This is a genomic window from uncultured Bacteroides sp. (assembly GCF_947632445.1).
In the GTDB taxonomy this organism is placed as follows: Bacteria; Bacteroidota; Bacteroidia; order Bacteroidales; family Bacteroidaceae; genus Bacteroides.
Window position 1 is genome coordinate 1 of record NZ_CANRPM010000019.1, and the last position, 45067, is coordinate 45067.

The 45067-nt window shown below is 50.7% G+C and carries 41 protein-coding genes, 1 tRNA gene, 1 pseudogene and 1 riboswitch; of the genes and pseudogenes, 23 read left to right on the forward strand and 20 right to left on the reverse strand.

The genetic code is table 11. The features are described 5' to 3' along the window. Positions 1–133 precede the first annotated feature (133 nt). Both Q0Z70_RS05650 and Q0Z70_RS05655 read right to left on the reverse strand, forming a co-directional pair. Positions 134–1021 carry a PfkB family carbohydrate kinase gene (locus Q0Z70_RS05650; protein ID WP_298073141.1) on the reverse strand — a complete coding sequence of 296 codons (888 nt, stop codon included), beginning with the start codon at positions 1019–1021 and terminating at the stop codon, positions 134–136. A 76-nt stretch (positions 1022–1097) separates the two neighbouring features. Beyond that, the gene (locus Q0Z70_RS05655; RefSeq protein ID WP_298073142.1) at positions 1098–2507 is read right to left on the reverse strand and encodes a S41 family peptidase; all 1410 of its coding nucleotides are present in this window, start codon (positions 2505–2507) and stop codon (positions 1098–1100) included. Positions 2508–2950: 443 nt separating this feature from the next. On the opposite strand from Q0Z70_RS05655, the gene Q0Z70_RS05660 reads away from it, so the two are divergent. The 4 genes from Q0Z70_RS05660 to Q0Z70_RS05675 all read left to right on the forward strand — a co-directional run bounded on the left by Q0Z70_RS05660 (position 2951) and on the right by Q0Z70_RS05675 (position 5791). Next, on the forward strand, positions 2951–3157 hold the full coding sequence (locus tag Q0Z70_RS05660; RefSeq protein ID WP_298073143.1) for a hypothetical protein: 207 nt from the start codon (positions 2951–2953) through the stop codon (positions 3155–3157). Between the two features lie 223 nt (positions 3158–3380). After that, positions 3381–3923: a DUF5063 domain-containing protein gene (locus Q0Z70_RS05665; RefSeq protein ID WP_298073144.1), complete on the forward strand. Its 543-nt coding sequence runs from the start codon at positions 3381–3383 to the stop codon at positions 3921–3923. Between the two features lie 36 nt (positions 3924–3959). After that, a complete protein-coding gene (locus Q0Z70_RS05670; RefSeq protein ID WP_298073145.1) occupies positions 3960–4628 on the forward strand; it encodes a 3'-5' exonuclease in 669 nt (222 codons plus the stop codon). Continuing rightward, on the forward strand, positions 4610–5791 hold the full coding sequence (locus tag Q0Z70_RS05675) for a class I SAM-dependent rRNA methyltransferase (protein WP_298073146.1): 1182 nt from the start codon (positions 4610–4612) through the stop codon (positions 5789–5791). The genes Q0Z70_RS05670 and Q0Z70_RS05675 overlap by 19 nt, the downstream gene beginning before the upstream one ends. A gap of 268 nt (positions 5792–6059) precedes the next feature. Here Q0Z70_RS05675 and queF read toward each other — a convergent pair whose 3' ends face one another. The 4 genes and pseudogenes from queF to Q0Z70_RS05695 form a co-directional block, all read right to left on the reverse strand. Beyond that, entirely contained in the window at positions 6060–6515 is a 456-nt protein-coding gene (queF, locus tag Q0Z70_RS05680) for a preQ(1) synthase (protein ID WP_298073147.1), read from the reverse strand. Positions 6516–6527: 12 nt separating this feature from the next. Beyond that, positions 6528–7208 (reverse strand): 7-cyano-7-deazaguanine synthase QueC, encoded by a 681-nt coding sequence (gene queC, locus Q0Z70_RS05685; RefSeq protein WP_298073148.1) that lies wholly within the window; start codon positions 7206–7208, stop codon positions 6528–6530. A gap of 38 nt (positions 7209–7246) precedes the next feature. Beyond that, positions 7247–8550: pseudogene (locus Q0Z70_RS05690) on the reverse strand (hypothetical protein). Next, the gene (locus Q0Z70_RS05695) at positions 8547–8831 is read right to left on the reverse strand and encodes a hypothetical protein (RefSeq protein WP_298073149.1); all 285 of its coding nucleotides are present in this window, start codon (positions 8829–8831) and stop codon (positions 8547–8549) included. Before Q0Z70_RS05695 ends, Q0Z70_RS05690 begins: the two are co-directional and overlap by 4 nt. A gap of 54 nt (positions 8832–8885) precedes the next feature. On the opposite strand from Q0Z70_RS05695, the gene Q0Z70_RS05700 reads away from it, so the two are divergent. The 15 genes from Q0Z70_RS05700 (at position 8886) to Q0Z70_RS05770 (ending at position 24598) form a co-directional block, all read left to right on the forward strand. Further along, complete coding sequence (locus tag Q0Z70_RS05700) at positions 8886–10013, forward strand: DUF4468 domain-containing protein (protein ID WP_298073150.1); 1128 nt, start codon at positions 8886–8888, stop codon at positions 10011–10013. A gap of 168 nt (positions 10014–10181) precedes the next feature. After that, the gene (locus Q0Z70_RS05705; RefSeq protein WP_298073151.1) at positions 10182–10361 is read left to right on the forward strand and encodes a hypothetical protein; all 180 of its coding nucleotides are present in this window, start codon (positions 10182–10184) and stop codon (positions 10359–10361) included. 4 nt (positions 10362–10365) lie between these two features. After that, entirely contained in the window at positions 10366–11103 is a 738-nt protein-coding gene (locus Q0Z70_RS05710; RefSeq protein WP_298073152.1) for a class I SAM-dependent methyltransferase, read from the forward strand. A gap of 206 nt (positions 11104–11309) precedes the next feature. Continuing rightward, a complete protein-coding gene (locus Q0Z70_RS05715) occupies positions 11310–12572 on the forward strand; it encodes an MFS transporter (protein ID WP_298073153.1) in 1263 nt (420 codons plus the stop codon). A 27-nt stretch (positions 12573–12599) separates the two neighbouring features. Then, positions 12600–13178 carry a bifunctional nuclease domain-containing protein gene (locus Q0Z70_RS05720; protein WP_298073154.1) on the forward strand — a complete coding sequence of 193 codons (579 nt, stop codon included), beginning with the start codon at positions 12600–12602 and terminating at the stop codon, positions 13176–13178. After that, on the forward strand, positions 13178–13882 hold the full coding sequence (locus tag Q0Z70_RS05725; protein ID WP_298073155.1) for a 16S rRNA (uracil(1498)-N(3))-methyltransferase: 705 nt from the start codon (positions 13178–13180) through the stop codon (positions 13880–13882). Before Q0Z70_RS05720 ends, Q0Z70_RS05725 begins: the two co-directional genes overlap by 1 nt. Positions 13883–13987: 105 nt before the next feature. Beyond that, positions 13988–15031 carry an asparaginase gene (locus tag Q0Z70_RS05730; protein ID WP_298073156.1) on the forward strand — a complete coding sequence of 348 codons (1044 nt, stop codon included), beginning with the start codon at positions 13988–13990 and terminating at the stop codon, positions 15029–15031. Between the two features lie 79 nt (positions 15032–15110). Beyond that, positions 15111–15331: riboswitch (cobalamin riboswitch) on the forward strand. Positions 15332–15389: 58 nt separating this feature from the next. Beyond that, the gene (locus Q0Z70_RS05735; RefSeq protein WP_298073157.1) at positions 15390–17369 is read left to right on the forward strand and encodes a TonB-dependent receptor; all 1980 of its coding nucleotides are present in this window, start codon (positions 15390–15392) and stop codon (positions 17367–17369) included. A gap of 16 nt (positions 17370–17385) precedes the next feature. Next, the gene (locus tag Q0Z70_RS05740) at positions 17386–18453 is read left to right on the forward strand and encodes a DUF5074 domain-containing protein (protein ID WP_298073158.1); all 1068 of its coding nucleotides are present in this window, start codon (positions 17386–17388) and stop codon (positions 18451–18453) included. A gap of 14 nt (positions 18454–18467) precedes the next feature. Further along, complete coding sequence (locus Q0Z70_RS05745; protein ID WP_298073159.1) at positions 18468–19607, forward strand: ABC transporter substrate-binding protein; 1140 nt, start codon at positions 18468–18470, stop codon at positions 19605–19607. A 1-nt stretch (position 19608) separates the two neighbouring features. Further along, positions 19609–20640, forward strand: coding sequence for an iron ABC transporter permease (locus tag Q0Z70_RS05750; protein ID WP_298073160.1), 1032 nt, complete (start codon positions 19609–19611; stop codon positions 20638–20640). A gap of 684 nt (positions 20641–21324) precedes the next feature. Continuing rightward, positions 21325–21876: a hypothetical protein gene (locus Q0Z70_RS05755; protein ID WP_298073161.1), complete on the forward strand. Its 552-nt coding sequence runs from the start codon at positions 21325–21327 to the stop codon at positions 21874–21876. Positions 21877–22107: 231 nt separating this feature from the next. Beyond that, positions 22108–22785: a response regulator transcription factor gene (locus Q0Z70_RS05760; protein ID WP_298073162.1), complete on the forward strand. Its 678-nt coding sequence runs from the start codon at positions 22108–22110 to the stop codon at positions 22783–22785. Next, positions 22782–24053 (forward strand): HAMP domain-containing sensor histidine kinase, encoded by a 1272-nt coding sequence (locus Q0Z70_RS05765; protein ID WP_298073163.1) that lies wholly within the window; start codon positions 22782–22784, stop codon positions 24051–24053. The genes Q0Z70_RS05760 and Q0Z70_RS05765 overlap by 4 nt, the downstream gene beginning before the upstream one ends. Positions 24054–24163: 110 nt before the next feature. Continuing rightward, a complete protein-coding gene (locus Q0Z70_RS05770; protein ID WP_298073164.1) occupies positions 24164–24598 on the forward strand; it encodes a PepSY-like domain-containing protein in 435 nt (144 codons plus the stop codon). Between the two features lie 79 nt (positions 24599–24677). Here Q0Z70_RS05770 and Q0Z70_RS05775 read toward each other — a convergent pair whose 3' ends face one another. Together Q0Z70_RS05775 and Q0Z70_RS05780 are read right to left on the reverse strand one after the other, a co-directional pair. Continuing rightward, positions 24678–25889 (reverse strand): L-serine ammonia-lyase, encoded by a 1212-nt coding sequence (locus Q0Z70_RS05775; protein ID WP_298073165.1) that lies wholly within the window; start codon positions 25887–25889, stop codon positions 24678–24680. 28 nt (positions 25890–25917) lie between these two features. Continuing rightward, positions 25918–28461: a Smr/MutS family protein gene (locus tag Q0Z70_RS05780; protein WP_298073166.1), complete on the reverse strand. Its 2544-nt coding sequence runs from the start codon at positions 28459–28461 to the stop codon at positions 25918–25920. A 135-nt stretch (positions 28462–28596) separates the two neighbouring features. On the opposite strand from Q0Z70_RS05780, the gene Q0Z70_RS05785 reads away from it, so the two are divergent. After that, positions 28597–28681: transfer RNA gene (locus Q0Z70_RS05785), tRNA-Ser, on the forward strand. 164 nt (positions 28682–28845) lie between these two features. On the opposite strand, the gene Q0Z70_RS05790 is transcribed toward Q0Z70_RS05785, so the two are convergent. The 4 genes from Q0Z70_RS05790 to Q0Z70_RS05805 all read right to left on the reverse strand — a co-directional run bounded on the left by Q0Z70_RS05790 (position 28846) and on the right by Q0Z70_RS05805 (position 31351). Continuing rightward, the gene (locus Q0Z70_RS05790; RefSeq protein WP_298073167.1) at positions 28846–29394 is read right to left on the reverse strand and encodes a hypothetical protein; all 549 of its coding nucleotides are present in this window, start codon (positions 29392–29394) and stop codon (positions 28846–28848) included. Positions 29395–29586: 192 nt separating this feature from the next. Further along, positions 29587–30072 carry a lipocalin family protein gene (locus tag Q0Z70_RS05795; protein WP_298073168.1) on the reverse strand — a complete coding sequence of 162 codons (486 nt, stop codon included), beginning with the start codon at positions 30070–30072 and terminating at the stop codon, positions 29587–29589. 83 nt (positions 30073–30155) lie between these two features. Then, the gene (locus Q0Z70_RS05800) at positions 30156–30773 is read right to left on the reverse strand and encodes a porin family protein (RefSeq protein WP_298073169.1); all 618 of its coding nucleotides are present in this window, start codon (positions 30771–30773) and stop codon (positions 30156–30158) included. Between the two features lie 65 nt (positions 30774–30838). Continuing rightward, positions 30839–31351: a hypothetical protein gene (locus Q0Z70_RS05805; protein WP_298073170.1), complete on the reverse strand. Its 513-nt coding sequence runs from the start codon at positions 31349–31351 to the stop codon at positions 30839–30841. A 1203-nt stretch (positions 31352–32554) separates the two neighbouring features. Here Q0Z70_RS05805 and Q0Z70_RS05810 point away from each other — a divergent pair. Next, complete coding sequence (locus Q0Z70_RS05810; protein WP_298073171.1) at positions 32555–33154, forward strand: YigZ family protein; 600 nt, start codon at positions 32555–32557, stop codon at positions 33152–33154. Between the two features lie 352 nt (positions 33155–33506). Beyond that, positions 33507–35288 (forward strand): DNA mismatch repair protein MutS, encoded by a 1782-nt coding sequence (locus Q0Z70_RS05815; RefSeq protein ID WP_298073172.1) that lies wholly within the window; start codon positions 33507–33509, stop codon positions 35286–35288. Positions 35289–35416: 128 nt separating this feature from the next. Here the strand turns inward: Q0Z70_RS05815 and Q0Z70_RS05820 are convergent, their stop codons facing one another. The 7 genes from Q0Z70_RS05820 to Q0Z70_RS05850 all read right to left on the reverse strand — a co-directional run bounded on the left by Q0Z70_RS05820 (position 35417) and on the right by Q0Z70_RS05850 (position 43065). Continuing rightward, on the reverse strand, positions 35417–36991 hold the full coding sequence (locus Q0Z70_RS05820; RefSeq protein ID WP_298073173.1) for a peptide chain release factor 3: 1575 nt from the start codon (positions 36989–36991) through the stop codon (positions 35417–35419). 91 nt (positions 36992–37082) lie between these two features. Then, positions 37083–37943 carry a dTDP-4-dehydrorhamnose reductase gene (gene rfbD, locus Q0Z70_RS05825; RefSeq protein ID WP_298073174.1) on the reverse strand — a complete coding sequence of 287 codons (861 nt, stop codon included), beginning with the start codon at positions 37941–37943 and terminating at the stop codon, positions 37083–37085. Position 37944: 1 nt separating this feature from the next. Then, positions 37945–38487, reverse strand: a complete 543-nt coding sequence (locus Q0Z70_RS05830) for a DUF4924 family protein (protein WP_298073175.1) — start codon at positions 38485–38487, stop codon at positions 37945–37947. Positions 38488–38499: 12 nt separating this feature from the next. Beyond that, positions 38500–39153 (reverse strand): LysE family transporter, encoded by a 654-nt coding sequence (locus Q0Z70_RS05835; protein WP_298073176.1) that lies wholly within the window; start codon positions 39151–39153, stop codon positions 38500–38502. Positions 39154–39308: 155 nt separating this feature from the next. Further along, positions 39309–39638 (reverse strand): TIGR04076 family protein, encoded by a 330-nt coding sequence (locus Q0Z70_RS05840; RefSeq protein ID WP_298073177.1) that lies wholly within the window; start codon positions 39636–39638, stop codon positions 39309–39311. A gap of 87 nt (positions 39639–39725) precedes the next feature. Beyond that, positions 39726–41111, reverse strand: coding sequence for a M60 family metallopeptidase (locus Q0Z70_RS05845; RefSeq protein ID WP_298073178.1), 1386 nt, complete (start codon positions 41109–41111; stop codon positions 39726–39728). A 628-nt stretch (positions 41112–41739) separates the two neighbouring features. Next, entirely contained in the window at positions 41740–43065 is a 1326-nt protein-coding gene (locus Q0Z70_RS05850) for a PhoH family protein (RefSeq protein ID WP_298073179.1), read from the reverse strand. A 95-nt stretch (positions 43066–43160) separates the two neighbouring features. Between Q0Z70_RS05850 and Q0Z70_RS05855 the strand changes: the two genes are divergently transcribed. Continuing rightward, complete coding sequence (locus tag Q0Z70_RS05855; RefSeq protein WP_298073181.1) at positions 43161–44414, forward strand: folylpolyglutamate synthase/dihydrofolate synthase family protein; 1254 nt, start codon at positions 43161–43163, stop codon at positions 44412–44414. On the opposite strand, the gene Q0Z70_RS05860 is transcribed toward Q0Z70_RS05855, so the two are convergent. Further along, positions 44382–44756: a RidA family protein gene (locus Q0Z70_RS05860; RefSeq protein WP_298073180.1), complete on the reverse strand. Its 375-nt coding sequence runs from the start codon at positions 44754–44756 to the stop codon at positions 44382–44384. The two genes, Q0Z70_RS05855 and Q0Z70_RS05860, sit on opposite strands and share 33 nt — an antisense overlap. Positions 44757–45067 lie beyond the last annotated feature (311 nt).

Genomic DNA, 45067 nt, shown 5'->3' on the forward strand with positions numbered 1-45067 from the left:
TCTCCATCGGCACGGAACACATCGACGATATTCTCACCGACCTGCGACAGGCTTTCGATAAAATCTAAGGGGTTATCTTAAAAACAAAAATGTGCAGAGGCTGTCTCGACCCAAACCGTCGGGGCGGCCTTTCTTACGCCTCCCGTTTCCCGCCCGATACGATCGCATTCACCTCCTCCGCAGTCCGGCTGAAAGGGCCATGCGACTGGAGTTTGAGGGTGCACATGGCGGCGGCGAAGCATCCGGCCTCCCGATAGGAGGCACCCCGGCTGCGCTTGTACAGGTAGCCCGCCATGTAGGTATCGCCGCATCCGGTGGCGTCCACCACCTGTAAGGTGGGATAGGCGGGGATGTCGTAGAACTGTCCGCCGCTGTAGATGAGCGAACCTTTGTCGCCCAAGGTCAGGAGCACCGTCTTCACGCCCCAATCAGCGATGAGCAGGGCGGCCTCGTGCGGCTCGCGGCATCCGGTCAGCACTTCCATCTCGCTCTCGTTGGCCTTCAGCGTGTGGATGTACTTCAGGGCCTCGCGCTTCTCCACCCAGTCTACGGGGAACACTTTTTCGTCTTCCACCTTGCGCAGGAAGCCTTGTACGTCGGCGGACAGTATGCTCCGCGCGGCCAGATGGCGGATGACCTCCGGCGAAAAGTCACCGGCCAGCAGGGTGCCCAGATGGATGATGTCGGCCTTCACGTCTTTCAAGTCTTCGACGCGGAAGGGGTCGGCCTGTGCGGTGACCCGCTGGCGGCGCTCGTTGGGGTTGTCGCCATAGATGTTCTCGAAGGTGTGGGAATGCGTCGTGGGCACCCACTTCACTTCGATGCCTTCGCGCGCGATGTCTTCCGCCACCGCCTTGTCTTCTTCGGCCAAGGCGCTGACCAGCAGGAAGTTGTCGGCTCCGAGGCGGCTGACGGCTTTCGCGAAATAGAAGGCCGTCCCTCCGGGCATGTAGACGGTATTACTGGGGGTTACTATTTTATCGCGGGTGATATACCCGATGCAGCATAATGTATGGTTCATCTTTCTTTTTTCTGTTTTTCGGGCCGTAAAGGTACATATTTTTTGGTTCAAGTCCCGAAAAGTCCGATACTTTGTTTCATTTTCCTGTCAAATTGTCTGAAGGGACTTCACGGGCCGGCACGATGCGGGCGGCCTTCGCCTTGTCGGCAATGGAAGTTCTTACGACGAGCATAGGGGGCGTGGGCGGCGTGCGGGTGACGGTCTCGATGGCGGGGAAAGCGCCCGTCGCCATGTGCACCAGGACGGGCCGGAGCAGGGGGTCCGTCTCCGTGCCCAGCTCGCCCAGAGGGAGTCCGTAGGCCTCCGAGCAGGGGTAGTCGGGGGGCAGCCCTTCGGCATCGTAGTCCTTGTAGCCCTCGGCATTACTCAGGTAGTAGGTGGTCAGCCACAGTTCGAGTTCGGAATAGCGGTCGTCGGTGTAGAGCGACTGGGCCACGTTCTTGCCGAATGTCGCCTGCCCCACCTGATAGAGCCGGCCGGCCATGTAGGGAGCCAGGCAGTTGATGACGATTTCCGAGGCCGAGGCCGTCTGGCCGGAAGTGATGACGTAGAGGTTCCGATAGCCCGGCGCGCTCCCTCCGGGCAGCAGGGCGGCGTCGAAGGTGTAGGTTCGGGGCTCGCCCGACTTGTCGTTTCCGGTCATGGAGAGCATCGTCCGGCCCAGGGCGTCGGGCGGGGCCAGCAGGGTGGCGACGGCCTGTGCGGTGGACACGTACCCGCCGGGGTTGTAGCGCAAGTCCAGGATGATGTCGTCGGGCTGTGCGGCGGCCAGCCGGCTGTAGAGCGCCTGCCACTGCGCGATGTCGTCGTCCTGCCCGAACTCGTTGTAGAGGATGTAGGCGGCCCTGCGCGTCCCCGTGTCGAGCAGGCTTGTCTTGAGCAGGTTGTGCATCTCGACGAGGCGCGGAGCGGGCATCTCCACCCTTCCGAGGGTGTCTATCCGGCTCGTTTCGGCATGATAGGTTCCGAGGAGGAAGGTGTGTGCCCTCGTCGGGCGGGCGACGTACTCGGTGTAGTCGTCGGGGCGGATGGCCGCATCGTCGGCCCCGATAATCAGGTCGCCGCGCTTCAGCCCCGCTTCTTCGGCAGGTGACCCCGGCTGCGTGTAGAGCACCTGCATGACGTAGCCGTTCTGCGTCGTCTGCAGCAGGGCGACTTCAAATCCGAAGGTGGGCCGCTCGCTCAGCGCACGGGTGTCGGCGGTGCTCACCGAGTCGATGTGCGAATAGGTCGCCCCGTTCTTTCCGTCCTTTTCGGACACCACGCTCTTCAGAAACTCGGCGGGTTTCTGGAAGAAGTTCAATTCGCTTTCCTCCGGCAGGTCCCGGTAGTACAGGTAATCCTGCTGCATGGTGGTATAAATCCAGTTCTGGGCACCCACCAAGGCATAGTATTCCCCGCTACGATCCTGCCAGCACGATGTGAAAGCGGCCGCCCCTATCAGGCAGGAGGCTATCGTCAGGTAGAAAGGTTTTGCTCGTTTCATAAGTTCCCATTTGGTTCCGCCGCAAAGATAGTGCAAAGCGGGGGAAGTACAAAGCGAAAAACCAAGTTTTCCACCCCGGCGCAAGCCTTGCCGAGAGCCGCCGGCCGGCTCCCCGATGCTTCTCCCGCTGCCGGCGTAATGCCGTCCCTAAGTACGCCTCGCGGGTTTTTTGCCTCCCAATGTTCTTGTTTGTCGACTATGCAAAGTTAGGCATAAAATTTCAAACATGCAATACCCCGACGAAAAAAATCCGCACTTTTCCCTTTTTTTCCGCCGCCCGTGACAGTGTGACAACGTGACAATTACCCAAATGAGCTTTTCCACTTCCGACCCCCAAAAGTGTGTTAAAAATTTTAATACTATATATATTATATATATATTATATATATAATATATATAGTATTAATTGTAACATCCACTTCCAAAAAACCGATTTTAGGTAATTGTCACGTTGTCACGTTGTCACACTGTCACGCCTGAGCAGACATCAACAGGCTGATACCGAAGACTTTGCAGATATTCCTTCCTCCGCCGGAGCGGCAGACGGGAAAAAAACGACGCACCGCGCCCCCGACGCGCCCCGCCACCGAAACCGCCGCTTTCCGCCCGCGAACAGGTCGCGCAGCGCATTGAAAATCAACGGATTGTAATTTTTAACACGAAATCCCGATTTTATTAACAGATTTTCACCGAATACGAATACCCCGTTTTTGGCGGGTCGGAAGAAAGTCCCTATCTTTGCTTTGTCGACAAGGGAAAACCGACGGATGCCGGCCCGGCGCGCTTCCCGAAACGAGAGAATGAACACGGGTAACGAACACAAAATGAGAACGAAACAGAAGGATGAGAGGAATTGAAACAAGGGGAAAACGGATGAAGAAAGACCGCCAAACGATATTCGACAGCAACGTGATAGAGTTCGTCACGGTGGCGGCAGAGTTCTGCAAGTTCATCGAACAGGCGGAAGGCCGGAAACGTGCCGACTTCGTGGACACCGCGCTGAAGCTGCTTCCCCTGCTCTACCTGAAGGCCGAGCTGCTGCCGCCCTGCGAGGAGGCGGGCGACGAACCCCCTGAGACGTTCGTCACCGAAGAGACATACGAGGTCGTCCGCATGACCCTGGCAGCCGTCATGGGAAGCCGCGACGACTACCTCGACGTCTTCGTCGACGACATGAAGTACAGCGACCGGCCCATCGCCCGAACCGTCTCGGAAGACCTGGCCGACATCTACCAGGACATCAAGGACTTCGTCTTCGTCTTCCGCCTCGGACTGAACGAGACGATGAACGACGCACTGGCCATCTGCCGCGAGAACTTCCGCCTCTACTGGGGGCAGAAGTTAGTGAACACCCTGCGGGCCCTCCACGACGCGAAGTACGGCAGCCTGCCGCAGGAGGAGGAGGCCGAAAACTGACCCCGCAAGCCCGAAAAAACGAAAGAGAGAACGACTATGATGATAAGACGAACCATCGGAAAAGAGGAACTGAGCGGACTTCCAAAAGCCGTCTTTCCCGGAAAAATACACGTAGCGGACACGCCCGAAGAGGCGGAGAAGGCGGCGGAATACCTGAAAAGCCGGCCGATCGTGGGCATCGACACCGAGACGCGCCCCAACTTCAGCAAGGGCCGCATGCACAAGGTGGCGCTGCTACAGGCCTCGACCGAAGACCGGTGCTTCCTCTTCCGGCTGAACCTCACGGGGCTGACCCTGCCCGTCATCCGGCTGCTGGAAAGCCCGCACATCGTCAAGGTGGGCCTCTCGCTGCACGACGACTTCATGATGCTGCACCGGCGGGCACCCTTCGAACCCCGCGCCTGCGTGGAGCTGCAGGAATACGTCCGCCCCTTCGGCATCCGGGACATGAGCCTTCAGAAAATCTACGCCAACCTGTTCGGCGGGCGAATATCGAAATCGCAGCAGCTGAGCAACTGGGAGGCCGAAACACTGACCCAGCCCCAGCAGCTCTATGCCGCCACCGATGCCTGGGCATGCCTCAACATCTACCGGAAACTGGAAGAGCTGAAGCAGACGGGCGACTTCGAGATTGAAAGCCAAGACATTGAGAACGAACAAAAAACGATGAATTCACACGAAACGCCATGTACAGAATCTATTTGAAACCGGGCAAGGAAGAGTCGCTGAAACGTTTTCACCCCTGGATGTTTTCGGGAGCCATCGCCCGCATGGACGGCGAGCCGGAGGAAGGCGAAGTGGTGGAAATCTACACCGCCCAAAAGGAATTCATCGCCAAAGGACACTTCCAGATAGGAAGCATCGCCGTGCGCGTCCTCACCTTCCGCCAGGACGAAGCCATCGACCGGGACTTCTGGAAGCGGCGTCTGGCCGCAGCCCGCGACATGCGGCGCAGCATCGGCATCGCCCGGCGGGCCGACAACGACACCTACCGCCTGGTGCACGGCGAAGGCGACAGCCTGCCGGGACTCGTCGTCGACGTGTACGGCCGCACGGCCGTGATGCAGGCCCACTCGGCCGGCATGCACGTCGATCGCATGACCATCGCCGAAGCACTGGCCGAAGTGATGGAAGGCGAGATAGACAACATCTACTACAAGTCGGAGACCACCCTCCCCTTCAAGGCCGACCTCTACCCCGAAAACGGCTTCCTGAAGGGCGGAAGCGCCGACAACATCGCCACCGAATACGGCCTGAACTTCCACATCGACTGGCTGAAGGGGCAGAAGACGGGGTTCTTCATCGACCAGCGCGAGAACCGCGTCCTGCTGGAGCGCTATGCCGGGGGACGCAGCGTGCTGAACATGTTCTGCTACACGGGCGGCTTCTCGGTCTACGCCATGCGCGGAGGAGCCTCGCTGGTCCACTCGGTAGACAGTTCGGCCCGCGCCATCGAGCTTACGAACCGGAACATCGCGCTGAACTTCCCCGACGACCCGCGCCATGCCGCCTATGCCGAAGACGCCTTCAAGTACCTGGAGCGCATGGGCGACCGCTACGACCTGATCGTCTTAGACCCGCCCGCCTTCGCCAAGCACCGCGACGCCCTGCGGAATGCCCTCCAGGGCTACCGTAAGCTGAACGTGAAGGCCTTCGAGAAAATCAGGCCGGGAGGCATCCTGTTCACCTTCTCGTGCTCGCAGGCCGTCAGCAAGGAAAACTTCCGCACGGCCGTGTTTACGGCGGCAGCCCTGTCGGGACGACGTGTGCGCATCCTCCACCAGCTCACGCAGGCGGCCGACCACCCCGTGAACATCTACCACCCCGAAGGAGAGTATCTGAAAGGACTGGTGCTGTACGTGGAATAGAAAAGCCCTCTTCTCCCCCTGGAAAAAGAGGATGAAAGAGGGTAAAAGTGTTAATTAGTGCTAACAAACCGCAGATTTATGCTCGATTATTATGTTTTAGAACATATCTTTCATACATTTGCATCGTGTTTTTCATGGTATTAGATTTAAGGTTATAAAGATTGGGTGTCTGGGATAGATACCCTTCTTTTTTATATATACCCCTCCGGCATCCTTCCATTCCATTACAATCATTACGAATGAGAATTACCCGAAAGCCCTTCTCCGCTCACTCCCGGTTCATCAGCCTCTGCTCGGCCATGCGCTCGTATCGGGTTCCGGGACGGCCGTAGTTGGCATACGGATAGATGGAGATGCCTCCCCTCGGAGTGAAGAAGCCCGTCACCTCGATATACTTGGGGTTCATCAGGCGGATGAGATCCTTCATAATGATGTTCACACAGTCTTCGTGGAAGGCGCCGTGATTACGGAAGCTGAAGAGATAGAGCTTGAGGCTCTTGCTCTCCACCATCTTCACGTCGGGGATGTAGGAGATGCGGATTTCGGCAAAATCGGGCTGGCCCGTGATGGGGCACAGGCTGGTGAATTCGGGGCAGTTGAAGCGCACCCAGTAGTCGTTTCCGGGGTGCTTGTTGTCGAAGGCTTCGAGCACTTCGGGGGCATAATCCTGCCGATATTCGGTCTTTCGGCCCAGCAGGGTCAGTTGGTCTTTCAGTTCGGTCATGGTTCGGATGGTTTAAAGAGATTTCTTTTTCATATACAAGTCCTTGTTCGCCAGATAGTTCTCCAATCCCTCCCGGCGTAATTTACAGGCCGGACAATGCCCGCACCCGTCTCCGGGAATGCCGTTATAGCAGGTCATCGTCTCGTGGCGCACGAGGTCGAGCACTCCCAGCTCGTCGGCCAGCGCCCAAGTCTCGGCCTTGTCTATCCACATCAGCGGCGTGTGGATGACGAACTGCTCCTCCATCGCCAGGTTCAGCGTCACGTTGAGCGACTTGATGAAGGCATCCCGGCAATCGGGATAGCCGCTGAAATCGGTCTGCGATACCCCCGTCACCAAGTGGCTGATGCCCCGCTCGCGGGCATAGACGGCGGCAATGCTCAGGAAGAAGAGGTTACGGCCCGGCACGAAGGTATTGGGCACGCCGTTCAGGGGCTTCTCCTGGTCCATCACCATCGAAGTATCGGTCAGCGAATTACGGCCCAGCCGGCCGATGAACGACACATCCATCACGTCGAATGCCACACCGGCCTTCGCGGCAATCTGCCTCGCCAACTCCACTTCCTTTTGATGTTTCTGCCCGTAGAGGAAGCTCAGGGCAGCCACATTCTTAAATTCACGCTTGGCCCAGAAGAGGCAGGTGGTCGAGTCCTGCCCTCCGCTGAACACCACTAAAGCTGTATCACGGTTCATATATGAAGAATTTTTTTTGATATGTTACCTATCTAAAATCAAAACTTGTAGTCGATACCCAATCCGAATACCTTATTGGTGCGCCCATATACATTTTGACCCCCTCGGCGACCTTCTTCGTATAATCGGTATAGGTCGTCCAAAAATAAGCGACGTTCATCGTCAAATGCTTCGTCATGTGCACGGCCGCTCCAAACCCCAGCGAATAAGAATCACATGAAAAGCTGGTGTCCGACTGAAAAGGATCGGTTTGTCCATAGTTGGTCAGCTGATAACCTCCGCTGACCGTCAAGTACTTCATCACATCCCATTCCGCTCCAACCAGAAACTCATGCGTGCCATGCTCCAAATATTTTTCCTTTCCACCTGCCATGCCGGCAGCCTTGTCAAAGAAATGATGGTATTCGAGCGAAGCCCGCAGCGTAGGAAGAATTTCATACCCGACGGCAGCCGCCAGCAGCGCAGGAATGTCGTTGGGCGTGTTCACCCCGTCCTTATAGTCTTCCAGGGCATCCTCCTGCCCGTTTACAACGTTCTTACGGGTTTTATTCTCTATATTCAGGTTGGTCATAAATTCGTATTTCAAACCGATGTTCCATTTTCCCAATCTTACATCCGCCCCCAAGATGGGAGTCAGTCCCCACCCCGTTTGTTCACAGTCCAGCTCTATTGAAGCCAATTCCCGCCCGGCAAGTCCTTGTATGCCCTCCTTTACTTTCGCCGTCAGGAAGCCTTCATATCCACCGGTGAAATAATTCATACGCCCTCCGGCAAACAATCCCAACCGGTCGTTGACCCGATAAGAGACGCCCAGCTGCACCCCATAGATGAATTGGCGGCCATCCATAGCACTATGAATCGTGTACATTTCAGGAGTCACCGCCCCGCTTGTTGCCGTGGAAATGCTGCTCATAACCATCGAATCGAACATCGGAAGGCCGTTATCAAACGAAGCCTTACCGCCTCCGCCCACTACAGCAAAACTGCCGGACACCGTCCATGCGTCCTTTTTATATGCTCCATGAATACTGGGAATGAAAGGCGCCGACGCTTTGCCTTCGTAATACCTGCGATGGTCCTCCTCCGGGAAAAGCGGAAAGGTGGCATCAATGGTACGCGTTTGAAAAGCGCTCTGCCCGTTCAAAGACAAATAAAGCCCATCTTCCGGCAAGAAAGACAAGCCGGCCGGATTGGAATAAACTCCATCAATGTCGATGGAAGCTCCACGTGCCAGCATTCGAAGGAAAGAGACATGTTGGTTGGTATTCGTCAAATAGCCTCCCGCGAAAGTTGGGATTGAAACAATCAGCAGCGCCGTGCCGATTAATAAGTTTTTTCTCATCTATTCGTAGTTTTATTGATTTCGGTGGCAAAGGTATAATAAAAATGCACACAAACAATCTTTTTGTGCAATTTTCCATCTGCATGGCCTTCGGAGAAGAAGATGCCGAAAATACGTATAAGACCGGCAACCTCACTCCATCGACAAGAGACAGCTGTATAAAGCCGCCCGTCTATCAAAAAAATCAATAAAATAGCCGCTTGTAGGAGGAGTTTTCGGCCGGTTTTTCGTAATATTGCAGGGCGTAAGAAAAAACGGGATGCCGTCCAGACATCCGCCATAATCTTTTCGACGCGGTGAAAGTTTCGACATCTAACATCAAAAAATAGAACGTAATGAAAAAATTGACTCAACTCTTGTTCATCGTCCTCTGCGTGCCCGCCGTGCTCCAAGCTCAGAAGCGCGACGACAGCAAGTACTTGGCCGGAGCCGTTCCCGAAGAAGACGGCAAAGTCGTATTCAGCAAAGAATTCAGCATCCCCGGCATGTCACAAGACGAAATCTTCGAACGCATGCAGAAGTGGATGGATCTCTTCCTGAGGAAAAAGCAGAACGAAACCAGCCGCGTGGTCTACACCAACCGTGAGAAAGGCCAGGTGATAGGAATGGGGGAAGAATGGCTCGTATTCAGTTCCACCGCCCTCTCATTGGATCGCACCCTCATCAATTACCAGCTCAGTGCCTTATGCCAGCCGGAAAAGTGTGAGTTCCGCATCGAAAAGATACGTTATACCTACCGCGAAGGCCGCGACCAGCAAAAATACACGGCCGAAAAATGGATCACCGACGACTATGCCCTGAACAAAAGCCGGACAAAGTTGATACTGGGCCTGGCTAAGTGGCGCAGAAAAACCGTAGACTTTGCCGACGGACTTTGCAAAGAAGCCACCAAGGCACTGAGCGCAGCCAGCATCGACCAAATCGTTGTCCTAACCGACGAAGAAATGGAGGAGGCCAAAGAAAAAGAAGGAGGCAAAACTATTGTAAATTCAGGTACTACGGTCATCAATACCAAACAGCAGCCCGTAACCCGGCAAGCCGAGACTCCCGTCGTAGCACCCGCAGCCCAGCCTGCTGTTGAACAAACGCCCGATCCTGCCCCACAGCCAAGCACTTACAAGGAAGTGGCTCCCGACCAACTACCTGCCAATGCCATTCAGATAGGCGCAGGCAAGCTGGTTATCGTCATAGGCACCGATGCCTTCAATATGACCATGATGACGGCCAACGCCGGAGGCTCGCTGGGCAAGATGTCAGGAAAGGCTGTCATCTACACTTTCCTCTCACCCGACCAGCCGCACGAACAGCTTGACCGGACCGACACCTACACCGTCCGTTTCTACCCCAATGGACAACAGGAACCCAGTGTCGTGCTTGAGTGTAAGAAACTCCCCTCACAGCAACCATTGGAAGGCCAGCCGCGTATGTACATCGGCGAAATCGTGAAAGCACAAATAAAATAAAACCTGAAGTACGGATTATGCGGACAAGTACAAGAGAATAAAATACATCCTCCATACCAATCCGCGTAACCCGTATCTTATAAACAACTAACTCATAACAAATTCTATGAGAAAGCCCTGAGACCGAAAGAAGACCATCGTCGATAACTCGTGTAAACAATAAAATCTATGAGCATAGAAGAAGCCATGATGGGCGGCATCGTCTTTAAAGAGAAAAAAGAAAAGCCCAAAGGTGAAGCCAAAGTGAAGACCAAAGCAAAAAAGAAGACCTACATCACCGGTCTCCACAACTCGGGAGCCGCCAAGATGAAAGCCGAAATCCGCCGCAAGCGTGCCAACAGACATTAAAAAAATGATACATACCGACCTGCTGACCGCTGACAAAGACCCGATGGGAGCAGCCATCCTCGACTTCCTAAAACATGGACGAGCCGATAAACTGCATGTATTTTCCTCCCAGTTCGACGAAGACGAAATCCCCGTCCGCACCCTGTTTCGCACTGAGAAACAGATGAATCCACTGGAGCGAACTGCCCTACAATTAGCCACCGGCCGCATCCTCGACATAGGTGCCGGAAGCGGTTGCCACAGTCTGGCCCTGCAAGCGGCCGGCAAGGAAGTGGAAGCCATCGACATCTCCCCACTCTCGGTAGAAGCCATGTGTAAACGCGGTGTAAAGCAAGCTACACAAGCCAATCTCTTCAATGAAAGTTTCTACGGATCCTACGACACTCTCCTTATGCTGATGAACGGCTCCGGCATCATCGGCCAGCTGGAGAACCTGCCCGCTTTCTTCCGAAAAGCCAAACAACTGTTACGCCCCGGCGGCAGTATTCTGATGGATTCCAGCGACCTGCGTTATTTGTACGAAGACGAAGACGGAAGTTTCGTCATTAACATTGCGGACGAGTATTACGGCGAAGTGGATTTCCAGATACGGTACAAGGAAATCATGGGCGATCCGTTCGACTGGCTCTATATCGACTTCCAGACCCTTTCTCTCTACGCCACGCAAAACGGATTCGAAGCCAAACTAATAAAGGAAGGAAAACATTACGACTACCTGGCCCGGCTTCATCCGAAAGCATGAAGTCAACCTTTTCAACCAACTTCCGAAATCCGTCACGATCTATCAGTACATTGCGGGTAATACATGCCTACCCCACTCTATTGCTACTGCGCACCTTCTCCATAAAAAATCTTCCGCACACTTGTTTTTCTAACGTTATCATTGTATTTTTGCAAAGATATATCATCTATTCGACCTGTTAATTTTAAAACACCGAACAAAAAACTATGCACATCAAACTTCGCTTGATCGTCATGAACTTCCTGCAGTTTGCCGTGTGGGGTTCTTACCTGACTTCTATGGGAAGCTATCTGGTCAATGTCAACCTTGCCGGGCATATCGGCATCTTCTATGCCATGCAGGGCATCGTGTCCCTCTTCATGCCGGCCATCATGGGCATCATAGCCGACCACTGGGTACCGGCCCAAAAACTGTTGAGTTTTAGTCACTTCATGGCTGCCTTATTCATGGGCCTCGCCGGCTACTACGGTATGACAAGCGGACAAGATGTGGAATTCGGACCGCTCTTCAGCCTCTATGCTCTGAGCGTAGCCTTCTATATGCCGACCTTAGCCCTTTCGAACTCCGTGGCCTATACGGCGCTGGACAAAACGGGACTGGATACCATCAAGCATTTTCCCCCTATCCGTATCTTTGGAACCATCGGATTTATCTGTGCCATGTGGCTGGTAGACATCCTGGGCCTGCAGAACAATCATGGACAGTTCTTCACCTGTGCCACCATCGGCCTGGTGTACGGATGCTATGCCCTGACCCTGCCTGCCTGCCCCACGAGCAAGGGAGGACAGAGCAAATCGCTGGTGGAAGCCTTGGGTCTGCGTGCCTTCACCCTGTTCAAGCAGAAGAAAATGGCCATCTTCTTCATCTTCTCCATGCTGCTGGGTGTGTCACTGCAAATCACCAACGGATTTGCCAATCCCTATGTCAGCAGCTTCGGCAGCATACCTGAATATGCCGACACCTTCGGCGTACAGCATGCCAATATTCTGATTTCGCTGTCGCAGGTATCCGAGACACTCTGCATCCTGCTGATACCGTTCTTCCTGAAGCGCTTCGGCATCAAACAGGTGATGCTCATCGCCATGTTCGCATGGGTACTGCGTTTCGGCTTGTTCGGTACCGGCAATCCAGGGAGCGGCGTCTGGATGTTCCTGCTTTCGATGATTGTCTATGGAGTGGCCTTCGACTTCTTCAATATATCCGGTTCGCTGTTTGTCGACCGTGAGACGGACAAGGAAATCCGCTCAAGCGCACAGGGTCTGTTCATCATTATGACCAATGGATTGGGCGCTACCATCGGGACGCTGGGAGCACAAGCGGTGGTAAATCACTTTGTGGATTTCAGCAGCAAACTGCCACAAACGGGGCAATGGCAGGCAGCGTGGTTCACGTTTGCAGCCTATGCACTGGTAGTGGCCGTTGTATTTGCCTTCGTTTTCAAATACAAACACGAACCGGAAAAGATGTAAAAACAAGCCGGAAAAGAACAATCTGCCATGAACCGAAACAAGATAGAACTGCAAGTGTTGAGCCTCTCCTACAGCCAGGAACAGACCGGAGTCTATGCCTTGTTGCTGGGTGAAGTGGACGGCTCGCGCAAACTGCCTGTCATCATCGGTTCGGCAGAGGCGCAAGCCATCCTGCTTGAGATACGCGGCATCACTTCGCCACGCCCGCTGACATACCAGCTGTTTGCTGCTACCCTCGAGGCATTAGATGTACGCCTGCTGCGCGTACTGATATACCGGATAGAGAACGGGCTGTTCTATTCTTATCTCTACTTACAGTCGGACCGCTCCATCATCCGCATCGACTCGCGCACGAGCGACGCCGTCGTCATGGCCATGCGCCTGCACTGCCCGATACTCATCTACGAAGATGTGCTGGAAGCCTGGAAAATGAAACCGGACAACGGCGATATGCCGGAAACTGCAAGTAGCCGACGAGGTCGGGCAGAGACGATAAACCGCATGGAAGAAGCCTTGCAAGAAGCCATAGAAGCAGAAGAGTATGAGAAAGCCGCCAATCTGCGCGACATGATAAACCAATTTAAGGAGACACACCATCAGGACTGATGCACGTATTTTACACACCCGACATACAGACACGACCCGAACTGCCCGAAGAAGAAGCCGCACACGCCATACGGGTGCTCCGCCTCGAAGCAGGCGACGAAGTGACCCTGACCGACGGCAAAGGATGTTTCTACCGAGCCGAGATAAGCGTAGCGTCCAACAAGCGCTGCCTGGTGAACATTCTGGAAACCTTGCCTCAGGAGCCACTCTGGCAAGGACACCTGCATCTGGCCATGGCGCCTACCAAGAATATGGACCGCACTGAGTGGTTCGCTGAAAAAGCAACGGAAATCGGCTTCGACGAACTGACGTTCCTCAACTGTCACTTTTCCGAACGGAAGGTCATCAAGGCCGAACGCATCCGAAAGATACTGGTGTCGGCCATCAAGCAGTCACTCAAAGCACGGTTGCCCAAACTGAATGAAATGACGGACTTCAACAGGTTTGTCCGACAACCCTTCAGCGGACAGAAATTCATAGCCCACTGCTACGAAGGAGAGAAGCCGTTGCTGAAAGACATTGTACGTCGTGGTGAGGACGCGCTGATACTCATCGGCCCCGAAGGAGACTTCAGTGAGGAGGAAGTGAAACTGGCCGTAGAACAAGGTTTCCGACCCGTCAGCTTAGGACGATCGCGACTGCGCACGGAGACGGCCGCACTCGTAGCCTGCCACATCCTGAACCTCTGCAACCAAACCGATTGAAGAATTGCGGCAGGAACGCTCCGGCGGAGAAAGCCGGACAAGTTGCAGATTTGCAAATTGTTTCCTATCTTTGCCGCTCTAATTATAAAAGCCTGCAGAACACGCATGAAAACAGCAGATTGCCCCTCAGTATTACTGATATACACCGGCGGTACTATCGGCATGATCGAGAACCCCGAGACCGGAGCCCTGGAAAACTTTGACTTCGACCGGCTGCTCAAGCACGTACCCGAGCTGAAACGGTTCAACTGCCACATTTCCACCTATCAGTTCAACCCGCCCATTGATTCCTCGGATATGGAACCTGAGTTGTGGGCCAAGATTGTGAAAATCATCAGTGACCGTTACGACGATTACGACGGCTTCGTCATCCTGCACGGCACGGACACCATGGCCTACACCGCCTGCGCCCTGAGCTTCATGCTCGAAAACCTGTCGAAACCCGTCATCCTGACCGGCTCGCAACTGCCCATCGGCATGCTGCGCACCGACGGTAAGGAAAATCTCATCACGGCCATCGAGATAGCGGCCGCACGCCGTCCCGACGGCACACCCATGGTGCCCGAAGTCTGCATCTTCTTTGAAAACGAACTGATGCGCGGCAACCGCACGACCAAAATCAATGCGGAAAACTTCAACGCCTTCCGTTCGTTCAACTACCCGCCGCTGGCTAAGGCCGGCATCCACATCCGCTACGAAGAGCGGCTAATACGCCGTCCCGACCCGTCGTGCCCCATGAAGCCCCACTACCTGTTCGACACCAATGTCGTCGTATTGACCCTCTTCCCCGGCATCCGCGAAAGCCTCGTCAGTTCCGTGCTCAGCGTACCGGGCCTCAAAGCCGTAGTGCTCAAGACCTTCGGTTCGGGCAATGCCCCTCAGAAAGAATGGCTGATACGCCTGCTCAAGGAAGCCAATGAACGGGGCATCGTCATCGTCAACATCACCCAATGCCAGCGGGGCGTCGTCGAAATGCAACGCTATGGCACCGGCCTGCAACTCCTCCAGACGGGCGTCATCAGCGGTTACGATAGCACGCCCGAATGCGCCGTCACCAAGCTGATGTTCCTCCTGGGACACGGACTGCCCCCGCAGGAAGTCAGCCACCTCATGGAGTCGGACTTGGCGGGCGAAATCACCATAGCCTGACCTCGGCCGACGGCTTGCAGCCGTATAGTGAAAAAAACAAAAAAAAACGCATTCCATTTGCTACTGTGCCGGGCTTTCACTATGTTTGCGCCGGTTTTGTTCCGTCAGCCTCCCGATAGCGAGACGGCGGATGAAAAGGGAATCGGGTGCAAATCCCGGACAGTCCCGCTGCTGTGAGTTTCTCAACCAGAGGCATCAAACCACTTCAATGCCACTGCCACCTCCGCCCCGGCGGAAAAGGCGGGAAGGCGATGCCCTCCGAAACAAGTCAGAAGACCTGCAAGACCCAGTCGAAAAACCGCCCCTTCGAGGAAAGTGGACGGAACACGAAGTGTTATCACAAAAAACAGTTTGCGGCATGAGACGCAATGGAAAGCTTTTATGGGCAAGCCTTGTCCTCGTCGGTGCAAGCCTGACGTCCGCAGGGGCACAGACGCTGGAAGGCGACAGCATCGGCGAAGTAACCGTCAAGGCACGGAAAATGATGTCGAACATGACGGCAGCCTCGCCCTTGCAGGTGATGGACCGCAGCCGGATGGAAAAAATCGGAGCACACGATGTGGCCGACGCCGTGAGATACTTTTCGGGCGTAAGCGTGAAAGATTACGGCGGCATCGGAGGACTGAAAACGGTCTCCGTCCGAAGCCTGGGTGCCCAGCATACGGGCGTGTGCTACGACGGCGTCGCCATCAGCGACTGCCAATCGGGACAGATAGACATCTCGCGCTTCTCGCTGGACAACGTGTCCCTGCTCTATCTCACCATCGGACAATCGGACGACATCTACCAGCCGGCCAAGCTTTTCGCCTCGGCAGGTACGCTGCACATCGAAACGCTCCGCCCGCAATCGGACGGAAAGAAATGGCAGGCCGCCGCCCGTCTGAAAGCCGGCTCGTTCGGTACGGTTAACCCGTCGTTCATGTACACCCTGCAACCCGGCAAGAAAACCTACCTATCAACCTATGCGGACTTCCTGCGTGCCGACGGAAACTACCCGTTCCGCCTATGGAACGGAGAACACCGGATCGACGAAAAACGAAACAACAGCGACATCCGCTCATGGCGTGCCGAGCTGAACGCACATACGGCCCTGACCGACCGCCAGGAGCTGAGCGCCAAACTCTACCTGTTCGACTCCGAGCGGGGACTGCCCGGCGGAGTCATCTACGACAACACCTACTCCGCCGAGCGGCTGTACGACCGCAACTACTTCGGACAGATAGCCTACGAAAACCGCTTCAGCGACAAGTGGAAACTGAAAGCCGCCGGAAAATTCAACTATAGCTGGAACCGCGACTACAACGAACCGGCATCGGGAGTGACGGACGACCGCTTCAAACAGACCGAAACCTATCTGACAGCCACATTCCGAGGAGAACCCGTGCGAAACCTCGCTTTCTCGCTGGCCCAGGACTTCGCCTACAACGACCTGTCTACCACCCTCCGCAACTGCCAGTACCCCGAACGGTTCAGCTGGCTGACCGCCTTAGCTCTGCGCTATGCGCTCCCGCACTTCACGGCCACCGCCTCCCTGCTCAACACCCACATCACGGAGCGCGTAAAGACCGGCGAGGCTTCCGACGGATTCAAGCGGCTGTCCCCCGCATTCAGCCTCTCCTGGAAACCATGGAACGAGAACCTGCGCTTCCGCCTCTCGTACAAGGACATCTTCCGCGTACCGACCTTCAACGACCTGTATTATCTGCTGATAGGCAACGCAAACCTGCGGCCCGAATCCACCCGCCAATGGAACTTCGGACTTACGTGGAACCGCTCCTTCTCCACCCTATTGGAATATGTCGGACTTAGCGCGGATGCCTACTATGGCTCGGTAAAAGACAAAATCGTAGCCGTACCGACCATGTTCATCTGGAAAATGTCCAACATCGGCAAGGTGGAGACCCTCGGCGCCGATATCAACATGCAGGTCAACCTGCGCTGGGCAACGGGATGGAGCAACAGCCTGCAACTGTCCTACAACTACATGCAGGCAGAAGACGTGACCGACCGCTCGTCCAAAGTCTGGCGCAACCAGATTGCCTATACGCCCCGCCATTCGGGAGCCGCCAACTGCACACTCAGCACGCCGTGGGCCGACCTGTCATACAGCCTGTTCTATGCGTCCGAACGCTATATCAGCTCGTACAACAGTGACGAAAACCGCATTCCTCCCTACACGGATCACGGCATCACGCTTTCACGCACCTTCGCATGGAAGACCCGGCAGTTGCGCATCCAATTGGACGCCCTAAACCTGGGGAACAAGAATTACGAGATTGTCCGCTTCTACCCCATGCCCGGACGCAACTATAAAGTGACACTTAATTATCAATTTTAAAATACAACAACAGATTATGAAGAAACATTGGTTTGAAACAGCCCTATTGGTAATGGCCGCCGCCACCTGGACGGCCTCTTGTGACAATGACGACCCGGTCGAAAACGAAAACCGGCCGATTGAGGTGAAAAGCGTAGGCGCCTACTTTATAAACAACGGAAACTGGAACCAGAACAACGGCTCCATCCAATTCTACGATTACGAGAAGGGGATTGTCAGCGGAGACCTGTACAAGACAGCCAACGGAAAAGGCATCGGCGACGTGCAGGATTTATGTATCTACGGCTCCAAGCTGTACGTGTCCTGCTCGACTTCCTCGAAAATCGAAGTCCTGAACATGGAAGGAAAGATCATCAAGACGTTGAACATGGAAAACGTGCAGCCCCGTTATCTGGAAGCCGCCGAAGGAAAAGTCTGCTTTACGGCCTACGACGGCAATGTCTACCGGCTCGATACCCTTTCGCTCGAAGTAGATAAGCATGTGGCGGTTGGAGACCATCCCGAAGCGCTCGCGTATGCGGCCGGAAAACTGTACGTCAACATATCCGGCTACGGCACGGGCAATCAGGTGGCAGTTGTCGACCTCGCCACTTTCAACAAGGAGAAAGACATCGAAGTACTGCTAAATCCCTACAACCAATCGCTGGAGGCCGACGGAAAAGTCTACTTCGTCTCCTGCGGGACCTACGACAATCCGGCCATTCCCGAAGAGGAGCGCGTATTGCAGACTTTGCAAAGCATCGACCCGGCGACCGGAACCGTGCGAAGCCTCTGCCAGGCCAGCACCATCGCCTGCTACAAGCAGAAGATGTATTGCATCTACGCCGACTTCTACACGCCCGAAAAGAACGACATTTTCGTCTACGATCTGAAAACCGGGGCCAGAACGTCCCTTATTCCGGTTTCAAATATCGAAAATCCGACCCAAATTGACGTTGACCCGACTAACGGAGACATCTATATATCCTCCCCGGACTATAGCGGAGCTCCGAGCAGCGTCTATGTGTTCAACAATGACGGAACGCCAAAAGAAAAACTCACGGCGGGCAATGCGGTAGGCGGAGTACGTTTCTTACAAAGGTAAAAACGACTGCGCACATGAAAAATATGTTCAAACTGGGTGCGTGGATGCTGACGCTGGCCCTGTCGGGTTTTGCCTGCACGGGGCGCACGGCGCACGAGGCCTCCGAAAAAGGGGAAACACAACGCCTGCGCTACGCCGAGAACCTCACGATTATGGATTACCCCGCCTACACGGTGGTGACCCTTCGCAATCCGTGGGACACGCTGAAGACCCTTCATACCTATGTTTTGGTTCCCGATTCGGGCGCGCTGCCCACTCAGCTGCCGGAAGGGACATTGATACGCACGCCGCTAAGGCATGCGGTGGTCTATTCCTCCGTTCACTGCGGGCTGCTAAGGGAGTTGGGAGCGGAAAATGCAATCGGAGGGGTGTGTGACGTGAAGTATATCAAGCTTCCCGAACTGCGGAAGGCCGTGCAACAGGGGCGCGTGGCCGATTGCGGAGACGGAATGAACCCCGACGTGGAGCGCATCATCAATCTGCATCCCGACGCCGTGCTCTTATCCCCTTTCGAGAACAGCGGCGGATACGGAAGGGTCGAAAAGCTCGGCGTCCCCCTTATCGAATGTGCGGACTACATGGAGACGTCTGCGCGGGGCCGTGCCGAATGGATGAAGTTCTACGGCCGCCTGTTCGGAGCCGAGGCGAAAGCCGACAGCCTCTTCGCACGCGTCGACAGCATTTATCAATCTCTGAAAGACAGCGCGGAGGCCTCCGCCGTGCGAATGTCTGTTTTCTGCGAGCTGAAAAACGGTGCGGCGTGGTATGTTCCCGGCGGACACAGCACGACGGGACGGATTTTGCACGATGCCGGAAGCAACTACGCCTTCGCAGACGACGCGCACAGCGGTTCGGTTCCGCTTGCCTTCGAGACGGTGTTTCAGCGGGCGGGCGAAGCTGACATCTGGCTGATTAAGTATCACCGCCCCAAAGACATGACATATTCCGACCTCCAAGCCGACTACGTCGCTTACGCAGGTTTCAAAGCCTTCCGCGAGCGACGCGTCTACGGTTGCAACACTGCGAAAGCCGCCTTTTACGAAGAAACGCCCTTTCATCCCGAATGGCTGCTGGAAGATTTGATGCAAATCCTGCATCCCGAAATGCAGAAAGGCGGCGCGCGCCGGTATTTCCATGAATTAAAAGAAGAATAAGATGAGCAAAGGCTGCAAATATGCGATTTTTCTGATGGGAACCATCCTCCTGCTCTTCGCCGCCAATCTGCTGATTGGGTCGGTGCACATTCCGCCTGCGGAAGTCTTTCGCATTCTGACAGGCAGCGGGAGCGACACGCCCGCGTGGATTTTCATCGTCCGCGAAGCCCGCCTGCCGCAGGCGCTGACTGCCCTGCTTTGCGGAGGCGCGTTGTCGGTCTGCGGACTGATGTTGCAGACTGCATTCAAGAACCCGCTGGCCGGCCCGTCCATTCTCGGAATCAATTCAGGTGCCAGTTTGGGCGTCGCCTTCGTTATGCTGTTTTTCGGAGGCAGCGTGACGGCCGGAACATTCAGTTTTTCTGGTTTCCTATCGGTGTTGGCGGGCGCATTCGTCGGTTCCGCACTTATCATGGGCCTCATTCTGGCCTTTTCGACCCTTATCAAAAGCAATGTAATGCTGCTGATTACGGGGATTATGATAGGCTATGTTGCCTCGTCGGCAATCGCGCTGCTCAACTTCTTCGCCACTGCCGAAGGGGTGCAATCCTACCTTGTGTGGGGATTGGGAAACTTCGGAGGCGTCTCGCTACAACAAATGCCGGCTTTTGCAACTGTCATTCTGCTTGGGCTGGCCGGAGCGATGGTTCTCATCAAACCGCTAAATGCCTTGCTACTCGGAGAGCGCTATGCCGAAAACTTGGGAGTGAACACGCGCCGTGCGCGCAACCTTCTGCTTCTTGTCACGGGCCTGCTCACCGCCGTCACCACCGCTTTTTGCGGCCCGATAGCGTTCATCGGCCTCGCCGTGCCTCACGTGGCCCGAATGTTGCTCGGCACGGCCAACCACCGCCCTCTCCTGCCCGTAACCATGCTATGCGGAGCTGCCGTCGCCCTTCTTTGCAATCTAATCTGTATTTTGCCGGGCGATGCAGGCCTTATTCCTTTGAATGCAGTCACGCCCGTTCTCGGCGCGCCGATTATCATTTACGTAATCGTCAGCCGTCGCCGCGCGAAGCCTTTCAACGAATAAAAAGGCACCGCGCACGCTGCGCGCCGCCTTTTCGGAAATGTAAAAATACCTTTCAGTCAGAAACGTCATTTATATTTTTTAAGAAAGTGGAATTTCCGTCGGAAATTCCACTTTTTCATTTCGGAAAGCCCGATTTCCGACGGAATTTTCCCTTTTCCATTTTGAAAAGTCCGATTTCCATGTGGAAATTCCCCTTTTCCACTTTGAAAAGTACGATTTCCATACGGAATTTTGCCTTTTCCATTTTGGAAAGTGCAATTTCCATGCGGAATTTCCATTTTTCCATTTCGGAAAGTCCGATTTCCGTCGGAATTTTTACTTTTCCATTTTAAAAAGACCGATTTCCATGCGGAATTTGTCCTTTTCCATTTTAAAAAGAACGATTTCCATACGGAAATTGTCCTATTCAGTTTTGAAAAAACCGATTTCCATGCGGAAACATGCCTTTCTGAAAATAAAAAATATCCTTTCCGCCGTTAAAATCCGTTTCTTCATTCGGCCTAAAACACGATTTATTAATAAAGTATAAAAATCGACTTGGAGATTTTACTTTTCCGCCCTTCGCGCATCTAAAGAAATTGAAGACGGAGGACGCGCGGAGGCCGCATGCTATATATAGGTTTGCCGAGGGCCCGCCCGCCGAGAAAACAATGATTTGTAAAACTTTTAGACAAGGAGAAACGTATGAGAACAAGATTTACATTATTTTTAATGGGCGCGCTTTGCGCCGTGAGCAGTCTTTCGGCTCAGCCAAACCAAAAACAGGGCGAAAATCGGCCTGAAAGACCTAAAATGACGCCGGAGCAGCTCGTGCAGCTGCAAGTCAATCGGAAAGCGACCGAGCTGATGCTGGACGACAAGACTTCCGCACAGTTTAAAGAAGTTTACACCCGCTACCTGAAGGAAATGGGCGAAAGTTTCATGGGAGAACGTCAGGCGCGCGCCGACAAGGCTCCGAAAGAGGGCGCGGAGGCCGCAAAGCCTGAAAGAAAAGCTCCGACAGACGCCGAGATTGCCGCGCGCATCGAAAAACGTTTCACACAGGAGCGGAAACTGCTCGATATTCGTGAAAAATATTACAACGAACTGAAGCAAATCCTGACGCCGCGCCAGTTGCAGAAGATTTTCGAGAAGCAACCGGCTGCGCCCCGCCGAAACGCTCCGAACAACTTCCGGCGCATGCCCGACGGACAGCATCCGGCTTCGTGCGCAGGTTGCCCGCAGCAAAAAAAATAGACACACGGTTGTACTTTTGCATAATTAGGTTGAAACACGGGAAAAACGGGTCGCGACAGGCCACGCTTCCCGTGTTTTTTACTTTTTTCGGACAAAAAACACGCCGCGAACCGTGCGCGGACGCAGGCCGACACCGATTTCTGCGCGTTTCGCTTGGCGCGAGGCCGATTTTTTCTTTTCTTTGCTGCGTGCATCGGGAATTTCCCCGATTTGTACGCCAAATTTACCGGCATGAAGATATTAGTGATAGAAGACGAACAGGGTTTGCGCGAAACCATCCGCGCGTCCCTTCTGAAAGAAAAATTTGTGGTCGAAACGGCCGCCGACTACCGAAGCGCGTCCGCGAAAATCAACGATTACGACTACGACTGCATTCTCCTGGACATCATGCTGCCCGGCGGGAGCGGGCTCGACCTGTTGCGCGAGCTGAAACGCCTGCGTCGCAGCGACAGCGTGCTTATCATTTCGGCGAAGGACTCCCTCGACGACAAGGTGGCCGGGCTGGATTTGGGAGCCGACGATTACCTGACGAAGCCCTTCCACCTGGCCGAACTGAACGCGCGCATCAAGTCCCTGATACGTCGCAGACAGAACAACGGCGACACCAGCGTCGCGATGGGAAATGTAATTCTTTTTCCCGACAGGCGGCAGGTGGAGGTCGAAGGCAATCCCGTCCAGCTGAACCGCAAGGAGTTCGACCTGCTTTACTATTTCGTTTCCAACCCCAACCGCCTTATCAACCGGATGAGCCTCGCGGAATCGGTGTGGGGAGACCATATCGACCAAGCCGACTCGCTGGATTTCATCTATTCGCAGGTGAAAAACCTGCGTCGGAAACTGAAACAGGCGGGCGCAAGCATTGAGGTGAAAGCCGTGTACGGATTTGGCTACAAATTGACCGAAGCATGAAGCTGCTGCATTACACTTACCGGAAATTAACCCTTTGCCTGCTGATTTTGATGTCGGTTTGGGGAGTTTTATTCTATTACACCATCCTTTACGAATTGCTCGACGAGACCGACGACACGCTTGAGAACTATGCGCAAATCATTATCAACAGCGCACTCTACGACGGGCACATTCCCGAAACGGAAAACGACCTCATGAGCTTCTACTTCTTCCATCCGCTTTCGGAAAGTGAGGGCGAAAGCCACCGCGACCAGTTTTACGATTCGCTAATCTATGTCGAAAGCGAGGACGAGCACGAGCCGGTTCGGGTTTACCGCACCGCATTCCGCATGCCCGACGGCCAGTTTTACGAACTGGAGCTGATGATGTCGACCTTTGAACGCGACGATATGGTCAACGCGATTTTCTGGTACCTGCTGGTTTTGTTTTTGCTTTTGCTGTGCACCGCCTCCGCGGGCACTCGCCTCATCCTGCAAAAGGTATTTCGGCCGATGAACCGCCTGATGGATTGGCTGCAAGGCCTGCACCCCGACGGCGAAGTCCCTCCGATAGAAAATTCGATGAACATACGCGAGTTCCGCCTGTTGGGCGAAGCGGCTTATGACATGGCAAGCCGCAGCCACCGGGCTTACGAAGAGCAAAAGCAGTTCATCGAGAACGCCTCGCACGAATTGCAAACGCCTTTGGCCATCGCACGCGGAAAACTGGAATTACTGGCCGAGAATGACAGCGCGACGGAGGAGCAGCTTAAAGAATTCGATGCAATCTACACGACACTGGGGCGCGCCGTCAAGCTGAACCGCGCTTTGCTGCTCTTGTCCCGTATCAAGAACGGTCAATACACCGAAACCGAAGATGTATCCCTCGACGAGCTGTTGGACGAAGTGCTTCCCGACCTCGCAGAAGTTTATGCGCATAGACAAATCAAGATAGAGCGCGCGCAGGAGGAATTTCCCTTTGTCATTCGCTGCAACCCCTCTCTCGCCCATATTTTGGTTACAAATTTAGTGAAAAACGCCCTGCTCCACAGTCCGCAAGGCGGTCGGCTTCTGATTATCACGACGCGCGCCTCGCTCACCCTGAAAAACAGCGGCACATCCCCGCTCGACGCCTCGAAACTGTTCAAACGATTTGCCCACAGCGCGGATCGCAAGAAGGAATCGACCGGTTTGGGACTGGCCATAAGCGACGCAATCGCCGCCGGCTGTTCCCTCCGTCTGACATACCGCTGGGAGGAAGGAATGCACGTATTTTCGTTGGTTAAATAATGCAAAACGGGAGAAACGGGCCGATTTTTCCCATTTTTTCCCAAAATGCACCGGTTACTTTGCCAAATAAAAAGCGAAAAGAGAGTATTAACCCTTCAAAAGATATATTTATGAAAAAAATTCTGACCTTTCTGCTGGTGATCATGTCTGTTCAGTTCGGCTTGGCCCGCAATGTCATCACCATGAACCCTAAAGAACTCCCGGAAGCGGCCCAGACGTTCCTGAAACAGTATTTTGAAAACCGCCAAATCTCCTACATCAAAGTAGAGAGCGAATTTCTGTCTAAAAAATACGAAGTGGTGATGACCGACCGCACAAAAATAGAATTCGACGGGAAGGGGAACTGGGAGGAAGTGGATTGCAAACGCAGCGAACTGCCGAAGACACTCGTTCCCGACTATATCCAACGCTTTGTCAGCGAGCAATATCCGGGCGTGACCTACCGCAAGATAGAACGCGACCGCGGAGAGATCGAAGTGGAGCTGAGCAACCGGCTTTCGCTGAAATTCGACAAAAAAGGCCGGCTGACAGACATCGACGACTGACGCGCCCTGCCGACGGCGGGAAACATGTACGATAAAGGCTTTGCGGCGACGCCGCAAAGCCTTTATTGCATCGCGGACATCACATCGGCTTGTAATCCTTGCTTAATCCGCCTTCGCTTGTCTCCTTGTAGAGCGAAGGCAAGTCATTTCCCGTCTGCTTCATCACCTCGACGACCTTATCGAACGACACGCGGTGCATGCCATCGGTGAACGACGAGTAGAGATTGGCATCCAATGCACGCGCGGCAGCGTAAGCATTGCGTTCGATGCAAGGTATCTGCACCAATCCGCATACGGGGTCGCACGTCATGCCTAAATGATGCTCCAGCCCCATTTCGGCCGCATATTCAATCTGTGCTGGACTTCCTCCGAACAACTGGTTCGCAGCCGCCGATGCCATAGAACAGGCAGTCCCCACTTCGGCCTGACATCCGGCTTCAGCGCCCGAAATAGACGCATTCTGTTTCACGATATTCCCGATGAGACCGGCTGTAGCCAGCGCACGCATGATACGGACGTCGGAAAACTCGTGGCTCTGCTGGAGATGGTAGAGCACGGCAGGCACCACCCCACAAGATCCGCACGTAGGCGCCGTCACGATGGTACCTCCGACGGCATTCTCCTCGCTCACGGCGAGGGCGTAGGCGAAGACCAAACCGCGACTTTGCAGTGAAGTCTTGTAGCCTCGCGCACGAATATAGTAGGTCGATGCCTTGCGGCGCAGGTTCAGCGGGCCGGGCAGTACTCCCTCATTCTCCAACCCGCGACGGACGGAGGCCTTCATCGTTTCCCACACTTCGGCCAAATAGTCCCAAATATCACTCTCCTCGCACTCTTTCACATATTCCCAGTAACTTTTGCCGGTACGTTCACACCAGTGCAGGATCTCAGTCAAATGAGTCATTTCATAAACATCGGGAGTATTGACCGAAGCCGCTCCGTCACTTTCTTCGGCCAACGTTCCTCCACCGATACTGAATACGGTCCACGAGTCGGTCTCCTTGCCTTCGGCATCCAAAGAAACAAATTTCATTCCATTGGGGTGGAACGGGAGAAAAATCTTGGGTTCCCAAATAATCTCCACCGGCGCAACAGGCTGAAGCGTGTCAGTAATAGCCACATTAGTCATGTGCCCTTTACCCGTAGCAGCCAGACTGCCGTAGAGCGTTACTTTGAATGCAGCAGCTTCAGGATGCCGTTGCAGAAAGATTTCGGCAGCCTTACGCGGTCCCATTGTGTGGCTGCTCGAAGGTCCCGTGCCGATACGGTAAAGTTCTTTAATTGATTTCATCAGAGTAAATGATTTATGGATTAATATATTATAAGTCTACCACCGTAATGCCCGCTCCACCAAACTGGACATGTTCATCCTGAAAATGGCGGACACCGGGTACCGTCTGCAAATATTGCCGGATGAGAGTGCGCAGAATGCCTGTTCCTGTGCCATGCAAGATGCGTACACGCGACACTCCCACCAAAATCGCATCGTCAATAAAATAGGTCACCGCCTGCAAAGCCTCGTCGCCACGCATACCGCGCACATCAATATCCTGTTTGAAAGCCAGTTTTTTCTCATACATGCTGTCCTGCGTCTGACTGCTGACGAAAGTTGCCTTGCCATGCCCCGATGCCGTTTGCGGACGTGCCTGCGTCACTTCCAGCCGATCCAGCCGAACAGTCGTCTTCAGGCTGCCAAAGGCCACAACGGCACTTTTTCCACCCACTTCCATTACTTCACCCACCGCAGTCTGTCCCTTGATGCGTACATGGCAACCGGGCACAATAGCCTCCAAACGTTCGGCTTCCAGACGTGCCTGCCGGGCAGCCTGCTCTTCGGGCGAAAGAGCGGGCGCTCCCACCTGCCGATTCTTCTTTTCTTTCCTGCGATTCTGCTTTTCCCTCAGTTTCTCCATCTTGCGGGCTATTTTCTCTTCCAGCTCACGGTTGGTCTGCTCCTCGATATTTGCACGGAAGTCTGTCAGTTCCTGACGTGCCAGCCGTGTCTTTTCTTTCTCGGCCTGCGACTCCTTGATAGTCCGTATGGTGTTCTCGATACGTGCATTGGCCTCCTGCATCAGGTGTTCGGCTTCTTCACGCGCCTTTTTCAATATTTCCTTCCGCTCTTTCTGCAACGTTTCCATTTCTGCCTGATAGCGGGCGATGGTTTCTTCCATCTGCTTCTCACGCTGCCGAATATTCTGACGCTTAGTCTCCCAGTAACGCTTGTCGCGCACGATGTCCTGCAGGTACTTGTCACTTTGAATGTATTCGCTGCCCACAATTTCCGACGCATCGGCAATGACATCTTCGGGCAAACCTATCTTGCGGGCTATCTCGACGGCAAACGAACTGCCCGGATTGCCTATCTGCAACTGGAAAAGCGCCTGCATCAGGTGGCGGTCGTAGAGCATGGCTCCGTTCACGACTCCTTCGTGGTTCTCGGCAAAGTGTTTCAAATTCTGATAATGAGTCGTGATAACACCGAAAGTCCGCTTCTGATTGAAACGCTTCAATACAGCCTCGGCAATGGCACCGCCAATCTGCGGCTCCGTTCCTCCACCAAATTCATCAATGAGAATGAGACTGCGACCGTCGCATTGCTTCATCATGATTTTCATGTTCGTCAGATGGGACGAATAGGTACTCAGATCGTCTTCTATCGACTGCTCGTCACCGATATCAATGAAGATACTGCCGAAAATACCTACGTGGCTACGTTCATGCATAGGCACGGGCAATCCGCATTGCAACATATACTGCAACAACCCCACCGTTTTCAAGCAGACAGACTTTCCTCCTGCATTCGGGCCTGAAATGATAAGGATGCGACGCTGACCGTCCAGTTCAATGTCCAACGGCACCACCTTCTTGCCGTGACGTGCCAGGGACAGCTGCAACAATGGATGTACGGCCTGTCTCCAGTCTATCACCTGCCTGTTTTCAATAGCCGGTTTCAAGGCCGAGATCTGTATGGCAAACAATGCCTTGGCGCGGATAAAGTCTATTTCTGCCAGAAACTCGTATGACAACAATACACCGGGAATCTGCGGCCGCATCCGATTGGAGAAATCCGTCAGAATCCGAATGATTTCCCGACGTTCGTCGCTTTCCAGTTCGCGAATACGGTTATTGGCTTCCACCACCTCGGCAGGCTCGATGAACACCGTTTTTCCGCTCGCCGATTCGTCATGGACAATTCCCCTGATCTTTCGCTTCAAGGCAGGCGCCACAGGGATGACCAGACGCCCGTCGCGCATAGTCGGTGCCACGTCTTTGTCTACCACTCCCTCGCTCTGTGCATTACGCAAGATGCTATTCAACGACCGCGAAATGCTCCCCATCGTAGAAGCCAGTTCGCGTCGAATACGGGCCAGCTCAGGCGAAGCATTGTCCTTGATTTTACCATAGGGGGAAAGAATATCATCAATACGTGCAATGATTTGCGGAAAGACCTCCATATCACCGGCCAACCTGCTCAGACAAGGATAGGGCACGTCCTCTCCTTCCGTTTCCTGCCAGCTGCCATCTCCGGCCTTCAGGAAACGTACAATATCACGTATCGTCTCCAACGACCGCTTCAAATCGAACAATTCCTGTTCGTCCAGATACATGCCTTCCACCCGTATACGGCGAAGAGCCGGACGTACATCAAAAAAATATTGAGCCGGAAAGTTATCTTCTTCCTGCAGGATACGTATCAATTCACCGGTTTGTTCCAGTCGTTCGTTCACCTCGTTATATTGGTCGGTGAAGGCCATTTCAGTGACCCGTTCTTCACCTAAGGTACTGAGGCACTTTTCCTTCAACAGCTGTCTGACCTGGTCGAAACCTATCTTCTGTTCAAAATTCTGCGGATATATCATGAGGGATAAGCCTGTCATTTCGCGTGCAAAAGTACGATTTATTCATGAAAAAACAGCCGGATTGTTTGCTGTTTTAAAAATGATTTGTACCTTTGCACCGCTTCTGAAAACAGAGGCACTCCCCGATGGAGTTTTGGAGAGGTGGCAGAGTGGTCGATTGCGGCGGTCTTGAAAACCGTTGTGCTGCGAGGCACCCGGGGTTCGAATCCCTGTCTCTCCGCTTCTAATGCTGAATAGCAGCGAATTGCAAAATAAGTACCCAATTTTACACCCAAGAATGTAAAGTTGGGTGTTTTAGTATTATTTAAGTATTGGGATGTGAAAAAATAATGCTTGCGAAAAGACTATGCTCTTTTTCGCAAGCATTTATTGTAAATTGTTTCACTATTTTATCAGCGAAGTGACGATTTCGTTTTCAAAGAACACATAAGTATATGAATCGTACATCCATTCCTCTTTGTTTCCTTGTTTCTGTACAGAAGCAGGTTTGCCGAATGCCAATAAACATTCTTGCTTACTCATGCCTTTTACGACTTCCTTATTTTTGATTTCCGCCCAATGGGTGATGACAGGTGCCGAATTAGCAGATATTGCCTCCAACATCCGCTTGACTGTTTCTTTATAAAGTGCCGCAAAATTATTCAAGTATTCCTTGTGCTTCGGCTTCTTTTCAGGTTGCAGCTTCTCAAAAGCGAGCCGTTTCACTAATTTTATAACGTTGGTTTCAGCCTCGTAGGTGATATTTGAAGCTAAAATCGTGATAATATTGTCTGCGACTTTGACTGAAAACAGACAACGGTAACGAGATGCATCTTCAGAATTAGTCTGTACAAATTCCAGTAGGTACTGTTTTTTGTCATAATCTATTTCAAAAGTGCCTTTATCTTCCTCCGTTTCCGTATTCCCTACCTCTCTATTTTCAATCATCCACAAAAGAGCATTCAAGAAAATACCCTCTGCCGAAGCCGGCTTGTCTAAGGTATGAAATTCGGAAATGACGATGTTCCCCTTTACCTCTGAGTAAGGAGAAGAAACTTGTGCCCTCACAAGCAGAGGGCACAAGAAAAATAAAACATAGATGATATTATGTCTGAAAATCATCGCTTTATTTCAATTTTAATGATACTACCTTATTTTTCTTGAGGTTATTTTTTCATAATACTCTTCAACTTCATCACCATTTTTCCAAATATCTCTTCTTTCAATTATCAGTTGATTGGAAGTTAGTTTAACAATAGTACTACTATCATCCTCATCCGCATCGCCAACACTAACAATATAAAGTTTATTTCCTTTTACTTGATATACACCTTCACCATCGTCATCTACTACCCAACTTCCTTTATAATATATATATCTCGTGCAAGTTCCATCTTCGAAAAATTCCACTCTAGCATAATCCGAACCTTCAGATTCGGCATTAATATTCTCATTCCAAGTATCCTTTTTACCATCAAAAATCTCATAACCTTCAGCATGAACTGGGTCCCATAGACCAATCAAATTAGATGCTGAACCAACACTTTCTTCATCATCATCTGAACAGGAAACAAAGCAAATAGGCAAAAGCATTAAGATGCTTACCAACCAGAAAAAACTAATTTTCTTCATCTTTTTTGTTTTTAGTGTTTGATATAAAAACCGATACCGACTCTCGTTACTTGCAAATCGGTATCGGAAATTGTTGCAAGGAATTAGAATGCGTAACCTAAACTAATCATCCAGTTTTTTTCTTTTGCTTCGTTTTGTTTTACTAAACCATTCTGATAGGTAATGTTAAAGTTCAGCTTTTGATACCAAACCCCTATGCCAAACTGAAGACCGGCACTGAAACGGTCATAATCTTCAAGATCACCTAAATTGCAGCTTTCTTCCTCCCCGTAGTATTTCTCTTTATATTTCCCAAATACGTCATAGTTGGCAAACCCACCAACGCGCGCGTCAATGGCAATGTCATCATTCACTTTATATTTGTAGCCGAATGTTATAGGTATTTCCAACTTGTTGGCATTTAGCTTCTCCTCTACATCGTCGTAGCTATATTTCCAGCCTTTGGTAGCCAACTGCAAACCGGAGTTCCAAAAAACACCGTTACTACCAATAGGACGGTCAAAGGCAATACCGACATTGTAACCGAAAACAGCATCGGGACCGTCTCCTTCGTCAACACTAAAATTCGCAATATTGGCACCTGCTTTTATGTACCATACAATACCGGATTTGGCTTTCTTGAATGAAGTACTTGTAACAACTTGTGCACTTACAGTAGCAGTCATGAATGTGATCACCACAAAAAATAAAAACTTTTTCATTGTTCTGATAATTAATTGTTTAATAATGTATTATTTGATTTTTTCAAGATATGATATATTCAAAATCAGTTTACCGCATCTGAATTTTTTGCTTTATTACCTCCTAAAGATTGCGAAGGATTTACTACATTGTATCTATATCTTGTTCCATACACTTCTTCTATCCATTTGTAATCTTCTTCTTTTTCAGCCACTTTCCAGTTTTCATATTTGGCAGGGAAGCCTATCACTGTGATCTCGATGCCTTTTTTCGCAGTCCGAATATCAAAGGTCGGGGCGACGATAACATCCGCATCCATTTTTTGTGCAGTAAGATACAGCGCATTGACTTTCAGGTTTTCCACATCTTGTACGGTCATTTTGTAAATATCCACTTCGGGAAAAGGCCAAACAGCCTTCTGCCTTTCATTGGTGGTAACATGTAAATCTACTACCAACGGACGTACAAAAACCTGCTGTTGAGGTTCAATCATGCGGCTTTGGGATTGTCTATATTCCCCCTTAGACTGTGCTGCCGCATTCTGTGACAATCCGAAAAGGACAGCCACGAAAGCTAAAAGAAAAGAAATCTTTTTCATTAGAAATAGAAATTGCCCGCAATTCCCCAGACGGATTTTAGCAAAAGAAGAGGCGTGGGAACTGTTTTAATTTCTTATCTGTTTCGAGGTATCGCCAAACACCCACCATTCAAATAATAGACAGCCCACACCTTTATGGATATACTTTCCTCTCAACGGGGCAACGTATATACAAAAGAGGTGAGCGTTTTGTTGTCTATTACTCTTGAATGGCTTTGAAAATTGGCGATTTTCGAAACAAGAATAATATTACTAAAAACGCTCTTCGATATATGTATATCTTACCTATTCTTTTGCAAAAATGGATAAGACGTTGCAAAGAAAAAGATTTTTTGAATAATCAGCAAATTTTAATGATGTTTTTTTCGTCTATCATCTTTTGGGTTTATCCTCTCCACTTTGGGGTGTAAGCCTACACTCCGTTTTTCTTTGAGTTCCTAAAACTTCTTTTTTAAACCATTCGAGTATGGGCATTCTATCAATACACAGCCGGAAATTTTTATCGAAATATTATTTAACGTGAGTCCGATGAAATCAAACAATCCTACCCTATTTATTGCTATTTCCACTCGCTATTCCCTTACTCCGCCACGCAGCACTTCCTGAAGTCCCGACGCAGTGCTGCGTGAGGGTGTCATGCAGTGCTGTATGGGGAGATGACGAAGCACTTCGTCAGCAGGTCAGCAAGCACGGCGTCAGAACGGAAAGAATTGCCCGTGAAAAAAAGAGGAAGAAAAACGGGGTTTTGGCACGAGTAAAATAGTCCTGTCGCACTAAATATCACATTCTCAGCAAGTTACTGCGACGGTGACAGGAGCTGTACAAACTTTATGAAATACAATAAAAAATAGGCTGCCTTTAAAGGCAAGGTATTTTTTATTTTTTCACGGAAATGTTTACCAAAGACCCTAAGGTGTCGCACTATTTTATTGATAATCTGATATTTAGTGTGACAGGACTATTTTGGGCCCTCCCGAATCTTCCAAAAATGATAAAAATTCAACGGGTGCACGTTATTTATAAACTACTTTTTGTTCAGAGTAATTTATGAGCCAATCTAAATCAGAATGAATCAGAGATGATAGAAGACGGGAATTTATTCCTACGTACAACAAGCCGTATTTCTTGCACTTACATTTAAACAGCATCATTCTGCACTATAAATGTAACGCTTTTATCGCCAAATGCACTATCTTTGTCGGTATGAACGAAGACGAATACAGAACCATAGCCGCTCCTGCCGAAGGTATTTATACGGAGAAGCGGAGCAAATTCATCGCCATTGCCTTGCCCGTGCACACGGTGGACGAAGTAAAGGCTTTGCTGGAGGAATATCAGAAGAAGTATTACGATGCCCGCCATGTGTGTTATGCCTACATGCTCGGCTCCCGGCGCAAGGACTTCCGGGCAAACGACAACGGCGAGCCGTCGGGCACGGCCGGAAAGCCTATCTTAGGACAGATAAATTCCAACGAACTGACGGACATTCTTATCATTGTGGTGCGCTACTTCGGAGGTATCAAGTTAGGGACGAGCGGGCTGATTGCGGCTTACAAGACTGCCGCCGCCGAAGCTATTGCCGCCGCCGAAATCGTGGAGAAGACGGTGGACGAATGCGTCTGCCTCCGGTTCGAATATCCTTTTATGAACGACGTGATGCGGGTGGTCAAGGAAGAAGGGCCCGATATTGTGGAACAGGGTTACGACACGGGTTGCCGCATGACACTCCGCATACGCAGCTCCCTGATGCCGCGCCTACGGGCACGGCTGGAGAAGGTGGAGACGCTGAGAATAGAGGAATAGGAAATTACATACGTATTACTCGTCGGTTGAATTAAATTTCTAAATATTTATAAATGAAACAGTTGTACAAATCACAGATTATTAGTAAATTAGTGGTAACCAAACTACTATATACTATCGCACTGCTTATGCGCAACTACATAACAAATTTCATAAGGATTCTCGGAATCTGCAAGGACATGGCTGTTGCCATAGATGGTTCCGAGGATGTATTCTGTATTGACTCCAAACCGGTAAAAAGCTGCCGGAACGCACGGGCGAAACGCTGCGCTATGGGTCGCGACAATATCGACGCGGCCCCTGATTGGGCAGATAAAATATTCGCTAATTTAATTCAACCAACAGGTAAGCTATGGTGTATTCTATCTATCAATCGGAAATAGAACAATTGGATGTCCAAATAGCAAGGCTTCGCAGGAAGAGCAATGTCTATTTGTTGGCGAAACTATTTTTCTTTGGTACAAGTGCATTCTTTGTCTATCTCGCTATAAAACATTTCACTTGTCTGAATCTGGCAAGTGCCGGTTCATTTTTTGCAGCTTATCTATCTGCTTGCGTATTGGACAGCCGTTGTCAGAAAATCAGCGATGGGCTGAAACGTAAAAAGTCTGTCTGTAAGAATGAACTGGCCTATCTGGAAGGCGACTTTACGCCATTTCCTTCGGGAGAGGTTTATATCAATCCCGAACATGAATACTCGTTTGATTTGGATCTATTCGGCCCGAGTTCCTTATTTAACCGGATGAACAGATGTGTCACCCGGAAAGGAAGCGACAGGTTGGCTGAGAAGCTGACAAATCTCTGTCAGGATGAGCAGGAAATTCTCCTCAATCAGGCGGCCATCGCAGAATTGGCAGATAACTTCAGTTGGCGTATCAGGTTTATGGCGAACAGGTTCATTCCAGATAATCTTCAGCTGCTTTCAGAGTTGGCTTCAGAAAATCAAAAACACAGCTTTCTCCTGCGTTCCGCCATTCCTGCTGTTTGCGTAGGACTGACAATTCTTGCTTTCCTGTCGGCTTTATTCAAGCTGGTTGGCTGGCAATATTTTATGGTATTCTTCCTCTTGAATCTTGGCTGCTCGATTTTGTTCTTTCGCAAGACATTAACGGCCAATATCAGTATAGGTAAGATTTATCAAGAGCTCGTTGCATATATAGAGGTCTTAAATGACATACAGGATGCCAGATTCAAAGCCACGGTATTGGTCAATTTACAAAAAGGTTTGTTTTCCCCTTCAGCAAACAGCTTGAAGGCCTTCGCTGAATTGTCGCGCTTGCTGAATCTGTTCGATCAGCGGGGAAATGCCATTTTCTATATTCTTTTCAATGGCTTCTTCTTGTTTGATATTTTACTGTTGAAGCGTATCATCCAGTGGGAGAAAAAACACCTGGTGCACATGGAAAAATGGATCCATTGCATATCGGAAATAGATGCTTTGGTCAGTCTGGCCAATTATTCGTTCAATCATCCTTCCAACACCGCAGCAGAAATACTTCCAGTCCAGGATGAAAGGGTGATTGAAGTCATGAATATCTATCACCCTTTTCTGGCATATAAGCAAGCCGTTCCCAATAGTTTTACACTCAGAAAGAAACATGTGGCTATCGTGACCGGAGCCAATATGGCAGGGAAAAGTACTTTCCTGCGAGCCATCGGGCTCAATTATATATTGGCTTGTAATGGGGTGCCTGTATGCGCAACCTCTTTCAGGTTCTCTATCGTTACGTTGTTCTCCAGCATGCGGACAACAGACAATCTGTCAAAGGATATCTCTTATTTCAATGCAGAACTTCTTCGTTTGAAGCAACTCATACAGCATGTAAAATCCAATTCATATACCCTTATTATTCTGGATGAGATTCTGAAAGGTACGAACTCTAAAGACAAGCTGGAAGGCTCCATCGTTTTCCTGCGCGAGATCATACGTCATAATGTAGCGGCATTGATCGCTACACATGATTTGGAGTTGGCAAAACTGGAGAACGAGAACAGAGAGGTGTTCAGCAATTATTGTTTTGAAATAGCCCTTTCCAAAGACATTGAATACACCTATCGTATAGCCAAAGGGGTAGCAAAGAATCTAAACGCTTCTTTTCTGTTGAAAAACATATTGGATGAAATCAGAAACTAAAAGAGAGAGCCTTTCGGTGTGTTGCCGTAGGGCTCTCTCTTTTTCTAAAACTTAAGACTATCAATTTCTGTTGTCATTCCCGTGCGCACGGTGAACGAAGTAAAGGCTTTGCTGGAGGAATATCAGAGTCAGAACTCGCTCGTGAAGTGGAACTTGATGTGCTTGAAATCCATCTGCGCAATCTGAAGCACGTAGCCGGAATCGGCCAAAAAGACATCGCGGCCCTCGCGGTCTTTGGCCATGTATTGGTATTTGCGCTTCTTGAAGGCCTCGAGTTCGGCAGGGTCATCGCTTTCTATCCAGCAGGCCTTGTAGAGGCTCACGGGCTCCCAGCGGCACTTGGCATTGTATTCGTTCTCCAAGCGGTACTGGATAACTTCGAACTGGAGCTGCCCCACAGTACCGATAATCTTGCGCCCGTTGAACTGGTTGATGAACAACTGAGCCACACCCTCGTCCATCAGCTGGTCGATGCCCTTGGCCAGCTGCTTCTGCTTCATAGGGTCGGCGTTCTCGATGTACTTGAACATCTCCGGCGAGAAACTGGGCAGGCCTCGGAAGTGAAGTTCTTCACCCTCGGTCAGGGTGTCGCCAATCTTAAAGGTACCGTTGTCCGGCAAGCCGATGATGTCGCCCGCCCAAGCCTCATCAACAGTGGTCTTGCGCTGAGCCATGAACTGCGTGGGGCTGGAGAAGCGCATCATCTTGGCGTGACGCACATGATAGTAGGGCGTGTTGCGCGAGAACTTGCCAGAGCACACTTTGCAGAAGGCGATGCACGAACGGTGGTTGGGGTCGATGTTGGCCGTAATCTTGAAGATGAAGCCGGTGAACTTGGGTTCATCAGGCTGCACATCGCGCTCCTCAGCCTTAACGGGACGAGGGCTTGGGGCTATTTCGACGAAGCAATTCAGAAGTTCTTCGACACCAAAGTTGTTCAGGGCCGAGCCGAAAAATACGGGAGCCACTTCGGCCTTGAGATAGTCGTCGACATTGAATTCGGGATAGACACCTTCGATGAGTTCCAACTCGCTGCGCAGGCGGTCGGCCAAATCGGTGCCGATATGCCGGTCCAGCTCCTCGGTGTGAATATCTACGGCCACTTTCTCCGTCACCACCTGCTTGGAGGGCTGGAAGAGATTAAGATTCTGCTCATAGATGTTATATACGCCCTTAAAGCGAACGCCGCTCTCGATGGGCCACGTCAGGGGACGCACATGGATGTAAAGCTCTTCTTCGAGCTCGTCCAGCAGGTCAAAGGGATCCTTGGCCTCGCGGTCCATCTTGTTGACAAAGATAATGACAGGAGTGTTGCGCATGCGGCACACTTCCATGAGTTTGCGCGTCTGTGTCTCCACACCCTTGGCGCCGTCCACCACAATGATGACGCTATCCACAGCGGTCAGTGTGCGGTAAGTGTCTTCGGCAAAGTCCTGATGGCCCGGAGTATCGAGGATGTTGACTTTGTAGTCCTTGTAGTCGAACTCCATGACGGAGGTGGTGACGGAGATACCGCGCTGTTTCTCGATGTCCATCCAGTCGGATGTGGCGGTCTTCTTGATTTTATTGCTCTTTACGGCACCGGCCACCTGTATCTGTCCGCCGAAGAGCAGGAGCTTCTCGGTGAGCGAAGTCTTACCGGCATCGGGGTGCGCGATGATTGCAAACGTTCGTCTTCTTTCGATTTCTTGATTTGTTGCCATACTTTCTTATCAGGTATAGATTACACGGATTTTCATGAAGGGAGTTTATTCTAATAAGTGTAATCCATACCAAATATTACATTTTCAATTTTCAACTTTCCATTTTATATTTCTCCAGGCATGCCGCCAACGACACCTCCCAGTGCGGGATGTCGATGCCATAGGTTTGCTTGATGCGGGTTTTGTCGAGCACGGAGTAGTGCGGACGGGGTGCCTTGGCCGGATACTCATCCGTGTGCAGGGGGCTTACGCGGCAAGTGGTGATGCCTGCCAGGCGATGGATAGCCACAGTGAAGTCGTACCACGAACACACGCCTTCGTTGCTAAAGTGGTAGATACCGGGCACGATACCTTGTTTGATAGCAGCAAAGATGGCACGGGCTAAGTCGGCCGCATAAGTGGGCGTACCTATCTGGTCGAACACAACGCCCAGCGACTCGCGCTCGCGACCTAAGCGGAGCATGGTCTTCACGAAGTTGTTGCCGAAAGTGGAGTAGAGCCAGGCAGTACGCACAATCATGGCACGGCTACACTTCTGCATCACGGCCTCTTCGCCCGCCAGTTTGGTACGTCCGTAGACGGAGTTGGGACAAGGTGCATCGTCCTCGCGATAGGGCACGTGTCCCGTTCCATCGAACACGTAGTCGGTGGACACTTGAATAAGGGCGGCACCCACAGCTTCGGCGGCTTCGGCCAAATAGCCGGGTGCCAAGTGATTCAAACGGTCGCACAAGTCGGGATTGTCCTCGGCCTTGTCTACGGCCGTGTAGGCGGCACAATTCACCACTACGTCAATCCGGTGACCAGAGACGAAAGCGTGTACAGCAGCGGCATCGCAAATGTCCAACTCCTGCACATCGGTAAAGAAATAAGTATGTTGCGGATAGGCGGCGGAGAGCACACGCATCTCATTGCCAAGTTGACCGTTGGCACCGGTTATCAGAATATTCATATCAATCGTCCAATTTAAGTTCTCCCTTTTTGTCCTTGTTATAATAGTCGGCCAGCATCGAGATAAAAGCACTCACAGCTTCCATCGCCTTAGCTGTCCCCTCGCTAATCTCCTTCTTTTGCAAGCGCAGAAGCAAGACACCGTAGAGGGCTTCGAAGCAGGTCTCCAGCTCAGGTTCGTCCTTGTGTCCGTTACGTTGGCGAAGTTCCACGATGAAGGGCAGGGCCTTGAAGTAGGCCGCGTTGTAGAAGGGATACTTCGTGGAGGCCAGCAGGGCACCGTGCAGTTCGGTGAGGTTCTGGATGACGTTGCGGTTAATCTGAAAGTGTCCTTTCTCCACCACACCCTCAGTACGCATCATATCACACAAGTTGGCATACCACTCTTCGAGTGCAGGACGCTGGCTTTCGGGATAGCGGCTGATGACCTGCGTGCGCAAGCGGTCGATGTCGCATCCGTTGGCACGTATCAGATCCTCCACCTGCCACATGTATATCAAGTAACCGGCAATGTTCTGTTCTTTTAGCTTTTTAGCGATTATCATCTCCGTTGACAACTAATACAATGATTCTCCCATTAATGTGAACACCAAGCCCAGTATCGACACGATGGCTACGATACTGCCAATTACACGGTTCAATACCCAAATGCCGCGCAAATTGAAGCGGGCACGTACTTTATTGACAAAATAAGTAATGCCAAACCACCACGAAAGAGCCCCCAAGGCAATGGCCAGATAGCCCGTGACGGCTTCGAACAGGAGTACGCCCGGACTAATGAACGCAAAGCGGGCGAAAAGTCCAACAAATAACAGAATGATAAGCGGATTGGAGAGCGTAACAAAAAACGCCGTGATGAAATTATGCAAATACGTACCTTTATTGGTAGATACGGGACGAAGCGAATGTACCGGATTGCTTCGGAAGGTATAGATACCGAAAGCCAGAAGCAGGGCGCTACCGAAGAGCTGAAGGTAAAAAATATTCTTATTGACATAGTCAAACACAAAACTCATGCCATATCCCGTCAGAAGGGCATAAAAAATATCGCTCATTGCGGCACCGATACCCGTGACGAAACCATACCAACGGCCCTTGTTCAATGTGCGTTGGATGCATAATACACCCACAGGGCCCAGCGGTGCCGAAACAATAACGCCGATAATAAAGCCCTTCCACAAGATACTGACTATGGTCTCCAACTGAATCATGGATGCAAAGATAGTGCAAACCAAGGGAAGTACAAAAGCGAAAACGGAGTTTTTGACTTTTTACATCACCGGTGCAGCCCTTCTCCATACCGCGCTTTCTTGCAAGGCAAACCGCCCACACTCCGCATACGTATAGGCTAACATTTTATTTCATTTTAAGATCTTTCATTCTTCCCATCTTCTTCCTCCATGACTTCTATCAGGAAACTAACGGGGCGGAAGCCGTCGTTACACGAAATCATGGCCGAACGCCCGTTCTTCATCCATCCGTCATACAAATCCGTTGCCCCATAGGCTAAAGCCATCACAAAAGGCGACATACTTTGCCAGGCGCTCTCACAAAGTCCTTTCGGCTTTTCCCAACCATTGGCTATGAACACCTGCCCTTCTTCTACATCGCAAGCGTGCTCCAGCGGGTTCTCATACCGATCCATCAGATCTTTGTAACAAGCTTTACGCATGACGGTGATTTTAATTTTCCTCATATTCGTATCTATCAAATCAACAATGGAAGTTGCCAACTACAGTCCTTCTAATAACTCATTTCATTGTTTATATCTATTCAAATTCTATCAATCAGTTTCCTTTTCCTTGGCATAAAGCAGGGCATTGAGTTCTTTTTGGGTAAGAGGTTCGAGCAGTTGTTGCTTTTCCAGCTCCTCCATTTCTTTCTTGAAACGGTCTCTCATTTCGGTAGTCATTTCGTAGGTGTAGTTCCCATAATCGCCATAGGAAAGTTTAAGGATTCGGAAGAAACCGAACGCCTCAAAATAGGGATAAAGATTTTTTCCAGAAAGCAAAGAGGCACCCCGTATAAAATTCAATTGAAATGGAACCACATTTTCGTGTCTGTTCAAGTTCTTCAGTTCGGGATATTCCTTTTCGGAGTTTCTCATCTTTTCATATAAATCGGGATAGAAGTCAGGATAACCGTTTTGGGTAAAGTAGCATTGTAATTTCCAGAACGGGACTAAGCGTTCGAAGACATCTGTTTCCAAATAGCTGATTGCTTTATCTGGATTATCCTTACAGGATGAAATAATGGAATCATTCATCCCCGCATTTCTTCGAGCGACACTCACTGTACCGGCTTTACCATCTTCCAAGAAAATTTCTTCCGCGTTGAAAAATGCCTTCTCCAATCTGTTTTTGTATCCAAAAGCCTGTGTACAATATCTCGTACAGATGTTGTTGCTGGTTTCACCCAGCCCACCCCATGAGAGATAGGTCTGCAACTGATGCACATGTCCAACTTCATGACTAAATCCCCAACAAGTATCTTCATCTTTTGTCCGCATGTGGACAGGATTGGCTACCCGATTCATCGTATCGAACTTGAAGGCTACACCATCACCGTCGCGGAACATGTAATATCCATAGTTGACACGGGCAAAGATTTTATTTTCCGTAATGTGATTGTATTTTTTCCAACCGATGATTTCGTGCTGCTTGGAAACCAGTTGTTCGTACACCTCGATAAGTTCCTTGCCCTGGCCGGCAGCATACGTTTTCAAATCTTCTACCGGGTAGGCAAGATGTATATTGCTCCCTGTTGCATCAAATATAGGATACACCGCATTGGCCAGCATGCTGTTCCACTCTTCATTGGTATTTACGGAAGCGTCGAAATATCCGTTGACCTCTCCCGTAACAAAATGCACTTTTACCGTATTCTCCTTTTCAGGATTGTCGAAGTAGTAATCCATGTAGGCAAGTCCTGTCCATTCAGACGTTTTTTCGATCTGGTTAATCCCGTTTTTAAGTCTGAATCTTTCAAAATGGAGGCTCCAATCTCTATTGCCCTGATTGGGGGCATAGAGTTCGGCAACTTTCACTCCAAGTTTGCTTCCTTCCTTCAAACCATCTACAATTATGATATGTTTTCCAGGTTTAAATACAATCCCAGTAACATGCTGATAGGTACTGTAACCGTTTCCGATATGCAACAATTTTCCCAATGCTTTCGGGCTGTATATAGGTTTAAAGGAATTTATACGAAACTTTGTATCATACTGTCCGCTATATAAAGCCATGGCCAAATTCCTTAATTCTTCGTTAGAACAGGATTTAATTTTTCTTTTTCCTACTCCTTTGTTCAGCGTTGTACACAAAGGATCGGCAAATAATTCCTTTGCAACTTTCTCAAGGCCCTCTTTCTCTTCACTTATGCCCCTATAGACCTGACATCTTTCAAAATTATTTACTTTTTTCTCAGACGCTTGTTCTATGGCAAAACAATTTAAAGTAATGCCAAAACACAATAAGAAACTTATTTTCTTCATAGATCAGTTAGAAATATTAACGTTAATAAATAGATACCGCTTTTTTCATGTTTCTTTACTATAAAAGATTTAGTAGCCCATTCCGTTCTTTCAGCTGCCACCGATTTTCTTTATAGTCCCATACGTTTTTCATGGATACCACAAAATTAGCAAAAGTTCTTCATCTTCTTCTGTTTTTATAAGAATTAATATTATGAAGAAAAGATACAATGCTTTCTCACAACAAAAGCAATGCTTTGCATCCAAGAAAGCATTGCTTTATTAAAGGTGAAATGAATACCTGTATATAGGCCTGCACCATCCACTACATCAGGTTGCTGGCCAGTTCGCTCAGCTCGCTGCGCTCTCCTTTCACAAGATTGACGTGGGCAAAGAGATGTTGGTTACGCATGTGGTCAATCATGTACACAAGGCCATTTGACTGACTGTCCAGATAGGGCTGGTCAATCTGCTGAATGTCACCCGTAAACACCATCTTCGTCCCCTCGCCCGAACGGGTGATAATGGTTTTGATTTCGTGGGGAGTCAGGTTCTGCGCCTCATCAATGATACAATAGGTCTCGCTCAGGCTTCGTCCACGGATAAAGGCCAAGGCTTCGATAACGAGCTGATCGCTCTTCTGCATATCTTCCAGGCGCTTTACTTCGCTGGAGCCGGCAGCAAACTGGTGCTTGATGACGTTCAGGTTGTCGAACAGAGGTTGCATGTAGGGCGCCACCTTTTCATTGGCATCGCCAGGCAAGAAGCCGATGTCCTTGTTGGACAGAGCCACAATGGGACGTGCCAGCAAAATTTGCTTATACTCGTTCATCTGACGCAGGGCGGCAGCCAAAGCCAACAAAGTCTTTCCTGTACCTGCCTTACCTGTCAGCGCTACAAGCTTGATGTTCGGATCGTTCAGCACTTCGAAAGCGAAACTCTGTTCGGCGTTGCGTGGCTCAATGCCGTAATTCTTCGACTTGTTGACGCGACACACAGTATGGCTGAAGGGGTTATAGCGGGCCAGAACACTGTTCCGGTCGCTCTTCAGCACGAAGCACTCATTGGGATGAATGATGTCTTTAAAAGGAAACTCGCTGATGTCTATACCTTCTTTCGAGGAATAGATGTTATCTATCAGCGCAGGGTCTGTACCTTCGAACACTTCGTTGGACTTTTCAAAGATATCCACATTAAGTACTTTGTCAGTAATGTAGTCTTCACATAGAATACCGACAGAGCGAGCCTTCATCCGCAGGTTGACATCCTTGGTGACAAGGATGGACTTCATCTTGGGATACTTCGTCATCAGCCAGTCGGTCACGGCCAAAATCTGATGATCAGGCTTGTGTTCAGGAAAGGAATCATACACACGTCTGGACTCTACATTGCCGGTCACTACAAACAATTTCCCCAATCCTTCCCCCAAAGAAGCACCGTTCGTGAACAGATTATCATCCGTAATTTCATCTAATTCGCGAACAAACTCACGGGCATTGTAATTGATCTGCTCATTGCCTTTCTTGAATTTATCCAGTTCTTCCAAAACGACAATGGGAAGATAAATGTCATTCTCCTGAAAATTCTTCAGGCACTTGTAATCGTGCAGAATCACATTCGTGTCGATTACGAAATTTTTCTTTGCTCCCATATTCATTAGATTTAAATAGTACGTATCTTTGTTGCCCTTAAAGATAGCAAATTAGTAAATAGAAAGGATTTGTTGCCCGTTAAATATTTCAAATGATGGACTATCAGAGCACATTATCTTACTTATACAACAGTGCACCCCTGTTCCAGCAGGTAGGAAGCACTGCCTACAAAGAGGGATTGGAAAACACCCTCGCCCTGGACGAACACTTCGGACACCCGCACCGCCACTTCCGCACCATTCACGTGGCAGGCACTAACGGCAAGGGGTCTTGCTCGCACACCCTGGCTGCCATCCTTCAGGAGAGCGGCTATCGCGTGGGCCTCTATACGTCGCCCCATCTGGTGGATTTCCGCGAACGCATCCGCGTGAACGGGCAACTCATAGCAAAGAAATATGTCGTGGACTTCGTAGAAAAGGAACGGACTTTCTTCGAACCACTCCACCCGTCGTTCTTCGAGCTGACCACCGCCATGGCCTTCCGCTACTTTGCCGATGAGCAAGTGGACGTGGCTGTCATCGAGGTGGGCTTAGGAGGGAGACTGGATTGTACCAACATCATCCGCCCCGACCTATGTATCATCACCAACATCAGCTTCGACCACATGCAGTTCTTGGGTCATACATTGGCACAGATAGCGGGTGAAAAGGCTGGTATCATCAAGGAGGGAACGCCTGTAGTCATCGGCGAAACCACTCCCGAAACAAGACCTGTCTTCCTAACCAAAGCGGCCGAGATGCACGCACCTATCTATTTTGCCGAAAACTATGACCGTGAAGACTATCCGGGCATCGAATTCGAACTGAAAGGACTGTACCAGAAGAAAAACAAACAGACGATACTCACCGCTCTACCCCTGCTGAAGGAAGCCGGTTACCGCATCGACGATACCAGTGTGCGGAATGGTTTTGCCCACATCACCCGCCTGACGGGGCTCATGGGACGCTGGCAGAAGCTTCAAGACACCCCCACCCTGATTTGCGATACAGGGCATAACGTAGGCGGCATCCGCTACATCGTAGAACAGCTCGGACAACAAACCTACCACCGTCTGCACATCGTCATAGGCATGATGAACGACAAGGACATCCGCGGTGTGCTATCCATACTGCCGCACGATGCCGTTTACTACTTCACCCAAGCCAGCGTGAAGCGTGCCTTACCCGCTAAGGAAATGAAAAAACAAGCTGAAAAAGCCGGATTACAGGGAGAGTATTACCCCGATGTGCCTACTGCCGTCAAGGCCGCACAAGAAAAAAGCCTCCCCGAAGACTTCATCTTCGTAGGAGGCAGCAGTTTCATTGTAGCCGACCTATTAGCGCACCGCGATGCACTCAATCTCCACTAAGGCATCCTTGGGCAACGCCTTTACGGCTACAGCCGAACGGGCTGGAAAGTCGCCCTCGAAGTAAGCGGCATACACCGAGTTCATATCAGCAAAGAGAGACATATCGGCCAGGAAAACAGTAGTCTTCACAATATTGGCCATACCCAAGCCTGCCTCTTCGAGAATGTACTTCACATTCTCCAACGACTGGCGGGTCTGTGCAGAAGCTCCTTCGGGCATTACGCCGGTAGCTGCATTGATGGGCAGCTGACCTGATACAAACACCATACCATTGGCTTCGATAGCCTGACTGTAAGGTCCGATGGCACTCGGTGCTTTCGGACTACAAATTACTTTCTTCATGTTCTTTCAATTTTTAGTTCTTATCTTAATCTTTCTTTAGTTAGAAAATTTTTCTCTAACTATGCAGTATTTCTTCCCTAACTGCATTTATAATAATGAATGCATGATGCAATATTCACTCATAACCTTTTTTTCATTACCTAAACTTAACTAAGAAGGGGAGAAAGTCCCGAAAGAGGATGCGTAATAAGCGCATCCTCTTTTTTTCCCGGCCAATCCTGCCTATTTACAGTTTTTGTCTAGTCCTGAAATAGCGTTACAACAAAAAGTAACATTATGGAAAAGACAGAAACAAAGTACGTTAAGCGCAC

Coding starts and splice junctions, on each gene's coding strand:
- Q0Z70_RS05650 (WP_298073141.1), bottom strand. CDS start 1,021: ATGAACCATACATTATGCTGCATCGGGTATATCACCCGCGATAAAATA.
- Q0Z70_RS05655 (WP_298073142.1), bottom strand. CDS start 2,507: ATGAAACGAGCAAAACCTTTCTACCTGACGATAGCCTCCTGCCTGATA.
- Q0Z70_RS05665 (WP_298073144.1), top strand. CDS start 3,381: ATGAAGAAAGACCGCCAAACGATATTCGACAGCAACGTGATAGAGTTC.
- Q0Z70_RS05670 (WP_298073145.1), top strand. CDS start 3,960: ATGATGATAAGACGAACCATCGGAAAAGAGGAACTGAGCGGACTTCCA.
- Q0Z70_RS05675 (WP_298073146.1), top strand. CDS start 4,610: ATGTACAGAATCTATTTGAAACCGGGCAAGGAAGAGTCGCTGAAACGT.
- queF (WP_298073147.1), bottom strand. CDS start 6,515: ATGACCGAACTGAAAGACCAACTGACCCTGCTGGGCCGAAAGACCGAA.
- queC (WP_298073148.1), bottom strand. CDS start 7,208: ATGAACCGTGATACAGCTTTAGTGGTGTTCAGCGGAGGGCAGGACTCG.
- Q0Z70_RS05695 (WP_298073149.1), bottom strand. CDS start 8,831: ATGGCGGATGTCTGGACGGCATCCCGTTTTTTCTTACGCCCTGCAATA.
- Q0Z70_RS05700 (WP_298073150.1), top strand. CDS start 8,886: ATGAAAAAATTGACTCAACTCTTGTTCATCGTCCTCTGCGTGCCCGCC.
- Q0Z70_RS05705 (WP_298073151.1), top strand. CDS start 10,182: ATGAGCATAGAAGAAGCCATGATGGGCGGCATCGTCTTTAAAGAGAAA.
- Q0Z70_RS05710 (WP_298073152.1), top strand. CDS start 10,366: ATGATACATACCGACCTGCTGACCGCTGACAAAGACCCGATGGGAGCA.
- Q0Z70_RS05715 (WP_298073153.1), top strand. CDS start 11,310: ATGCACATCAAACTTCGCTTGATCGTCATGAACTTCCTGCAGTTTGCC.
- Q0Z70_RS05720 (WP_298073154.1), top strand. CDS start 12,600: ATGAACCGAAACAAGATAGAACTGCAAGTGTTGAGCCTCTCCTACAGC.
- Q0Z70_RS05725 (WP_298073155.1), top strand. CDS start 13,178: ATGCACGTATTTTACACACCCGACATACAGACACGACCCGAACTGCCC.
- Q0Z70_RS05730 (WP_298073156.1), top strand. CDS start 13,988: ATGAAAACAGCAGATTGCCCCTCAGTATTACTGATATACACCGGCGGT.
- Q0Z70_RS05735 (WP_298073157.1), top strand. CDS start 15,390: ATGAGACGCAATGGAAAGCTTTTATGGGCAAGCCTTGTCCTCGTCGGT.
- Q0Z70_RS05740 (WP_298073158.1), top strand. CDS start 17,386: ATGAAGAAACATTGGTTTGAAACAGCCCTATTGGTAATGGCCGCCGCC.
- Q0Z70_RS05745 (WP_298073159.1), top strand. CDS start 18,468: ATGAAAAATATGTTCAAACTGGGTGCGTGGATGCTGACGCTGGCCCTG.
- Q0Z70_RS05750 (WP_298073160.1), top strand. CDS start 19,609: ATGAGCAAAGGCTGCAAATATGCGATTTTTCTGATGGGAACCATCCTC.
- Q0Z70_RS05755 (WP_298073161.1), top strand. CDS start 21,325: ATGAGAACAAGATTTACATTATTTTTAATGGGCGCGCTTTGCGCCGTG.
- Q0Z70_RS05760 (WP_298073162.1), top strand. CDS start 22,108: ATGAAGATATTAGTGATAGAAGACGAACAGGGTTTGCGCGAAACCATC.
- Q0Z70_RS05765 (WP_298073163.1), top strand. CDS start 22,782: ATGAAGCTGCTGCATTACACTTACCGGAAATTAACCCTTTGCCTGCTG.
- Q0Z70_RS05770 (WP_298073164.1), top strand. CDS start 24,164: ATGAAAAAAATTCTGACCTTTCTGCTGGTGATCATGTCTGTTCAGTTC.
- Q0Z70_RS05775 (WP_298073165.1), bottom strand. CDS start 25,889: ATGAAATCAATTAAAGAACTTTACCGTATCGGCACGGGACCTTCGAGC.
- Q0Z70_RS05780 (WP_298073166.1), bottom strand. CDS start 28,461: ATGATATATCCGCAGAATTTTGAACAGAAGATAGGTTTCGACCAGGTC.
- Q0Z70_RS05795 (WP_298073168.1), bottom strand. CDS start 30,072: ATGAAGAAAATTAGTTTTTTCTGGTTGGTAAGCATCTTAATGCTTTTG.
- Q0Z70_RS05800 (WP_298073169.1), bottom strand. CDS start 30,773: ATGAAAAAGTTTTTATTTTTTGTGGTGATCACATTCATGACTGCTACT.
- Q0Z70_RS05805 (WP_298073170.1), bottom strand. CDS start 31,351: ATGAAAAAGATTTCTTTTCTTTTAGCTTTCGTGGCTGTCCTTTTCGGA.
- Q0Z70_RS05810 (WP_298073171.1), top strand. CDS start 32,555: ATGAACGAAGACGAATACAGAACCATAGCCGCTCCTGCCGAAGGTATT.
- Q0Z70_RS05815 (WP_298073172.1), top strand. CDS start 33,507: ATGGTGTATTCTATCTATCAATCGGAAATAGAACAATTGGATGTCCAA.
- Q0Z70_RS05820 (WP_298073173.1), bottom strand. CDS start 36,991: ATGGCAACAAATCAAGAAATCGAAAGAAGACGAACGTTTGCAATCATC.
- rfbD (WP_298073174.1), bottom strand. CDS start 37,943: ATGAATATTCTGATAACCGGTGCCAACGGTCAACTTGGCAATGAGATG.
- Q0Z70_RS05830 (WP_298073175.1), bottom strand. CDS start 38,487: ATGATAATCGCTAAAAAGCTAAAAGAACAGAACATTGCCGGTTACTTG.
- Q0Z70_RS05835 (WP_298073176.1), bottom strand. CDS start 39,153: ATGATTCAGTTGGAGACCATAGTCAGTATCTTGTGGAAGGGCTTTATT.
- Q0Z70_RS05840 (WP_298073177.1), bottom strand. CDS start 39,638: ATGAGGAAAATTAAAATCACCGTCATGCGTAAAGCTTGTTACAAAGAT.
- Q0Z70_RS05850 (WP_298073179.1), bottom strand. CDS start 43,065: ATGGGAGCAAAGAAAAATTTCGTAATCGACACGAATGTGATTCTGCAC.
- Q0Z70_RS05855 (WP_298073181.1), top strand. CDS start 43,161: ATGGACTATCAGAGCACATTATCTTACTTATACAACAGTGCACCCCTG.
- Q0Z70_RS05860 (WP_298073180.1), bottom strand. CDS start 44,756: ATGAAGAAAGTAATTTGTAGTCCGAAAGCACCGAGTGCCATCGGACCT.